Genomic DNA, 42,219 nt, shown 5'->3' with positions numbered 1-42,219 from the left:
CCGATCTGGACCGGCTACATGCAGGCGGCGCTGCGGGGCGTGCCGGTGGCGCCCGTGCCGGTGCCGGCGGGCGTGGTGCAGGTGGATGGCGAGTGGTACTACGACGATTACGCGCCGGGCCGCGGCATCGCGAGCCTGGGCGTGGATGCAACGGGTGCGGGCATGGTGGCACCAGCCGAGACGCTGGCCGGCGTGCCCGTCAGCGACGTGCCCACGCCGCAAGAGCGCAGCAGCATCCTCGATCTGTTCCGCTGAGGCGCGGCCTTCTCACCCGGGCGAAGCCAGCGGCAGCGTGAGCGTGGCCAGCGCGCCGCCGCGCGGCGCGTTCGCGAGCTCGATGCGCCCGCGGTGCAGTGCCGCGATCTCCTTCACGAAGGCGAGCCCGAGGCCGGTGCTCTTCTTCTGGCTGTGCGGGCGCGCCAGCGAGTAGAACTTCTCGAAGACCTTGTCCTTGGCGTAATCGGGAATGCCGCGGCCATGGTCGCGCACGGTGATGCGGGCCTCGCGCGCGCCGGCATGCAGCGCCAGCGCGACCTCGGCGCCTGCGGGCGAGAAGTCGATCGCGTTGTCGAGCAGGTTGCTGATCGCGCGCCGCAGCAGGAAGGGGTCGCCCTCGACATGGGCCTCTGTGTCGATGGCCACGTGCAGGCGGATCGCGCGCGCCGCCGCGGCGCCCTGCGCGCTGGCCGCCACCTCCTGCAGCAGCGGCGCGAGTGCAAGGGTCTCGCTGCGGTCCAGCGCGCGCTGGGTCTCCAGCGCGGTCAGCTCCATCATGCGGTCCACGATCTCCTGGATGCGCTGGGTCTCGCGCGTGATGTTGGCGAGGAAGCGCTCGCGCTCGGCCTGCGGCATCGAGGGCTCCTGCACCAGCTCTGCGGCGCCGCGGATCGCCGACAGCGGGCTCTTGATCTCGTGCGTGAAGGTCTGCACGTAGTCGGCGACGTAGCTGCGGCCGGTGAACGCATCGCGCATTTCGCCGAAGCCGCTGCGCAGCGTGTCCACCGCGCGGCGCAGCATGCGCGAGAGGCTCCAGCTGCGCTGGTTGCGCAGCCAGCGCCAGTAGTCCGAGATCAGGCCGAAGGGCCGCACCAGCCAGACCGAGACGATCAGCGCGCCCACCAGCAGCGCGAAGGCCGAGCCCACGCCCACCCACAGCGTGCGGGCGCGCGCGTCCTGCACGAACTGGCCGAAGCTCTGCACCGGCTTGCCCACGCTGACCACGCCGACGATTTCGTTGTTCCAGCGCACCGGGGCGGCGGCGTACATCACCGAGGTCAGCGGGTCGCTCTCGATGTCGCGCGAGGTGCGAGCGCCGTACAGGCCGGCCAGGGTGCGGCTGACGTCGCTCCATCGGGAGAAGTCGGCGCCGGTGCTGCGGCCCAGAGAATCGAAGAGCACGCGGCCGCTGCGATCGGTGACGTAGACGCGCAGCTCCACGCGGCTCTTGTGCAGGTTGTAGATCTGGGCCGAGAACTGGCGCGCGTAGACGGAGCGGAACAGCGGCTCGAGCCGCGCGGTGTTGATCGCGCCGGCGATCACATCCTGTTCGACCAGGCTGGCCATGAGCTGCGAGGCCTCCACCAGCGACTCCTCGGCCGACTCGCGGTAGCGCGGGTCGATGTCCGCGACGACGCGGTAGAGCAGGAAGGCGATGCCCGCCGCATAGATCAGCAGGATGCCGAGAAAGATGCGGGTTCGTCTACTCACACGCTGGATGGAAGCTCTTCATTGAGCGCGTAGCCCGTGCCGCGCAGCGTGCGGATCGCCTCGACCTCGGGCGCGACGGCGCGCAGCTTGGCGCGCAGGGTCTTGACGTGGGCATCGACCGTGCGGTCGAAGCTCTCGCTGGCGTCGTCCCACACGAGCTCGAGCAGCTCGTCGCGCGTGAACACGCGGCCCGGGCGCTGCACCAGCAGCCTGAGCAGCCCGTACTCGTAGCGCGAGAGCTCGAGCAGGCGGCCGTAGTAGCGGATCTGCATGCGCTCGGCATCGAGGGCGAAGGGCGAGGCCGATGCACCGCTCGCGGGTGCCGCGGGTGCCGCATGTCCCGCGGACGCAGCTGGCCCAGGGCTGGCCATCGGATGCCCGTTGCCGCGCCCGCTGCGGCGCAGGATGGTGCGCACGCGCGCCACCAGCTCGCGCGGCGAGAAGGGCTTGGCCACGTAGTCGTCGGCGCCCAGCTCGAGGCCCACGACGCGGTCGATCTCGTCGCTGCGCGCGGTGAGGAAGAGCATCGGCACCTCGGCGCCTCCCTGCTCGCGATTGAGCGCCTGCAGCCGCTTGAAGAGCTCGAAGCCGTTCATGTCGGGCAGGCCCACGTCCAGGATGGCGAGCGCGGGCGGGTCGGCCGCGAACTGGGCGATGGCTTCCTCGGCCGTGGCGCACCAGATGGGCACGAAGCCGTCGGTCCGGAGCACGTACTGCAGGGTATCGGCGATGCCGGACTCGTCTTCGGCGATCAGGATCCGTGGGTGCGAGAGCATGGGGCGGATGGTAGCGGTCCGGAACCTTTGCGCGCCGAGGCGAACGAACAGGGCCTTTTCCATTCCGAAAGACCCAGACCGTGACCCCTTCCGAAACCCGGGCCATCGTGAGCCTGAGCCTGCTGGCGGCCTTCGTCGACGGCGAGAAGCACGAGCGCGAGCGCGCCGAGATCAAGCGGATTGCCGAGGGCCTGTCGCAGGCCGATGGCGTGCAGCTGCCCACGCTCTACCAGGACGTGCTGATGAAGCGCGTGTCGCTGGCCTCGGTGGCAGGCGAGCTGAAAAGCGCCGACGCGCGGCAGCTGGCCTACGAGATGGCCGTGTGCGTGTGCGACGCCGACGGCACGCAGTCGCAGGCCGAGCGCCTGTTCCTTGCCGATGCCCGCACGGCGCTCGGGCTGGATACGCCAGCCGCGACACAGTTTGCGCAGCAGGCCGAGGAGATCGCATCCGTGCCGCTTGCGCCCTCCGCGGCGGCGGCTCCAGCCGTCGACGGTGCCGCGCTGGACCAGGCCATCCTCAACGCCGCGATCCTGAACGGCGCGCTGGAGCTGTTGCCCGAGACCCTCTCGACCATGGCCATCATCCCGCTGCAGATGAAGCTGGTGTATCGCATCGGCAAGGCCCACGGCTTCGAGCTCGACAGCGGCCATGTGAAGGACTTCCTCGCCACCGTCGGCGTCGGCCTGACCTCGCAGTACCTCGAGCAGGCCGGCCGCAAGCTTCTGGGCGGATTGCTCGGCAGGGTGGGCGGCGGGCTGCTGGGCGGCCTGGGCAAGCAGGCCGTCAGCTCGGGCATGAGCTTCGCGAGCACCTACGCGCTGGGCCACGTGGCGAAGCGCTATTACGCGGGCGGACGCACGCTGTCGACGCAGATGCTGAAGGAGGCGTTCGCGAGCGTGACGCAGGAGGCGCAGGGCCTGCAGACGCGCTACCTGCCGCAGATCCAGGAAAAGGCCCGCACACTCGACGCCGGCAAGGTGCTGGCGATGGTGCGCGGCGCCTGACGTCCAGGGCGGGCGCCGCGCCGGGCCGCCGCTTCAGGCCGGGTGCAGGTCGAAGCAGCAGCCCGCGTAGAAAGGCTTGTCGCCGCCTTCGACGAAGGGCACCTCGATCGCCTTGCCCTCGTTGCGCCACGCATCGCGCCGCTTGTAGCCGGAAGCTGCCAGCTCGGCCAGCAACTGGTCATGGTGCTGGATGCGGTAGGGGCAGACCGCGAAGCCGATGCTGTTGAGCGTGTAGAGCGTGCGCTCCGGATGCACGGCGGTGGTGTTCAGCACGATGCGCCTCGGCTTCGCCGGCAGCGCGGCGATGATCTCGGAGATGCGCTGCGGCAGGTACTGCAGGCTGCCGGAGGCGTAGAGCACGTCATAGCCGCTCGCATCGCGGAAGTCGGTGCTGAAGCTCAGCTGCGCGGTGGCTTCGCGCTTCACCGCAAGCTCCCGCCCGGTCTGGACCACGGTGGGCACGTCGCAGACCGTCCAGCGCAGGCCGGCCGGGTAATTCAGCATGCGGCGAAAAGCGTAGTACTTGATGCCGACATGGCCGCCGAGGTCGAAGATGCTGCGCATACCGTCGTCCAGCGCGCGGCCGATCCAGAACAGGCCGGGATAGTCGTAGTGGGCGACCTGATGGCTGTAGAAGGCATCGGCGGGGGCGTTGTCGTAGCCGACGGCCTTGGTGGCCGGCGCACCGGCCTCGGCGGCGGCGAAGCTCTCGAAGGAACCCATGAAGAGGTTCTCCTCGCGGTTCTCCAGGAACTTGCGGCGATAGGCAGCTTCACGGACCGAGGGGGGGAGAAGACTCGTAAGCATGGGGGCCCTTTGCCTTTGTGTTGAATGCAATTGCATCGCGCATTTTGCACTTTGAAACAAAAGTATTCAACCTCAAAACCGGACGAGGCGCGGCACGCGGCCGTCGGGCGGCGGCTACTCGACCCGGTAGCCCGCATTCTCGATCGCCAGGACGATGTCCTGGCGCGGCTGCGTGCTCAGCACGTCGACATGGCCGGTTTCAAGGTCCACCGTGACCTGCGCCTTCGGATCCACAGCCTGCACCGCATTCTGGACCGCGCTGACGCAGTGGTTGCAGCTCATGCCCGACACCTGGAATTTCTGACTCATCGTTGCTCCTTCATGGGGGTTGAAGGGAGAGTGTCAACTTTGCCACGATGTCAATGTCAAGTGAACCACCCTGTTGGCGGGAGCAGCACCATCGATGCCGTGCTGCTCGACGCGGGCCGAGGGCCAGGGTGGCATTCGGCGCGCCATCCGCGACCCACGCTCAGGCCAGCGCCGGATAGTCGATGTAGCCCTTCTCGCCTCCGCCGTAGAAGGTGCTTTTGTCCCAGGGATTGAGCGGCGCGTCGTCGCGCAGCCGGCGCACCAGGTCGGGGTTGGAGATGAAGGGCTTGCCGAAGGCCACGAGGTCGTCGCCCTCCCTCAGGGCGGCTTCGGCCAGCGGCTTGTCGTAGCCGTTGTTCACCATCCAGGCGGCCCGTCCGCCCGCGGCCCGATAGGCGGCCTTGAGGGCCCCGTAGTCGAAGGGGCGGTCCTCCAGTTCGCGGGGCCCGCCGGTGGCGCCTTCGATGACGTGGACGTAGGCAAGGCCCAGCGGCGCGAGCTGTTTCACGACATATTCGAAGAGCGGCTGCGGGTCCGCGTCGTGCACGTCGTTGGCGGGAGTGACCGGCGACAGCCGGATGCCGGCGATGCCGCCGCCGACCGCGCCGACCACCGCCCGTGCCACCTCGAGCAGCAGGCGGGCGCGGTTCTCGATGCTGCCGCCGTAGTCGTCGCTGCGATGGTTGCTGCTGGTCTTGAGGAACTGGTCGAGCAGGTAGCCGTTCGCGGCATGGATCTCGACGCCGTCGAAGCCGGCGGTTTCCACCGCATTGCGGGCGGCTGCCGCATAGGCGTGGACGATGCCGGGCAGTTCGCCCGCATCGAGGGCGCGCGGCTCGGAAGTCTCTACGAAGGTGGGTACGCCGTTCTTGATCAGCACCGTCTTGGTCTTGGCCGCGATGGCCGACGGAGCGACCGGCTTGCCGCCGCCGGGCTGCAGCTCGTTGTGCGAGACCCGGCCGACGTGCCACAGCTGCACGACGATCTTGCCGCCCTCGGCATGGACGGCATCGGTGACGCGCTTCCAGGCCTGGAGCTGCTGCGTGCTGTAGAGGCCCGGCACGTCCGCGTAGCCCTGCCCCTGGTGGCTGATGGCGGTGGCTTCGGTGATCAGCAGGCCGGCGGCGGCGCGCTGCGCATAGTAGGTGGCGGCGATGGAGGGCGGCACCGCGTTGGGCGAACGGTTGCGCGTGAGCGGCGCCATGACGACGCGGTTGGCGAGCTTCAGATCGCCGGCCTGGATCGGATCGAAAAGGGAGGGCATCCTTTTTCCTTTTGTTGTGACGGAACGCACCCGACGGTAATCCGATGCGCACGGCCATGCTGTCGCGGGGTTGTCGTTTTGCTGGTAGTGCATGCCGCAAAATGGCCGTGCCCGATGACGACCCTCGCCGCCACGCTCACGCCCGCCCGAGCCCTGCGCCTTGCGCTCGCGCTGTCCCTGGGAGCTGCGGTGTCGCTGGGCATCACGCGCTTTTCCTACGGGCTGCTCTTGCCGCCGATGCGCGCCGACCTGGGCTGGAGCTACGCACTGGCCGGCGGCATGAACACCGCCAACGCCGCCGGCTACCTGCTGGGTGCGCTGATGACGCCGGCGTTGATCAGGCGCTACGGGCCGCTGCGGCTGCTGGTCGGCGGCGCGGTGCTGGCCAGCATCTTCATGGGAGCCAGCGGCTTCTTCACCTCCGCGCCGGCGCTGCTGGCGCAACGGCTGCTGGCCGGCGTCGCGAGCGCCTGGGTCTTCGTCGCCGGCGGATTGCTTGCCGCGCGCCTTGGTGCGCTGCAGCCGGAACGCGCCGGGCTGCTGCTGGGGTTTTACTACGGAGGTACGGGCTTCGGCATCACCCTGTCGGCGCTGCTCGTGCCGCCGGTGCTGCGGGCCGCGGCCGGGCAGGCGCATGGCTGGGCCTGGGCCTGGTGGGCGCTGGCGCTGGCGTGCATGGCGGCAACGGCGATGCTCGGTGTTGCGGCACGCGCCATGCCTGCCGATGCGGCCCCAGGCGCTGCGGCGTCGCCGTCGGCCGCGGTGCGGCGCGGCGGCGTGCATCGTCTCGGCTGGGCGCTGGCAGGCTACGCCATGTTCGGGATGGGCTACATCGGCTACATGACCTTCGTGATCGCGCTGCTGCGCGAGCAGGGCTCGAGCCCAGGGTACATCACGGCCTTTTACGCACTGCTCGGCATCGCCTGCGTGGCGTCGGCGCGGCTCTGGGCGGGGCTGCTGGATCGCTCTCGCGGCGGGGCGCCGCAGGCCGTCCTCAACGCGCTGCTGGGGCTGGCGACGGTGCTGCCGGTGCTCAGCGCGGCCTGGCCCGTGACGCTGCTGTCGGGACTGCTGTTCGGCGGGGTCTTCCTGTCGGTGGTGTCCTCCACCACAGCGCTGGTGCGGCACAACCTGCCGGAGGCGCAATGGGTGGCCGGCATCAGCGCCTTCACCATCATCTTCGCGCTGGGACAGATCGTGGGGCCGACGGTGACGGGCTGGATCTCCGACGGCTCGGGCGGCCTGGCGAGCGGCCTCCTGGCCTCGGCCGCGGCGCTGTGGATCGGCGCTGCGCTGGCGTGGCGACAGCGGCCGCTCGGCCGCTGAGGACGCCGCGCGCCTTACTTGGCGAGGCCCTCGGCCTTGAGCGCCTCCTGCACGTTGGGCCGGGCGCCGACGCGCGCATGCCAGGCTTGCACGTTCGGGTAGGGCGACAGGTCCATGCCCACGGGCTTGGCCCAGTTGGTGACGGTGAACAGGTAGCCGTCAGCGACGGTGAAGTGTTCGCCCATCAGGTATTCCTTGCCCTGGAGCTCGCGGTTGAGCCACTCGTAGCGCGATTCCAGCTTGCTCTTGAAGACAGCTTTCGCCTCCTCGGGCATGGCGGGGTTGAAGAAGGGCGAGTAGGTCTTGTGGATCTCGGTGCCGATGAAGGTGAGCCACTCCTGTAGCCGATAGCGCGACAGCGTGCCGGCGGCGGGGGCGAGGTTCTTGGTGGGGGCCAGATCGGCGATGTACTGCACGATGGCCGGGCCTTCTCGCAGGCGCGTGCCGTCGTCGAGCTCGAGCATCGGCACATAGCCGAGCGGGTTGATGCCGTAGTAGTCGGTGCCGTCCTTCAGCTTGTGGCTCTTGGTGCTGGCGAGCACGGGCTCGAAGGCGATGCCGGCTTCGCGCAGCGCGATGTGCGGTGAGAGCGAGCAGGCGCCCGGCGAGTAATACAGCTTCATGCGAAAGACTCCTGTGGAATGTTGAGGAACGCGATCATGAGTGAAGAGCGGATGCTAGCGGTTCCGGTGGTGGCGGCGTTTTTGTCCTACGGGGCCACGGGCGGGCCGACTATCGGTGCGGCGAGCGTGCTTTCTTATCCTGCGATGCGCCGCGGCAGGGGCCGCGATCGAAGGAGCTCCTCCATGTTGAAGTACGCCATCATCTTCGCGATCGTCTCGCTGATAGCGGGTGCACTCGGTTTCGGCGGCATTGCCGCGGGCGCGGCCGGCATCGCCAAGCTGCTGTTCGGCCTGTTCCTGATCCTGGCCGTGCTGTTCCTGGTGCTGGCGGCGCTGGGCATCGGCGCCGCGAAAAAAGCCCTGGACTGACGACGCCACGGCGGGAGGAGGAATATGCATGCATCGAACGTGGAAGCCGTGCTCGACTATGAGGTGGAAGCGCCCTCGCACCTGGTGTTCAACATCGAGGCCGCGCGCAGCGGCGCTCAGGCCGTGGCCAGCGAGGAGCTCGTGATCGAGCCTGCCGTGCAGCGCGAGACGTTCTGCGATGAGATCAGCGGCAACCGCTTCGTCCGCTTCGATGCGCCGGCGGGGCCGCTGAAGATCTCCTACCGGGCGCAGGTCCAGCGGGCCCACGTGCTGGTGCCGGCCGAACTCGCGGAGCTTCCGGTGAACCAGGTGCCGCACGAGTTGCTCCGCTACCTGATGCCCAGCCGCTACTGCGAGTCGGACCTGATGTCGCGATGCGCGCAGCAGCTCTTCGGTGACTTGCCGCCGGGCATTGGACGTGTGCAGGCGATCGCCGATTGGATTCACGACAGCATCACCTACGAGCCGGGCAGCAGCAATTCGACTACCACCGCGCGAGAGGTGTTCGTCGAGCGCGCGGGGGTGTGCCGCGATTTCGCGCACCTGGGCATCACCTTCTGCCGCGCGCTCAACATCCCGGCGCGCTTGGTGGTGGGCTATGTCTGGTTCGACGAGCCGCCGCAGGATTTCCATGCGGTGTTCGAGGCCTGGCTTGGCGGGCAGTGGGTGCTGTTCGACCCGACGCGCATGGCGCCGCCGGACCGGCTGGTGCGGGTGGGCACCGGCGCGGATGCCAAGGATGTGGCCTTCTGTACCTTCTTCGGGCCCGTTCGCATGACCGGCAAAGCGTTGAGCGTGCAAGAGGTGCAGGACGAGCGCCTCGTAGTCCCTGCCGGGCCAGCGCCGAGTGGGCAACTGGTGGGCATCGAGAAGCCCGTGCCGGTGGCGGCGGCGTCCATGTCTCTGCTGCAGGCGCCCGCTGCTGCGCAGGCGCTATAAATTCGATAGCAATCGAGTGCGGTAGCGGGCGCTTTCGCAGCTCGAGCAGCGGCCCGCCGCCTTGTCCCCTGCGGGCCTATGGGCGCGGCCTGGGCGATTAAAATCGATCCCCCTTTCCGCAAGCGCACGCGCAAGTGCGCCCCTCCCCAATGCTGTATCCCGAAGAATTCGATGTCATCGTCGTCGGCGGTGGCCATGCCGGCACCGAGGCTGCGCTGGCTTCAGCGCGCATGGGCGCCCGCACGCTGCTGCTCACCCACAACATCGAGACGCTGGGACAGATGAGCTGCAACCCGTCGATCGGCGGCATCGGCAAGGGCCATCTGGTCAAGGAAGTCGATGCGCTCGGGGGCGCGATGGCGATCGCAACGGACGAGGCGGGCATCCAGTTCCGCATCCTCAACTCGAGCAAGGGGCCGGCAGTGCGGGCGACGCGTGCGCAGGCCGACCGGGTGCTCTACAAGGCGGCGATCCGGCGGCGGCTGGAGAATCAGCCGAATCTTTCGCTCTTCCAGCAGGCGGTCGACGACCTGATGATCGAAGGCGACCGGGTAGTGGGCGCGGTGACGCAGGTGGGCATCGCCTTCAGGTCGCGCACCGTGGTACTGACGGCCGGGACGTTTCTCGATGGCCGGATTCATGTCGGCCTGGACAACTACCAGGCGGGCCGGGCGGGTGACCCGCCGGCGGTCACTCTTTCGGCTCGGCTGAAGGAGCTGAAGCTGCCGCAGGGCCGGCTCAAGACTGGCACGCCGCCGCGGCTCGACGGTCGCAGCATCGATTTCTCCAAATGCGTCGAGCAGCCGGGGGACGGCATGCCGGGCGGGGCAGGGCCGATGCCTGTCTTCAGCTTCATGGGCCGGACGGACATGCATCCGCAGCAGATGCCATGCTGGATCACCAACACGAATGCCAGGACGCACGAAATCATCCGCTCCGGCTTCGACCGCAGCCCGATGTTCACGGGCAAGATCGACGGCGTGGGGCCGCGCTACTGCCCGAGCGTGGAGGACAAGATCAACCGCTTTGCCGACAAGGAAAGCCACCAGATCTTCCTGGAGCCTGAAGGGCTGACAACCAACGAGTACTACCCGAACGGCATCTCGACCAGTCTGCCTTTCGATATCCAGTACCGGCTTGTCCGTTCCATGGCCGGGCTGGAGAACGCGCACATCCTGCGGCCCGGCTATGCGATCGAGTACGACTACTTCGATCCGCGCGGGCTCAAAAGCAGCTTCGAGACGCGCGTCATTCAAGGGCTTTTCTTCGCTGGGCAGATCAACGGGACCACCGGCTATGAAGAGGCCGCGGCCCAGGGGCTCTTCGCGGGAATCAACGCGGCACTGTCTTGCCGAGGCGAGGCGCCTTGGCTGCCGCGCCGCGACGAGGCCTACCTGGGCGTCCTGGTCGACGACCTGATCACCAAGGGTGTGACTGAGCCCTACCGCATGTTCACCAGCCGCGCCGAGTTCCGGCTGCAGCTGAGGGAGGACAACGCCGACATGCGGCTCACGGAGGCGGGCCGCAAGCTGGGCTTGGTGGACGATGCGCGCTGGGATGCTTTCTCCCGCAAGCGCGATCTTGTTTCACGTGAAACAGAGCGGCTGCGTTCGATCTGGGTAAATCCTCGCAACCTGCCGGCGAGCGAGTCGGAGCGCGTTCTCGGCAAAGCGATCGAGCGCGAGTACAACCTCGGCGATCTCCTGCGGCGACCCGATGTGGACTATGCGTCTTTGATGTCACTGGATGGCGGCAAATATGCGTTGACCGAACCGCTGGGCGGACCCGAGATCGAGCAGATCGAGATCGCCGCGAAATATGCGGGGTACATCGATCGGCAACACGATGAAGTTGAGCGGGCTGCGCATTTCGAGAATCTCAGGCTGCCCGCCGATCTGGACTATGGCCAAGTCAAGGCGCTCAGCTTCGAGGTACGCCAGAAGCTCGCCAAGCACCGACCTGAAACCCTCGGGCTCGCTTCTCGAATTTCGGGAGTGACGCCGGCGGCCATCTCGCTGCTGATGATCCATTTACGCAAGGGCGGACACCGCGCCTTCGCACCGAATGCGGCGGCCGAGTCGCAGCAAGTCAGCGAATGAGTTCCGATCGGGAGTTGCGCGAGGGCGCCGCAACGCTCGGCGTGAGCCTGAATCACCGCCAATGCGAACAGCTCCTGGCCTACGCCGCGCTCATCCTGAAGTGGAACAAGGTCTACAACCTGACCGCGCTGCGCGACCCGAAGAGCGTCCTGACCCATCACCTGCTCGATAGCCTGTCGGTCATTCGGCCATTGGCTCGTGAGTGGCCGGAAAGGGCAGGGCTGCTCGACGTGGGTGCCGGTGCGGGGTTGCCTGGCGTGGTGATCGCGATCTTGCGCGAGGACATCACAGTCACATGCCTGGACGCGGTGGCCAAGAAGGCGGCGTTCGTCCAGCAAGTGGCAGCGGAACTCGGCCTGCCGAACTTGCGCGGCGTACATGGCAGGGTGGAGTCACTGGCTGGTTGCTTCGACTTGATCAGTTCGCGCGCCTTCGCCTCCTTGGCCGACTTCTTTGCAGGATCGAAGCATTTGCTCGCGCCCGGCGGCCTTTGGCTGGCCATGAAAGGCAAGATGCCACGCGAGGAACTTTCTCAAGTGCCGGCCGAGGTCGAGGTGTTTCACGTGGAACAACTGCGCGTTCCCGGCCTGGAAGCCGACCGCTGCATCGTCTGGGCGCGAAAACAGCCGGCTTGAGCGACCTCGGCTCGATCGACCTCGCTTAGACTCGAAGCCTCCCTTTCCGAGGCAAATCCATGTTCGGCATCGCTGACTACGGCGCGTTCGTTGTCGCCATCATCATTTTTCTGGCGATCCCCGGGCCGGGCAATCTGGCCATCATCACTTCCACCGGCAAGGGCGGCATCCGCGGCGGGCTGGCGGCCGCCTTCGGCCTGATCGCCGGCGATCAAATCCTGATGTGGGCTGCCGTGGCCGGGGTCGCTGCGTTGCTGACCGCCTACCCGCCGGCCTTCAAGGCGGTGCAGTGGCTGGGTGCTGCGTACCTTGCCTGGCTGGGATTCCGGATGCTGATCGCCAAGCCGGGCGCCGCGCCAGTTCTCAACATCCGTCCTCGGCAGTATTTTCGGCAGGCGTTGATGATCACACTGCTGAATCCGAAGGCCATCGTCTTCTACATGGCCTTCTTCCCGCTCTTCGTCGACCCGGCCCGCCATCAAGGCCTGCTGACGTTCGGCGTCATGGCCCTGACGATCGCGGCGTTGACCTTCGCCTATTGCCTCGGCGCAACGCTGCTCACGCACTTCCTGGCGGAGCGTTTGCGTGCCAATCCCCGTATCAAGGTCCTCCTGGAAAAGCTGGCCGGCGTCTTCCTGATTGGCTTCGGTGCGAAACTCGCGGCCTCTCAGTAGCATGGCGAAGATCTTCTGCATCGCGAACCAGAAGGGTGGCGTGGGCAAGACCACGACCGCAGTCAATCTCGCTGCCGGCTTGGCCAAGGTGGGGCAGCGGGTCCTGATGATCGACCTGGACCCGCAAGGCAACGCCACCATGGGTTCCGGAATCGACAAGCGCCAGCTGGAAACCACGGTCTATGACGTGCTGCTCGAGTCGGCCTCCGTAGCCGAAGCGCGGGTGAGATCCGAAAAGTGCGGGTACGACGTGCTGGGCGCCAACCGCGAACTGGCGGGCGCCGAGGTCGAGATGGTGACACTCGACCGCCGCGAGAAGCGGCTGCGCACGGCGCTGGCGACCGTCGGCGCCGAGTACGACTTCATCCTGATCGACTGCCCGCCCAGCCTCAGCCTCCTGACGCTCAACGGCCTGTGCTCCGCGCACGGGGTGATCGTGCCCATGCAGTGCGAGTACTTCGCACTCGAAGGGCTGACAGACCTGGTGAACACCATCAAGCAGGTGCACGCCAATCTCAACAAGAACCTGCAGATCATCGGCCTCCTGCGCGTGATGTTCGATCCCCGCATCACTCTGCAGCAGCAGGTCAGCGAGCAGCTCAAGGCGCATTTCGGCGACAAGGTGTTCGATACCGTGATCCCACGCAATGTGCGCCTCGCGGAGGCGCCCAGCTATGGCTTGCCGGGCGTTATCTTCGATCCGGGAGCGCGCGGCAGCCAGGCCTTCATCGCCTTCGCGGAGGAACTGGTGCGGAAGATGCCGCCTGCGAGTGCGCTCGCAGGCGCCGCGCCCGCGCCCGTACCGATGGATGCGCCACCCGTCGCCATGCAGGACCCGAACGCGGCCTGAGCGCAGCTGCCCCTTGTGCTATCAAAATTGCAGCAGATGCCCATGCCAACCATCCTGTTGCTGCCCGGTTGGCAGAACAGCGACCCGCCGCACTGGCAAAGCCGGTGGGAGGCGATCCATGGCGACCGACGCGTCGACCAGCATGAATGGATGCGGCCGCTGCGCGGCGACTGGACCACCCGCCTCGAGGAAGAGGTGCTGGCGGCGCCCGGCCGAGTGGCCCTGGTCGCGCACAGCCTGGGATGCATCCTCGTGGCCGCCTGGGCCGCACATTCGCGCAATATCCACAAGGTGCAGGCCGCGTTCCTGGTTGCCCCGGGCGATCTGGAACGCGACGACCTACGCCAGATGATCCCCGGCTGGGCGCCGATCGTGCGCGAGCGCCTGCCTTTCCGCGCGCTGATGATCGCAGCTGATGACGATCCCTACTGCAGCGCCGAACGCTCCCGCGAAATGGCGCGCGATTGGGGCGCCCGCTACCACGAGGCCGGTCCGCGCGGCCACCTCAACGGCGAATCCGGCTTGGGCGACTGGCCCGAAGGCCGGCAATTGCTGAACGAACTCCTGAAAGAAGAATGACCTCGATGGCCACCAAGAAACCCAAGGGCCTCGGCCGCGGACTCGAAGCCCTGCTCGGGCCCACCTTCACCGGCCCCGACAGCTCGGCCAACGACGATGCCGCGCCGCCCAACCCGACCACCCTGAACCTGGACCAGATGGTCCCCGGCGTCTACCAGCCGCGAACGCGGATGGACGAGGGCGCGCTCTACGAGTTGGCCGAGAGCATCAAGGCGCAAGGCATCATGCAGCCCATCCTGGTGCGGCGCCTCGATGGCGACGCCTCGCGCGCCAAGAACGCCGAGTTCGAGATCATCGCCGGCGAGCGGCGCTTCCGTGCTGCCAAGCTGGCAGGCCTCGACAGCGTGCCCGTGCTCGTGCGCGATGTGCCGAACGAAGCCGCTGCCGCCATGTCGCTGATCGAAAACATCCAGCGCGAAGACCTCAACCCTTTGGAAGAAGCCCAAGGCCTGCAACGCCTCGTCGCCGAGTTTGGGCTCACTCACGAGTCTGCGGCGCAGGCTGTCGGCCGTTCGCGCAGCGCCGCCAGCAACCTGCTGCGCCTGCTGAACCTGGCCGAACCTGCCCAGGCCATGCTCATGGCGGGCGATCTCGACATGGGTCATGCGCGCGCCCTCCTGTCGCTCGATAAGGGCACCCAGATCACCGCGGCCAACCAGATCGCTGCCAAGAAGCTCTCAGTGCGCGAGACCGAGGCGCTGGTCAAGAAGCTGAGCGCCGAGTTCAGCCTGCGGCCGCCCGTGCGGCGCGGCGGAGCGGACAAGTCGCGCGATCTGCAGCGCGTCGAGGAGGAACTCGCGGACCTGCTTGCGGCCGAGGTCGAAGTGCGCATCAAGAAGCGCAGCAAGCGCGGCGGCCGGGTCGAGCAGAGCGGCGAACTCGCCATCCACTTCGGATCACTCGAGGCCCTCAATGGCCTGATCGACCGCATCCGCCAAACGGCCTAGTTGCGAAGTTGGGAAGTCCTAGCTTCCGGACGGTTGTCCGGGGCTTGCTTTACGCCTATGCTCTGCCGGTTACTTTTTCTAACCTATAACCTGAAAGTACTCTGAGGGGAATCCGACCATGAATACCGCCCGTCTTTCGCTCGTTACCGTCGCCGTGGGCGCGCTTTTCCTGACCGGTTGCCAGACCACCGACATGCAGATGGGCAGCCAGAGCGCAAAGACGGTGGCCACCGGCAGCGCTGCCGGCAGCGCCTCGGCCAACACCAGCAGCGCGCTCGAGCGCTGCGCCTCCCCGCTGGGCACTGTCTCGCTGATCGAGAACCAGTCGGCCGGCTGGTACACCATCCTGCGCAACGAATACCGCCTGCCGCCCACCGCGAACCTGCTGCGCCTGCTGGTGCAGCAGTCCAACTGCTTCGTGGTGGTGGAGCGCGGCGCGGCCGGCATGAATGCCATGTCGCGCGAGCGCGACCTGATGGCCTCGGGCGAGATGCGCCAGGGCAGCAACTTCGGCCGCGGGCAGATGGTGGCCTCGGACTATGGCCTGTCGCCCGAGATCGTCTTCAGCAACAACAATGCCGGCGGCCTGGGCGGATCGCTCGGCGGCCTGGTGGGCGGGCGCTACAGCGGCGTGCTGGCCGCAGTGGGTGGCAATCTCCAGACCAAGGAAGCCAGCGCGCTGCTGACCTTGATCGACAACCGCTCGGGCGTGCAGGTCGCCGCCTCCGAGGGCAGCGCCTCCAAGACCGACTTCGGTGCCTTCGGCTCGGTCTTCGGCAGCGGCGGCGCAGGTGGCCTGGGCGGCTACACCAATACGGCGCAGGGCAAGGTGATCAGCGCCGCCTTCATGGACGCTTTCAACCAGATGGTCGTCTCGCTGCGCAACTACAAGGCGCAGACGGTGCAGGGCCAGGGCCTGGGTGGCGGCGGACGGCTGGGTGTCGACGGCGGCGCGGCCCCGTCGCAGACCTCGGCACCGGCGGAGCGGGCCCCGGCGCGTCGCAGAAAGTAGGTCAGGGGGCGCGGGAGCCGGATGTCCGATCCCGGTACCCCGCCTCAGAGGCTGAAGATCTTCCCCGGGTTCATGATGTTCCTGGGGTCGAGCGCGCGCTTGATGGTCCGCATCATGTCGATGGCCCCGACGCCGGCCTCGTTCACCAGGAACTCCATCTTGTGCAGCCCTACGCCGTGCTCGCCGGTGCAGGTGCCTTCGAGCGCCAGCGCGCGCGAGACCAGCGCGTGGTTGAGCTTCTCGGCGGTCACGCGCTCCTCGGGCGCATTCGGGTCGAGCAGATAGCCGAAGTGGAAATTGCCGTCGCCCACGTGGCCGACGAGGAAGTAGGGGATGCCGCTCGCATCGGCCTCGGCCACGGATTCGAGCAGGCAGTCCGCCAGCCGCGAGATCGGCACGCAGGTGTCGGTCGAGATCACGCGGCAACCGGGGCGCGACTGGACCGCCGCGAAGTAGCTGTTGTGCCGCGCGGTCCATAGCCGCGTGCGTTCCTCCGGCGTGCTGGCCCACTCGAAGGCCTTGCCGCCGTGGCCGCTGGCCAGCTCCTGCACCGTCTCGGCCTGCTCCTTGACGCCGGCCGGTGAACCGTGGAACTCCATCAGCAGCATCGGCTCCTCGCGCAGCGCCAGTTTGGAGTACGCATTCACCATGCGCACCGTGTTCACGTCGATCAGTTCCACGCGTGCGATCGGCACGCCCAGCTGGATGATCTCGATGGTGGTGCGCACCGCGGCCTCGATGCTCGGGAAGGAGCAGATCGCGGCCGACACCGCCTCGGGCAGGGGGTACAGCCGCAAGGTGACTTCCGTCACCACGCCCAGCGTGCCCTCGCTGCCGACGAAGAGCCGCGTGAGGTCATAGCCGGCCGATGACTTCTTCGCGCGGGTGCCGGTGCGGATCACCTCGCCGCTGGCGGTGACGACCTCGAGCGCGAGCACGTTCTCGCGCATGGTGCCGTAGCGCACCGCGTTCGTTCCGCTGGCGCGCGTGGCGGTCATGCCGCCGATCGAGGCATCGGCGCCGGGGTCGATGGGGAAGAACAGGCCCGTGCTCTTGATCTCCTCGTTGAGCTGCTTGCGCGTGACGCCGGGCTCCACCGTGACCGTGAGATCCTCGGCGTTGACAGAGAGCACGCGGTTCATGCGGCTCACGTCGATGCTGATGCCGCCCTGCACCGCGAGCAGGTGGCCTTCGAGCGAGGAGCCGACGCCGAAGGGGATCACCGGCACGCTGTACCCGCTTGCGAGCTTCACCGCGTCTGCCACGTCCTGCGTGGTCTCGGCGAAGACCACGGCCGCGGGCGGCGGCGCATCGAAGGAGGACTCGTCACGGCCGTGCTGAGTGCGCACCGCCAGTGCGGTCGAGCACTGCTCGCCGAAGCGCGCCTTCAGCGCCTGGAGCAATGCGTCCGGCACGTCGCGCAGCGCAATGGCGGGGGTGAGATGGGCGAGGGCGGTGGGCGCGTTCATCGGCGGGTCTCCAGAGGGGGCTACCATTCTACGAACCACCTTCCACGAAGACAGCGACATGGGCAACCGACTCACGCAGATCGCCACGCGCACCGGCGACGACGGCACCACCGGCCTCGGCGACAACACGCGCGTCCCCAAGGACCATCGGCGCGTGCAAGCGATGGGCGATGTGGACGAGCTCAACTCGCACATCGGCCTGCTGTTGTGCGAGCCGATGCCGGCGGGGCTGCGCGAGCTGCTGGTCGACGTGCAGCACCAGCTCTTCAACCTGGGCGGCGAGCTGTCGATGCCCGGTTTCACGCTGCTGAAGGCCGATGCGCTGCTGCAACTCGACAGCGCTCTGGCCGAACACAATGCGGCGCTGCCGCGGCTGGCCGAGTTCATCCTGCCTGCGGGCACGCGCGCGGCGGCGCAGGCGCATGTGTGCCGTACCGTCGCACGGCGTGCGGAGCGCGCGGTGGTCGCCCTCGGTGCCGAGGCGGAGCTCAACGAGGCGCCGCGCCAATACCTCAACCGCCTGAGCGACCTGCTGTTCGTGCTCGCACGCGTGCTCAATCGCGTGGACGGTGGCGACGACGTGTATTGGAAGAGCGAGCGGCTGGCGCGCGCCGCCGACGCCGACGAATGAAAGACCCCGATCCAGGAGACCGACACATGCCCATCCAGCCTCTCTCGTGCGGCCACGCCGCGGCGCTCGCGGCCTGGCTCGCGCTGCCGATGGCCGCATCCGCGCAGAACGCCAACGATCCACCCACGGCGCAGCGCGCCCATACGCTCAAGGCGCCGCCGCAGAACGGGAAGGTCCTGGGCGGTATCCAGCGCGGCTCCGATGCAACGGGCCGCGGCATCGACCATGCCGACTCGGCCGCGCGCCGCGGCATCGGTAACGCCTCCGAACGCGCCAGCCGGCCCATTCGCAACTTCGGCGAATCGCTGGCCCGCAAGCTCCCCGGCGGGCAGGGTCGCGGCGCGCAACCGGCGGTCGGGCCGCAGGGCAACGCGCCCTGAATATGGCTCGGGGGTCTTTACCCGCGCTTACACCCTTCATGCCTGCCACACCGCGGGCGCGTTGCGGCGATACATGGGCGTTCCACACTGCACCCATGTTCCAACGCACTGAAGGAGTTGCAATGAACAACAAGCGCATCAAGACCCGTACAAGCATCGTCGCAGCCGTGCTGGCGCTCGGCATGGCCGGCAGCGCGCTGGCTCGGGACGACGGCTACGGTCATCGCGGCCGTCACGACGACGACGGCCGGCGCCATTCGCAACGGCTCGATCGGGATCACGACCGCCGCGGGCATTGGCAAGCACGGGACAACGACCATCGCCGCTGGGACGACCGTCGCGCCTGGCGTCGCGGCGGCTACCTGCCGCCGACCTACCGCGGCCACTACCACGAGGTCAGCGACTGGCGCGCCCATCGGGTGCAGGCGCCGCCCAGCGGCTATCACTGGGTGAGCGCGGACGGCAACCTGGTGCTGGCGGCGATCGCGACCGGGCTGATCGCCCAGATCATAGCCTCGAACTGAGCCCGGTCAGGCGGTGGTGGCGGCGGTCTGGGCGCACACGTTGCGCCCGGTGATGGTGAGCCGCAACCCGCCGCCGTGCCACTCGAGCCAATTGAGCGCCACGTAGGCCTCGATGTCCGCAGGGGCGATCTGATCGGCCTGGCGCTGCTTCAAGAGATTGACCGTGGCGGGCAGGGCCTGCCGCAGTCTTTCCCTCGCGGTGGCCCGATCGGCTGCCGCGGGGGAAAGATTGCGCGTGGGAAGAGAAGTCGATGCCTTGGCCAAAATCGCTCCGATCGCAGACGAAAGAGACCAATGTACGCTTCCTGCGAACGCCGTCACGGACCTTTTTCGCAGAAACCGCAGGCTGGCGCGCGCTGCCCGGCAGCGGCGGACCCTACTTCCGGGGCGCCTTCAGCAGTTTGCTGACCTCGTCCACGTTGTCACGGATGCGCTGGCTCACGATGTCGAAGGCCTCGGCCTGCGACTTGGCTGCCAGCTCCGACAACTCCCGGATGTCGTCGAGCGCCTGCTTGAAGGCCGCCTTGCCCAGGGCGTCCAGCTTGGCGAGGTTCTCGCGCGGCTCGGCGGGCGACATGCCCTTCACCGCCCCCTGCCATTCGACGATCGACGCCTTCAGCATCTCGGTTTGACGCGCCACCACGTCCTGCAGCCCTTGATAGGACTTCTGGTTCGCCTCCATCAGCGCCTGCAGGTCCTTGCGCCCGCTTTCGACAATGGTGCCGGCAGCGCCGGCCAGCGGAAGGTTCTGCAAGCGCTCGGCCATGCCCTTGAGCGGCTTGATGAAGGCCTCCTGGACATCGTCCGCGGCCGTCGGTCCCGCCTTTCTGGCGCCGGCCGTACTGCTCGTCTTGCTGCTGGTTGCCATGCGTGTCTCCGGGTTGTGTTGGAGCCGCCACGATACGCCCACACCCCTGCCGGATGGAAGCCGCAAACGCCCCAATTCTTTCCGTCTTGCATTTTCGCACGTGTGTGCTAAATTGGATGGATGGATGCCAAGACCCAGAAGAGCGAGCTGACCCGCACCGCCATCGTCGGCGCGGCGATGGATCTCGCCTCGGCCGAGGGTCTCGAGGCCATCACCCTGCAGGCCGTGGCTACGCGGCTGGGCCTGTCCAAGAGCGGGGTGTTCTCACGGGTGGGTTCGCGCGAGGCGCTGCAGAAGGCCGTGATCGAGGAATACGGTCGCCGCTTCCTGGCCGACGTGTTCGTGCCTGCAATGCAGAAGCCCAAGGGACTCGCGCGGCTGGACGAGATCGTCTGCCGCTGGATCGTGCGCACCCGTGACGTCGAAACCGAGACCGGCTGCATCTACACCGCCGGCGCCTTCGAGTTCGACGACCGCGAGGGGGAGCTGCGCAACGTGCTGGTCGAGGAGGTCACGCGCTGGCGCGCCGCCCTGCGCCGCACCGTGCAGCAGGCCATCGAGACCGGGGAGCTGCGAGCCGATACCGATCCCGCGCAACTCGTCAGCGAGATCAATGGCCTGATCATGTCCCTGCTGCACGACGCACGCTTCCTGCGCGACACGCGCGCTGCAGACCGCGCCCAGCTCACCTGGCAGCGCTTGCTTGCCAGTTACCGGGCGTGAGTTCCATGCCTGCAATCGCCCTTCAACTTCGTTCGTTCATATTTCGCACAACCGTGCGATAAGGAGAAAGCCATGCTCATCGCTCTGTTGTTCCTGGGGGCCTGCCTGCTGGGGCTGGGCGCGCGTACGGTGCTCGACACCGTTCGCAGCCTGCCGCAAAGCAACGACGACTGGGTCTGGTATTGAAGACCGCGGAATCCACGATGCCGACCTCCACGTCCACCACCTCAACCGCTGCCGCTCCCTCGGCCGCGGCCTCCAACTACTACGGCGCCAGCCCGTGGATGCGCGCCCTGCGGCTGGGCCTGGCCGCATCGCAGCGCGCCTGGCCCTCGCTCGGCGTGCGCGCCGCCTATCGCCTCTTCGGCACCCCGCTGCCGCTCAAGTGGCTCAACCGCCGCCACGGCCCCGACGCCGGATGGCAACGCCAGGCCTGGGCTTTCGAGAAGACGAGCCTCGGTCTCTACACGCCCGATGTCGCGCCGCCCGAGGCACCGCGCGTGCTGCTCGTCCATGGCTGGGGCGGCCACGCAGGCCAGATGCTCCCACTGGCGCAGACCCTGATCGCCGCCGGCTTCGCCCCGTTGCTGCTGGAAATGCCGGCCCACGGACGCAGCGCCGGCACGGTCAGCAACCTGCCGCAGTTCGCGCGAGCCATCGACTACGTGGCGGCACGGCTGGCGCTGGAGGGGTCCGCGCTCAAGGCCATCGCGGCCCACTCGCTGGGCGCGAACGCGTTGGCCTATGCGGCCAGTCGCGGCCTGCGCGCTGAGCGGCTGGTCCTCCTGGCGCCGCCCGCGTCACCGCATGCCTTCACCCGCTACTTCGCGCATGTCTTCGGCCTCAGCGAGCGCACGCGCGCCGCCATGCAGCACCGGATCGAGGCGCGCGAGGCCATCCTCATGCCGCTGCTGGAGCCTGCCGCCGTCGGCCCGCGCATCGCCCAGCCGACGCTGGTGGTGCACGACCGCGACGACCGCGTCAACCGCTTCGCAGACGGCGTGGCCTACCGCGATGCCATCGCCGGCGCGCAGCTCATCGCGACACAGGCGCTGGGCCACCGCCGCATCCTGCGGGAGCCCGCGGTGCTGCAGCAGGTGGCCGACTTCGTTTCGACGGGCGTGATCGGCGGCGCGCTCAGCGCGCCGCCAGCGCAGCCCCGTCCGGCAGCTCGATCTTGACTTCGAGCACCTCGAGGTCGTCCTGCTTCTCCAGGTGGACCTTGATGTCCTCGGCCTTGATCGACACGTACTTGGAGATCACCGCGATCAGCTCGCGCTGCAGCTCCGGCAGGTAGTCGGGCCGGCGCTTGCCGCTCAGGCTGCTGCGCTCGTGCGCGAGGATGATCTGCAGGCGCTCCTTCGCGACGCTCGCCGTCTTCTTCTTTTCGCCCAGCAGGAACGAGAAAAAGGACATGCTTACCTCCCCCCGAAGAAGCGCTTGAAGAAGCTGGGCTTCTCGGCCTCGACGAAGCGCATGGGCCTGTCTTCGCCGAGGAAGCGTGCCACCACGTCGCTGTAGGCCTGGGCCACTTCGGTCTCCTTGTCGTGGATCGCGGGGATGCCCTGGTTGGAAGCCTGCAGCACGCTCTCGGACTCCGGGATCACCCCGATCAGCTTGATGCGCAGGATGTCCTGGATGTCCTCCAGCGACAGCATCTGCCCGCCGGCCACCCGGTTGGGGTTGTAGCGCGTGATCAGCAGATGCTCCTTGACGGGTTCGCCGCCTTCCTTGGCCCGCTTGGTCTTGGAGCCGAGCATGCCGAGGATGCGGTCGGAATCGCGAACCGAGGAAACCTCGGGGTTGGTCACGATCAGCGCCTCGTCGGCGAAGTGCATCGCCATCAGGGCGCCGGTCTCGATGCCCGCGGGCGAGTCGCACACGATGTAGTCGAAGCCCTGCTCGCTGAGCTCGTTGAGGATCTTCTCGACGCCCTCCTGCTTGAGCGCATCCTTGTCGCGCGTCTGCGAGGCGGCCAGCACGAACAGGTTGTCGCACTGCTTGTCCTTGATCAGCGCCTGGCTCAGGTTGGCCTCGCCCTGGATCACGTTGATCAGGTCGTAGACCACCCGTCGCTCGCAGCCCATGATCAGGTCCAGGTTGCGCAGGCCGACGTCGAAGTCGATCACGGCCGTCTTCTTGCCCGCGAGTGCGAGCCCCGATGCAAAGCTCGCGCTCGTGGTCGTCTTGCCGACACCACCCTTGCCCGAGGTCACCACCACAATCTTGGCCATTCGAATCCTTCTCTTCTGTTTCGTTTGTTCAGGTGTGCGCATGCGCGCGGATGGGCGCTTCATTCGATGGCGCTCATCACGATCTTCTTTCCGTCCAGCGAGATCTGCGCCGCCTTGCCCGCGACCTCCGCCGGCAGCGCGACTTCCGCGGTGCGGTAGATGCCCGCGATCGCGACCAGTTGCGCCTCCATGCAGGTGGTGAAGATGCGTGCCTCGGTGTTGCCGCGCGCACCCGCGATCGCCTTGCCGCGCAGCGGCGCGTAGACGTGCACGTTGCCGTCCGCGATCACCTCGGCGCCGAAGCTGACCACCGCGGTCACCACCACGTCGCCGCCGCGCGCGTACACCTGCTGGCCCGAACGCAGCGGCTTGTCGATCACCAGCGTGCCATTCGCCGGCACCGGCACCTCGCGCACGATCTGGGGCTGGGGTGCCTCGGCCGGCGGCGGGGCCGGCCGCGGGCTCGGGGAAGGCGGCACGGGCATCGCGGTTACCGACAGGCCGGCGGCGCGCGCCGCGGCGTTCTGCCCATCGCTGCCGCCGCGTACCGCGACCGGCTGCGTCTGGTGGCGCGCCAGCAGCGCGCGCAGCGCTGCGAAATCGAGGCCCGCCGCCGCATCGCTCTGCTCCAGCTGCGAGAGGTCGATGACGACCGGCTCCTGGTCGAAGAAATCGGGGGAATCGGCGAGTTGAGCGTCCAGCGCCTCGGCCAGCACGCCCAGGTCCGCGGTCTTGAGGATCACGGCGATCAGCGGAAGCGTCGCGCTCTTGAATTCGAAAACCGCTCGGGTGCGCGCGGCGGATGCATCTGCCATGGAAAACGTGGGTGCGAAAAGCGTTGGAGTCTAACGGGGAGTGGCGGGCAACCTGTCGATGCTTCCCGGAAAGATGACCGGGCACAACACTTCTTGCACGGGGTTTCATATTGACCCGTGCATGCAACACCGGCGTCAATGTGCGCTTGACTCCTACACGCACGCAAGCGTTCTTTTCAGAGACTCGCTCGCTTCGGCCCTCAGCCGGGCTGCTCGTTTCCTCCTTTTATGCAACCTATCCTCGACATTCGCTCGGTGCGTCCGGACCTCTACACCTACAGCCTCGGCGCGGCACCGGCGGCCGAGCTCCAGTGCGGCGATTTCTTCGACACGGCGGAACGCTGCCTGCTCGACGCGGGGCAAGGGCTGTACAGCTACTTCGATAGCGTCCAGATCCGCTTCGCAGGGCTCGCGCTCGGCAGCTACCCGGTCGCGCGCATGGTGGAAGACCCGCTGGGCCTGTTCCAGGAGCTCATGGTGCGCGTGCTGCGCATCTGCCGGACGCACGCGCTGCCGAGCTGGTGGAGCCCGCCTCAGGCTGCGCGCGAGCGGTTGAGCATGGCGTAGAGCAGGATCGCGCCGAAGGTGGCGGTGCCGATGCCGCCCAGTGCGAACTGCCCGAACTTGAGCGTGAAGTCGCCTGTGCCCAGGATCAGCGTGATGGCCGCGACGATCAGGTTCCGGTTCTGCGAGAAGTCCACCCGGTTGTCGACCCAGATCTTGGCCCCCGCGACCGCGATCAGGCCGAAGACCACGATACTCACCCCGCCCATCACCGGCAGCGGAATGGCCTGGATCAGCGCGCCGAACTTGGGGCTGAAGCCCAGCAGCAGCGCGATCAGCGCCGCCACGACGAAGATCGCCGTGGAATAGATCTTGGTGGCCGCCATTACGCCGATGTTCTCTGCATAGGTGGTGACCCCGGTGCCGCCGGCCGCGCCGCTCACCATGGTTGCGATGCCGTCGCCGACGAAGGCGCGCCCCAGGTACGGATTGAGGTCGCGCCCGGTCATCGCGCTCACCGCCTTGATGTGGCCCAGGTTCTCGGCGACCAGGATTACCGCCACCGGCGCGATCAGCAGCATGGCGTTGACTTCGAACACCGGCGCCGTGAAGCTCGGCAGGCCGAACCAGGGCGCCGCTGCCAGCGGGCCCAGGTCGATCGGCTTGCCCAGGCCCAGGCCGTTGGTCAGCATGGCGTAGATCAGGCTGGCCGCGATCAGGCCCATGAGGATCAGCAGCCGCTGCACCATGCCGCGCGCGTAGACCGCGATCAGGCCCACGCACAGGAAAGTCAGCGCCTGCATCCAGGTGTCGAAGCCGGTCGGCGCCATGTTCTTGATCGGCACGCTCGCGAGATTGAGCCCGATCACCGCCACCACCGCGCCCGTCACCACCGGCGGCATCAGCCGCTCGATCCAGTGCACCGCGACATCCTGCTCGATCTCCTCCACCTCGACGCCGCGGATCGGCGTTGATTTGTGGTGCCGCTCGTTGGTGAGCGCGACCAGCACGCCGATCAGCACGTAGACGGCGCCGCAGGCGATGATCCCGCCGAGCGCCACGCCGAGGTTGGCGTTCGGCCCCTGGCCGGCATAGCCGGTGGCCGCGATCACCACCCCGATGAAGGCGAAGCTGGAGCCCAGGTAGCTCGGCACCCGGCCGCCGGTGACCAGGAAGAAGATCAGCGTGCCGACACCGCTCATCAGGATCGCGATGTTGGGGTTGAAGCCCATGAGGATCGGCGCCAGCACGGTCGCGCCGAACATCGCGATCACATGCTGCACGCCCATTGCAATGGTCTGCGGCCAGGGCAGGCGTTCGTCGGGTGCCACCACGGCGGCGTGGCCGGTGGCCACCGTGCGCCAGCGGGGAAGGTAGGAATCGCTCATGTCTTTTCTCCTCGGTTGTTGTTCTTTGGCCGCCCGCTGGGCGCGCTCGCCTTCTCAGCCTTGCGGGATCAGCACCGCCATCGTCAGCCGCGAGACGCAGGTCAGCTCGCCCGCGTCGTTCGTGAGGTCGATCTGCCAGACCTGCGTGCTGCGGCCGCGGTGTACCGGGCGCGCGACGCCCGTGACCCAGCCCGAAGTCGTGGCCCTGATGTGGTTGGCATTGATGTCCAGCCCCACCGCGCGGTGGCCTTCGGGCGCCGAGTAGTGCGCGCCGCAGGAGCCCAGCGTCTCCGCCAGCACCACCGACACGCCGCCGTGCAGGATGCCGTAGGGCTGGCGCGTGCGCTCGTCCACCGGCACGCGGCCGCGGATGAAATCGGGGCCGATCTCGAGGAACTCCACGCCCAGCGTCGCGACCGCCGTATTCACGTGGCTGCGGGTCAGCTCCTCGATCGAGATCTCTTTCTTCCAGATGGACATTCGCTTTCTCCGGTTCGGTTGGGTTCGGCCAAAACTATAGCGACTGGCCCTGACACGGCCACGAGCCCGCCGCCGATGCGCACGCCGGGCCATGGATCTAAGCTCGTGCCATGAAGCTGACGCGTGCCCGGCGATGGGTCATCGGCTCGGTGATCGTGCTGCTCCTGCTGCTGGGCGGCGGGGCATGGTTCGCCTTGCGGCTGCTGCCGAGCGACGAGGAACTCGCGGCCCACATCAGCGACAGTTTCGAGCGCGCGAGCGGCATCGGCCTGCGCGTTGGCGGCGCGAGCTGGTCGCTGCGCCCGGAGCCGGTGGTGGTGCTGCGCGACCTCGCGACCGAGCAGCCGCGGCCGATCACCGTGCGCCATGTCGTCCTTCGGCCGCGGCTCGATGCGCTGTGGCGCCGCACCATCGCCATCGAGGCCGTCGAAGTCGAAGGCGCCGTGCTCCCGCGGGCCTCGGTGCGCGCCTTCCGCGGGCGCTGGAAAAAGGACGAGGTCTCCGGCGTGCTGGCCGGCGCCTGGACGCCGGCCGAGATCCCGATCGAGCGGCTGCAGCTGCGCGACATCACATGGATCAACCGCCGCGACATCGCCCTCGCATATGACGCCGAGCTGCGCTTCGACCCCGGCTGGCGCCCGCGCGAGGCGGAAGTGCTGCGCCCCGGCGTTTCGCCCACCACCCGGCTGCGTCTCGCGCGCGAGGGCGGGGAAGACCGCTGGCGCGTCGAGATCGATGCCGGCGGCGGCACCTGGAACGGCCAGGCCGAGCTGCAGGCGCCGGACAAGGGCCCCCTGCGCCTCAGCGCCCAGCTGGAGCCCCGGGGCGTGGACGTGGGCGAGCTGGTGAGCGCCTTCCGGCGCAACCAGGCGGTCGAGGGCCGCTTCGATGGCCGCACCGAAGTGCGCAGCGAGGGCGATGACGTCGGCGAACTGATCCGCCACCTGAATACCCGCACCCGCTTCGCCATGCGGCCCGCGACTGTCAAGGGCTTCGACCTGTCGAAGGTGGTCGGCGCGCCCGGCGCCGCGCGCGGCGGCCAGACGGTGCTCGACGAGCTCACCGGGACCGTCGAGACGCAGAACACCGAGGACGGCGTCCTGCTGCGCTACACCGGCCTGCAGGCGCGCTCCGGCGTGCTCAACGCCAGCGGCAGCGCAAGCGTGCTCAATCGCCGTCTGAATGGCGAAATGGCGATCGACCTGGTCGATGGGGTGGTCGGCGTCCCGCTCAAGCTGGACGGCACGCTCGACGACCCTCAGCTCTCGATGACCGGCGGCGCGCTGGCCGGGGCCGCGGTGGGCACGGCCGTGCTGCCGGGCGTGGGTACCGCCATTGGCGCTCGCATCGGGCAGCAGGTGGAAAAGCTGTTCGGCGGCGAGGACGAGAAGAAGAAGCCGCAGCCGCCCGCGCCGTCCAGGGCACGTTGAGCGGGCGCTCCTTCGTCATCACGCGGGCCTGAATCCCGGCAGTGCATGCATGCGCTGCTTCAATGCCTCGATGAAGGCCGTCACCCGCGCTGGCCGGTACAGCCCCGGCGGCAGCGCTACGTGGATGCCGATCGGCTCCAGCCACCAGCGCGGCAGCACCCGCTTGAGCCGGCCGGCCTGGATGTCCGCATGGCACATCCACGGCGCAGCGGCGCCGATGCCGGCGCCGTTGAGGATGGCGCGGTAGCTCGACAGCAGGCTGTCGGTCTTGATCGGCGTGTCCAGCCGCACCATGCGCGAGCGGCCCGACCGGTCGAGCAGCCGCACGCTGCCCTCCACGTAAGGCACCAGGCCCACGCAGGGCAGCGAGGGCAGCCGCGCCAGCGTGACCGGGCCGGTGCGCTTGAGCAGGGCCGGCGTGGCGATCAGCACGCGCTCCATGGCGCCCAGGTGCCGGCTGACCAGGCCTGGGTCGCGCACCTCGCCCACACAGACCCAGCACTCCGCGCCCGAGGCCGCGAGGTCGACCACGCGATCGGTCAGCGTCAGCTCGATGCGCAGGCCCGGATGCGCGGCGCGCAGGTCCGTCACCGCGTCCGTCAGGAAGCCGGTGCCGTAGCCCGAGGGACCGATCACGCGCAAGGTGCCCTCGGGCCGGCTCTGGCCGCCCGACAGCCGGTGCGACAGGCCCGACCATCGATCGGTCAGGTCATGCGCCTCTGCCAGCAGCGAGCGGCCTTCGTCGGTCAGCGAGAAGCTTGCGGTCGTGCGCAGCGCCAGCTTGCAGCCCAGCAGCCGCTCCAGCTCCAGCAGGCGCCGGCTCACCGTCGGCTGCGTGGTGTCCAGCAGCCGCGCTGCCTTGCTGAGCGATCCGCTCTCGCCGATGCGGATGAAGGTCGCAAGCAGATCCAGGCGGTCGTGGGTGTACTTCATGCGCATGACGTATAGCACTTCATCGCTCGATACGTCTACCCACCGGGGCGCTCTGTTCGTATCGTCCGCGGCATGAACAACCCGGCCTCCATCGCCCGCACCGTCGGCGACACGCCCCAGGGCGGCACCGTCCTCGGCTTCTACGCACCCAAGGGCGCGCCGCGCCCGCCGCGCATCGCGCGCGGCGAGGGCGTCTTCCTGTGGGACGCGGACGGCCGGCGCTACCTCGACGCCACCGCTGGCGCGGTCGTGGCCAACATCGGCCACGGCAACCCGCGCGTGCTCGCCGCGATGACCGAGCAGGCCTCCAAGGTCAGCTTCGCCTATCCGCGCTTCTTCGAGAGCGAGCACAACATCGCGCTGGCCGATCGCGTCTGCGCGCTGGCGGGCGAGGGCTTCGACCGCGCCTTCTTCGTCTCTGGCGGCTCGGAGGCCAACGAATCGGCCATCAAGCTGGCGCGGCAGTACGCGGTGGTCACGGGGCAGGGCAGCCGCAGCAAGGTGATCTCGCGCGACCCCAGCTACCACGGCTCCACGCTCGGTGCGCTCGCGGTCACCGGCGATGCCAACACGCTGAAGCTGTACGGGCCGATGATCCGGTCGATGCCCAAGGTGCCGGCGCCGCTGTCCTACCGCGTGCCGGAGGGGTACACGGCGGCCTCCCACGAGATGGCCTGCGCCGACGCGCTCGAGCAGGCCATCCTGCGCGAAGGCCCCGAGACCGTGCTCGCTTTCATCCTCGAACCCATCGGCGGCCTCTCGACCGGCGCCGTGGTGTCCTCGGCTGCGTACTTCGAGCGCGTGCGGCAGATCTGCGACCGCCATGGCGTGCTCGTCATCTACGACGAGATCATGAGCGGCGCCGGCCGCACAGGCGCCTTCCTCGCCGCCCACCACTGGCCCGCCGCCCGGCCCGACCTGGTCACCCTCGCCAAGGGCCTGGCCGCGGGCTACACCCCACTGGGCTGCCTGCTGGCGCCCGACCGCATCGTCGACGCGGTGGCCGGCAGCGGCGGCTTCGTGCATGGCCACACCTACTTCACCAATCCACTCTCATGCGCGGTCGCGCATGCGGTGGTCGACGAGGTGATCCGCCAGGACCTCGTCACGCGGGCGCACGAGCGGGGCGAGCTGCTGATGGCGCGGCTGCGCGAGATCGCGGCACGGTCCCCCATCGTCGGCGACGTGCGCGGCAAGGGCCTGCTGACGGCGATCGAGATCGTGGCCGACAAGTCCACGCGGCGCCAGCTGCCCACGGCCTTCAACGCGCCGGCGCGGCTGACCGAACATGGGCTGAAGCACGGCATCGCGCTCTACAACCGGCGCGCCAACCTCGGCGCCTTCGGCGACTTCCAGATGATCACGCCGCCACTCACCATCAGCGAGGCCGAGATCGACATCCTGGCCGATCTGCTCGAGACATCGCTCGCGGACCTCGCCGACGAGATCGCGCGCAAGGGCCTCGCGGCCTGACCTTTTCTCATCCTTTCAAAGGCTCACCATGATCCATCGTCTCCTGCAGACCGCGCTGGCCTGCGCCAGCCTCGCCTTCGCCGCTGCCGCGCCCGCGCAGATTGCCGCCAACAAGGGTCCCGTCAAGCTGATCGTCGGCTACCCGGCCGGCGGCTCGGCCGATGTGCAGGCGCGCACCCTGTCCGACAAGCTCGCGGCCGAGCTCGGCACCACCGTGGTGGTCGACAACCGCACCGGCGCCGGCGGCCAGATCGCAGCCGACTACGTGCGCAACGCCGCACCCGACGGCCTCACCGTGCTGCTGGCCAACATGCACATGATGGTGATGCTGCCCCTGACCTCGAAGTCGGTGCGCTACGACCCGGTGAAGGACTTCAAGGCCGTCGGCCGCGTCGCCAGCTTCTACGAAGGCATTGCCGTGCCCGCCGCGCTGCCGGCCAAGGACGTGAAGCAGTGGCTCGACATCGCGCGCGCCGACCCGCAAAAGGCCAGCTACGGTGTTCCCGCGCCCGGCAGCGTCGCGCAGTTCATGGGCTATCGGCTCGGCACCGAAGCCAAGGTCAGCCTGGTCGCAGCGCCGTACCGCGGCGCGGCACCGCTGGTGCAGGACCTGCTGGGCGACCAGATCGCTGCCGGCATCACACCCATCGCCGACCTGGTGGCCCATCAGCAGAGCGGCAAGCTGAAGGTGCTGGCGGTCAACGGCGCGAAGCGCGCCGCGCTGCTGCCCGACGTACCCACGTTGAAGGAGCTCGGCCAGCCGCATTTCGACAACCTCGAATGGACCGGCCTGTTCGTGCCGGCTGGAACGCCCAAGCCCATCGTCGACCAGCTGCACGCGGCGCTGGGCAAGGCGCTGGCCAACAAGGAGGTGCAGGAGCGCCTGCTCAAGCTCAGCAGCGATCCGCACCCGAGCAGCGGGGACGAGCTGAGCCGGCTCATCGAAGACGACCTCAAGCGCTGGGGCCCTGTGGTCAAGGCCTCGGGCTTCACCTCCGAATGAGCAGCATCCCCCCGCACAAGCCTCTTCAGCTTCCCGGCGTCCACGGCTATGCCGACCAGAAGAGCGTGGCGGCCGGGGAGCTGCTGCGCTTCCACGTCAGCAGCGACCGGGCCTGCCGGCTCTCGGTCTGCAGGCTGGGCAGCGATGTGGAAGGGCGCAGCGACGACGTGGTGCTGCACCGCTTCGCGCCTTCGGCGGCGCGGGTGCAGCCCATTCATCCGGGTTCCTATGTGCATGTCGACAAGGGCTTGCCCGCCGCACTGCCCTTGCGCAGCCTGACGGTCGAATGCTGGGTCAAGCCGTGGCGCATCGACGTGCGGCAAGGCCTCATCGGCCAGTACGACTTTCCGGCCCATTGCGGCTGGGGCCTCTTCATCGAGGAGGGCGGGGCGCTGGGCTTCCACCTGGGCGATGGCGGCGCCTTCCGCGCCGATGCGCTGCAGGCCCGAGGCCGGCTGGCCGCACGGTGCTGGCAACACGTGGCCGCCACTTGGAACGGCCGGGTCGCCGCGTTGTGGATCGATGGCGTGCAGGCCGGGCAATGGGAGGCCGCGCAGGAGGTGCGGCCCGGCCCCGCGCCGCTGCGCCTCGGCGCCGGCGCCATCGATGGCCTGGCCGACCTTTTCCTCGACGCCGACCTGCTGATGCCGGTGGTCTACGACCGAGCGCTCGAAGCGCAGGAGATCGCGCAGCGCTTCGCGGCACGCGGCCTGGTCGCCCCCACCGGCCGCTCGGTGCTGGCCTGCTGGCCGCTGCGCGAGGAGCGCGGCGCACAGGTAGCCGACGCGAGCGGCCACCAGCGCACCGGCCGCATCGTCAACCACGCCACCTGGATGATCGTCGGCCCGGCCTTCGACCCGGCCAGGGTCGGCACCTGCGAAGACGCCGAATCCGCGTACGACCCTTTCAGCGATCCGACACGCGGCCATGGCCTGCGGCTGGCGAGCGACGACCTCTACGACTGCCGCTGGGAGGCCACGCACGAGTTCCGCATCCCGCAGGACGCACGGCCCGGCCTCTACGTCGCCCGGCTTCGCTTCGAGCTCGATGGCCGCGACGCCGACTACGACATCAGCTTCATCGTCCGCAAGCCCGCCCATGCGGCGCCCGCGCCGGTCCTCGTGCTGTGCGCCGTCAGCAGTTGGCTGGCCTATGCGAGCACGCCTTTCGCAAAGAACGTGGTGGACGATCCCGTGTGGCCGCGCCGCTCGATGGGCCTGGAGAACTGCCACCCGCAGGCCCCCGCCTATTGCAGCTACACCTACCACCGCGCCGGCCAGCCCTGCTACCAGGTCGGCCTGCGCATGCCGTGGCCCAACGCGAGCCCCAATGCGCTGTACGACCCCGAAGGCAGCGGCTTCAGCCAGTGGGCACGCCTCGAGCGCCGCCTCCATGTGTGGCTGGAGCGCGAGGGCTACGACTTCGATGTGCTCGGCGACATCGACCTGCATCGCGACCCATCGCTGCTCTCGCGCTACCGCAGCGTCATCGTCAACGGCCACAGCGAGTACTGGTCGACCCCCGCCGTGGATGGCCTGGACGACTACCTGCGCCGCGGCGGCAGCGCGATCGTGCTCTCGGGCAACACCATGTACCTGCGCGTGAGCTACGACGAGGACATGACGGTCATGGAGCAGCGCAAGGTCAACGGCCCCGGCCATGACGAGACCGTGCCGCCCGTGGGCCCGCCCGCCGGCCCTTTCGGCGAGCAGTACCACAGCCAGGACTGGGCGCGCGGCGGCCGCCTCAAGGCCTCGGGCCGCGCGGCCGCGGACATCATCGGCCTGGAGACCGCGGGCTGGGCCTTTGCGGACGGCGAGGACTTCGGCGTCTACCACGTGACGCAGCCGCGGCATGCCCTGTTCAACGAACCCCACCCGCTGGGACTGGCCGAAGGCCAGACCTTCGGCCATGCGCCGGGCGGGGGTCTGCCGCGCGCGATCGGCCACGAATGGGATCTCACCATCGCCACCCTGGCGCGCATGACGAAGCAGGTGCCGCCGGGCGCAGTGCTGCCCGTGTCTCAGCAGGGCATCGAGGTCATCGCCCACGGCATCCGCCGCGTGCCCGGCCGGCTCGACGCCTACCTCGACTGCTTCTCGAACCTCACCGAGTCCATCGACGGCCTGTCGGCCGAGATGATCTACTGGGAGCGCCCCCAGGGCGGCCGTGTGTTCCACGCGGGCGCGGTGGGCGCGGCCTGGGTGCTGGGCAGCGACCCGGTGTTCGGCCGCCTGCTGCGCAATGTGCTGTACCGCTTCGGCGTGCAGCCCAGGGAGTGAACCTCAGCCCGCGAGCAATGCGCCCAGGCGCTCCACGTCGATGTTGCCGCCGCTGATCAGCACGCCCACGCGCAGGCCGCGCAGCTGCGCCTTCATCTCGCGTGCGGCCGCGAAGCCCAGGCAGCCGGTGGGCTCGACCACCAGCTTCATGCGGGTGGCGAAGAAGCGCATCGCCTCGACCAGTTGTGTGTCGCTCGCCGTCAGCACGTCGTCGACATCGCGCCGGATGACGGCGAAGGTGTACTGCCCCAGGTGCTGCGTCTGCGCGCCGTCGGCAATGGTCCTGGGCGTGTCGATGTGGACGATGCTGCCGCTGCGAAAGGACTGCTGCCCGTCGTTGCCCGCCTCGGGCTCCACGCCGTACAGCTTGCACTGCGGAGCGAGCGCCCGCGTGGCCAGGGCCGAGCCGGAGAGCAGCCCGCCGCCGCCCAGCGGCACGAACAGCGCATCGAGCGGGCCGGTTTCCTCGAACAGCTCCTTCGCCGCCGTGCCCTGGCCGGCCATCACGTCCGGGTGGTCGTAGGGCGGGATCAGCGTCATGCCGTGCTTCTGCGCCAGGTCGCGCCCGATCTGTTCGCGATCGTCCTTGTAGCGGTCGTAGATCACCACCTGCCCGCCATAGCCCTTGGTGGCAGCCACCTTCGCGGCCGGCGCGTCGTGCGGCATCACGATGGTGGCGGGCATGCCGAGGATGCGTGCCGCCAGCGCGATCGCCTGCGCATGGTTGCCCGAGGAGAAGGCCACCACGCCGCCGCGCCGCTGCTGCTCGTCGAACTGCGCGAGCGCGTTGAAGGCGCCGCGGAACTTGAAGGCGCCCATGCGCTGCAGGTTCTCGCACTTGAAGAAGAGCTGCGCGCCCAGTTCCTCGTCGGCCGTGCGCGAGCGCAGCACCGGCGTGCGATGGGCATGGCCTTCGATGCGCCGCGCAGCGGCGGCGACATCGTCATACGTGGGGAGCTTGAAAGTGTCTGGCATGGGATATTTGTTCGCGTATAGGCCAACAAAGTTTACAGGACGTTATCTTATGGGCCAACAAAGCATCCAATCTTGTTCGTTTATGGGCTAACATAAACGTTTCCGAAAGTTGAAAGCCGTGCATGACCATGGATCTCAACCAGCTTCGCCTCGAGCAGGTCGACGCTGCGCTGACGCCCTACCGCGGAGTTCGAGGAGTTCAGGTTCCGAACGGAGGCTGGCTGCGTGCTGTGCGCGAGGCGTTGGGGCGGACAGTTCGACAACAAGCGGGGCGTCTGGGAATTGCTGCGGCTACGCTGCACAAGTCCGAGCAGGCGGAAGCGGACGGACGCATTTCACTGGCACAGCTGCGCAAGCTCGCCGAGGGGCTGGACTGCGAACTCGTCTACGGGCTGGTGCCCCGCAAGTCCCTGGTCGAGGTGGTCGAGGAACAGGCGAGCCGTATGGCCGAGGCCGAGATCCTTGGCGTGGCGCATTCGATGAGCCTTGAAGAGCAACGGCCAAGCGATGCCTATCTGCGTCTGCAGTTGGACCGGCGTCGCGCGGAACTGCTCTCTGGAAAGCGCTCGGACCTGTGGCGGTAGCGCTCCAGTATCAGGCGGGCCAAACGCCCATCGACGCGGACGAGCTCGCGCAGCTCATCCCGAAGCACATCGCCACCCAGGAGCAGCTCAACGAGTGGGAGCAGACCAACATCGTCGAAGCGCTCAAGTGGCTCAAGCGCGGCCGGCACACCGAAGTGTTGACCGAGGAGTTCTGCCGTACGCTGCACAAGCGCATGTTTGGCAAGACCTGGAAGTGGGCCGGAACCTTCAGGAAATCCGACAAGGACATTGGCGGCGATTGGCGCCAGGTCCCGATGCGGCTGCGTCAGCTGCTCGACAACACCCGCTTCTGGGTCGATGAAGAAGTCTTTCCATTGGATGAGATCGCAGTTCGGTTTCATCACCAGCTCGTGCTTGTCCATGCCTTCCCGAACGGCAACGGCCGGCACGCGCGGCTGATGACGGACAGCTTGTTGAGACGAGCAGGAGCGCCTGCCTTTTCCTGGGGCCAGCAAGCCGATCTCGCAACCGCCGGTGATGTCCGCAACATCTACCTGGATGCCCTGCGAGCGGCGGACGCCGGCGACATCGCCAAGTTGAGCGCCTTCCTGGTTCGCTGACCGCGCCGCTAGCTCTTTTCGACCCGCCTCCCTGTTCGGCAGCCCCCCGCCTGCCGATAGACAGGCATGAGCACGTGGAAGCCAGCGTCCGAGGGCGCGCCGAACTACCGGATCCTGCAGCGCGAAGGCTGCACGATCGTGTACGGCCACATGCCGCTCGGTGCCTGGCTGCGCCTGCTGCGGCAGGCCAGCGATCTGCATGTGCTGCATGCCGATGTGGCGCGCATGCTGGGTGCGACGGCCGTCATCGGCCCCGCCGAGGGCCTCGCTCGTATCCGCGAGCAGGAGGCCGCCGCCGCCACCGGCCGGGTCCGCGCGCAGCTGGGCCGCGCCGCGCGACGGCTGGACGCGCAGGCCGTGCGCTGGCTGGCGGCCGGCGAGCAGGGCCTGTCGAGCCTGGCGCTCTTCACCTTGCTGACCGGCGTGCGCCCGCCCCACTATGGCGGCACCGCGCTCGACCTGCCGGGCGATGCCCAGGACTTCCGGCGCTGCCGCCTGCTGGTGGAGCAGGTGCCTTCGTTGCAGCGCGCACTGCATCGGCTCGCGCGCCGCGTGGCCGACCCCGAACTCGTGTCCTGGGCGGCCCTGGCCGAGACATGGAAGGACCTTTGCGCCCAGATGGACCATGAGTGGCCGTCCTGGCGCACGCAGCCCGGCCGTGCACCGGGCGTGAATGCGATGCTGGCCTGCTTCCACGAGGTCGAGACCGACCGCGCCGTGCTCCAGGCCAGCCGCACGACGGCGTCGCTGCCGTTGCCCTACGGCCTGCCGCGCGCGGGCCCGGGCCGCGGCGATGCGCGTTGGCTGACCTAGGGGTACGCGAGACCTTCGCGTACGGATGTCCTGCTGCCCCTTCGGACTGCCCTACAACTGCACCGACGCCTCTCCAATGCCCGGGAACTCGGCCGAGACGAGGTCGCCCCCGGCGGCGTGAAGAATTCCGACCCAGCTTCCGGTGGTCACCACGGTCCCCGCCGCCAGCGTCGTGCCTTCGCGCGTGGCGTGGCGCAGCCAGCCCGGCAGCAGAAAGGTGGGATCGCCGAGCGTGTGGGTGCCTTGCCGCTCCACCGGCGCCTGCGCGCCGATGTGCACGCGGCAGGTCTGCGTGCGCCAGTCGCGCGCCTCGAATGGAACCCAGTCGCCGAGCACCAGTGCGCCATGCGACTGCAGGTCGGCCAGCTTGCACAGCGCAGGCGCCTCCAGCGCTTCGCGCCAGCGCGAGTCGACGAGCTCGATCGAGACGGCCATCGCATCGACCAGCGCGCTGGCGCTGGCCAAGTCCAGCCTGGCGGCGAGCACGGCATCGACATCGCGCGCCAGCCGCAGGGCCACTTCGGCCTCGATGCCGCGCTGGTGGAAGGGCCAGGCGCCGCTTCGGGCCGGGCTGGTCCAGACGCCTGCCGGCGGCAGCGGCGCATGCGTCAGCACCGCCTCGCGCGACGGGCCGCCCGATTTCCAGTGACGCGGCGCCGCGCCGTCGAACCAGCCGAGTTCGGCGGCCACGCGCTGCTGTACCGCATAGGCATCGGCTGCATCGATGAGCCCGGCGGCCAGTGGAGCCGCGTCGGCCGGCACGTGACCGCGGCGTGCGCGCACAAGCGCATCTGCAACGGCATCGATAGGCGATAGGGTCATTTCCATTCCTCTGTTGCTTCAAAAGGGGCAAAGCCCGGTGGACCGTATCAGCAATTCGGATCGACCATGACGGCCCACTAGAACGACACGCTCAAGGGCGCGAGCCCGCCGATCTCCACCTGCACCTCCGTGCCCCGGGAGGCGAACAGCATTCCTGTGCACGAGCCGCTGGTGATGACCTGCCCTGCCTTGAGCCCCGCACCACGCGCGCAGCAGTGGTTGGCCAGCCATTCGAGCAGCGTCCCCGCATCCGGGCTCGGATGCTCGCCCACGGTGTGGGCCACGATCTGCTCGCCGAAGCGCAGCTCGGCCTCGACGCCCGCCAGGTCGAACCACGACGGCTCGAAGGGCTGGCGCCGGCCCAGCACCAGCGCACCGTGGCTCAGGAGATCGGCCAGCTGCGCCCGGGCGCCGGCGCCGAGCCAGTCGGCCAGGCGGGTCTCCACCACTTCGATCACCGGCAGCACCGCCCGCACCGCGAAGGCCAGGTCGTCCCGCGTGTAGGGCGCGGCGCGGGGCGGCAGGTCGACGCCGAGCTGGAAGCCCACCTCGACCTCGATGCCGCGCAGCCGCCAGGCCGGGCCGGTCAGGAATGCGCCGTCGGGCAGCAGCCCCTCCGCTGGCAGCGGCGCGCAGGTCGGCACCTGGCCGGCGCGGGCGCCGACCTTCCAGCCGCCGACGGTGCCGAGGGCGGCCAGCGTCGCGTCCTGGATGGCGTAGGCCTCGTGCTGATCCGCCGGCTGCACCAGCGCCGAGGGCACGCGCCGGCCATCGCGCCGCGCCACGAACAGCGCGCGTGCGGCGGTTGCCGGCGTGACGGTGGCCGCTGCCTGCGTCACAGCTCGGGAAAGCGCTGCCACGGATGGGCGCGCTCGAAGGCGCGGGCCAGGTCGAGCAGCGCGTCGTCGCCGCCTTCGCGTGCGACCAGCTGCAGCCCGACCGGCAGCCCCTGGGCGAAGCCGCAGGGCAGCGCGATCGCCGGCAGCCCGGCCGCGTTGACGAAGCCGGCGAAGACGGCATGCCCGCGCGGCCCGACCTCGCAGTCGTCGATGCGCGGCGGATGCGTCTCTCCAGCCGGCCACGGCAGCGCCGCCGCCGCCGGCGTCAGCAGGAAGTCGTGGCGCTCGAACAGGCCCGCCAGCTCCGTGCGCAGCCGTTCGGCCTCGAACAGCAGGTCGAACAGCGCGAGGGCGGATGCGTCGCGGCCGGTCTGCGCATTGGCTTGCATCACGGGCCCGAACGAGGCCGGATCCAAAGCACGCGTGGACGACAGCGCCTGCGGATGCGCGACCAGCCACGCCAGCCCGACCTGCGAGAGCAGCGGCCATCGCTCGTTGACGGCCTCCGCCATATCGAAGCGATCGGCCGTCGTGACTTCGTGGCCCAGCGCCGCGAACTGGCGCGCGGCGGCAGCGGTGAGCGCCGCGATCGCCGGGTCGACCGGGTGATCGCCGAAGCGCGGGATGTAGAGGATGCGCGCGGGCGCCGCAGCCACGGGCTGCATGCCGCCGCGCCCGATCACCTGCATCATTGCGGCCACGTCGTCCACGCAGCGCGCCAGCGGCCCGGCGACCTCGAAGTCGAGAAAGATCGGCGGCAGTCCGCCGCCGCGCGGCACGCGCCCGCGCGAGGGCTTGAGCCCGACCAGGTTGGTGTGCGAGGCAGGCCGCCGGATCGAGCCGCCGCCGTCGGTGGCCAGCGCCATCGGGCATCCCCCGGCCGCGACCAGCGCGACCGCGCCGCCCGAGGAGCCTCCGGGCGTCAGCGCCGGGTCCCACGGATTGCCCGTTGCGCCGAACACCGGGTTGCCGGTGTAGCCCTGCATGGTGAACTCGGGCACGTTGGTCTTGCCGAAGATCACCGCGCCGGCCTCGCGCAGCTTCGCCACAGGCAGCTCGTCGCGCTCGGCCACGAGCCCGGCCAGCGCGCGGCTGCCCCAATGCGTGGGCAGGCCGCGCACCTGCAGGTTGTCCTTGATGGTGACGGGCACGCCGTCGAGCGGGCCGAGCGCGTGCCCGGAGCGCCAGCGTGCGCTGCTCTGCTCGGCCGCGTGGGTTGCGCCTTCGGCATCCAGCGCGACCAGCGCGTTGAGCCGCGGGTTGACCTCGGCGCTGCGCGCCAGGCAGGCCTCGAGTGCCTGCGCCGGCGTGAAGGCGCCCTCCCGGAAGCCGGCCGCGAGCTGCGTGGCCGTGAGTTGCCAGAGCGGGGTGATGGACGTCATCGTGCGCTCACATGTGGGCCGGCAGCCACGTCACCAGTTGCGGCACGGCCATCAGCAGCAGGGTGAACAGGATCATGATCAGTGCGAAGGGCAGTGCGCCCCAGATCGCGTCCTGGATGCCGCCCTTGTCCGGCCGGATGCCATGCACCACGAACAGGTTCATGCCCACCGGCGGCGTGATCAGGCCGAGTTCGCACATCAGCACGATGAAGATGCCGAACCAGATCGGGTCTACGCCGAGCGCGACCGCGATCGGGTAGGTGATCGGGATGGTCGCGACCTGCATCGACAGCACGTCCATGAACATCCCCAGCACCAGGTAGAACACGATCAGCGCCAGGATCAGCCCGGTGGCCGACAGGCCGAGGCCCGCGACCCATTTCGTCATCGACTCGGCGACGCCGGTCAGGCTGATCGTCAGGTTGAGGATGAAGGCGGCCGCGATGATCAGCAGGATCATCCCGCTCACCCGCGCCGTCGAGACGAAGCAGTTGCGCATCAGCTCCCGGCTCAGCTTGCCCGAGTGCCAGACGAAGCCGAGCGCCGCGATGACGCCGAGCGCCGCGCTCTCGGCTGCGGTCGCAATGCCGAAGTAGAGGCTCCCCATCACGATGCCGAACACCACCATGGGCGGCACCAGGTGCACCAGGGCGCGCAGGCGCTGGTCCAGCGGCACCTTGGGCTCGCGCATCACCTTGCCGCTGGCGAGGCTGGAGATCGCGATCCACAGCATGAAGAGGCTGGTCAGCAGCAGGCCCGGGATGATGCCGGCGATGAACAGCTTGCCGATCGAGTTGTTGGTGAGCGAGCCATAGACGATCATGTTCACGCTCGGCGGGATCAGGATGCCGAGGGTGCCGCCGGCGGCCAGGGAACCCAGCGAGGCGCGCATCGGATAGCCACGCTTCTGCAGCGAGGGCAGCGCCACGGTGCCGACGGTCGCGGCCGTGGCCACCGAGGAGCCGGAAGTCGCGGCGAACAGGGCGCAGCTGCCGATGTTGGTGTGCAGCAGTCCGCCCGGCAGGCGGCCGAGCCAGGCCGACAGCGCGATGTACATGCGGTCGGCAATGCCCGAGCGCAGGAGCAGCTCGCCCAGCAGCACGAACAGCGGGATCGAGGTGAGCAGGCTTTCGTTCTGCACGCCCCAGACCACCGGCGCGATCGAATCCATGAACGGGGTCCCGTAGGCGGCGATGCCGCCGACGATGCCCACCAGCGCCATCGAGACTGCGATCGGCATCCCCACCAGCATCATGGCGAGCATCGCGAAGAACGCGACCGCGATGACCGACACGTTCATGGCCTGTCCCCTTGGATTTCCTGGCGCACCGCGAGATCGTCGAGCTCTTCCTTCAGCTCCTCCTTGGCGCTCTTCGGATGGAAGTCGCTGTTCAGCCTGGCAATGTCGCCGGCGAGGAGGAGGCGCGTCGCGCGCAGCGCGAAGCCGCAGGCCACCAGCGCGAAGATCACGAGGCCTGCGTACCACACGCTTTGCGGAATGATCAGCGGCGTCGCCCAGGGCGTCTGCGCCGTGCTGCGATAGGCCATGGTGTCGCCGATCACCTTGAATGCGAGCCAGGCGATGAAGAGCGCGAACGCGGCGAGCAGGACGATCGAGATCCAGTTCAGCAGCGCCTGTGCGCGCGCCGGGAAGCGCTCGTGGAAGACGTCAACGCGAATGTGGTTGCGCCCCATCAGCGCGAGGCTGAAGGCGATGGTCGAGCCCACCGCCAGCGCGTAGCCGCCCAGCTCGTCGGCCCCCTGCAGCGAGATGTTGAACAGCTTGCGCGCCAGCGTCTCGATGGTGACGATCGCGGCCAGGCCGAGGAAGATCGTGCCGAACACGGTGGCCAGCACGGTCTCGATGCGTGTCTTGAGGCCGGCGGGCTTCGCGGGCGCCGCCGCCCCCCGGGGCGGGGCCAGGGGCTCCTGCCTCGCGCTCGTCATGACGGCGTCGCTCACTTCAGCCCCAGCACCGGTGCCACGGTAGCCTGCCAGGTCTTCGAACAGCCCGCGTTGGACTTGTCGCAGACCTCGGCCCAGACCGGCAGCGAGACCTTGCTCACCGCGCCGCGCACCAGCTCGAGGTCCGTCGGCGTGACCGGCACGTTCACCAGATTGAACTTCTTGCCCGTGGTGCATGGGTCCTTGCCGGCGTTGCAGTTCAGCGCATCCTGGAACAGCTCCTCCGAGTACTTCCAGACTTCGTCGGTGAGGCCGTCGAAGGCCGACTTCAGCTTGGCCTGCTGCTCGGGCTTCAGCGCGTTCCACGACTTCATCGTCATGCCGTAGCCGTTGAGCGCCATCTGGAAGCCGATCGGCAACTGGTGCGTCGTCACCTCCGGCCAGCCTGCGGAGTTCGCCGAACTCGGTCCGGTGATCGCGCAATCGACGACGCCGAGCGACAACGACTGGTGCGTGTCGGCGAAGGAGATCGGCACCGGCGTGCCGCCCACCATCTCGATGAACTTGGCCAGGTTCTGGTCGTACACGCGCACCTTCATGCCCTTGATGTCGGCCAGCTTGGCGACGGGCTTCTTGCAGAAGAGGATCTGCGGCCCGAACGGCCACACGCCGAGCAGCTTGACGCCGAACTGCTGCTGCAGCCGCGCATCGACCGTGTCGAAATAGGCCTTGGCCACCTTGCGGCCGGTCGCATAGTCGGGCGCCGCACCCACCAGGTCGAGGCCCAGGATGGTCGGCTCGTCGCGCGAGTTCTGCGACACGCGCAGCGAGACGAGGTCGAACAGGCCGGCCTTCATCACGCGCAGCTGCTCGGTGTCCTTGATGCCCAGCGTGTCGATCGGCTTGTAGTCGACATCGATCGGCAGCCCGGTGCGGGCGGCGAAGTTCTCGAAGAAGGGCTGTTCCTTGTTTTTCTGAATCAGTCCGGTGGCCAGTGGCTGGCCGATGGCCTTGAGCTTGATCCGGTCCTGCGCCTGGGCGGCGGGCAGTGCGATGAGGGCGGCCAGCGCGAGTGCGGCGGCGAAGATCTTGGAGGAACGATGGGGCAGCGGCATGAAGGCTCCTGGAGAGGGGAGGGTCGGAATCGGGGCGGCACGATGAAGAAGACTGGTCATTGGAGCGCGTGCCAAGGCTTGCATGCGAACTTTCCCGCGCTGCGGGAAAGCCGGCAGAAGCCTTTTGGAATCAATCACTTGGC

General features: G+C 68.6%; 46 protein-coding genes and 1 pseudogene. 25 read left to right on the top strand and 22 right to left on the bottom strand.

All coding sequences use genetic code 11. The annotated features are described in order from the left end of the window. Positions 1–255, top strand: a pseudogene (locus tag APY03_RS43570) (penicillin-binding protein); the annotation flags it as partial. 12 nt (positions 256–267) lie between these two features. Here APY03_RS43570 and creC read toward each other — a convergent pair. Together creC and creB are read right to left on the bottom strand one after the other, a co-directional pair. Further along, a complete protein-coding gene (creC, locus tag APY03_RS10805) occupies positions 268–1,707 on the bottom strand; it encodes a two-component system sensor histidine kinase CreC (protein ID WP_068676637.1) in 1,440 nt (479 codons plus the stop codon). Beyond that, positions 1,704–2,483, bottom strand: coding sequence for a two-component system response regulator CreB (gene creB, locus APY03_RS10800; protein WP_068676712.1), 780 nt, complete (start codon positions 2,481–2,483; stop codon positions 1,704–1,706). The genes creC and creB overlap by 4 nt, the downstream gene beginning before the upstream one ends. Positions 2,484–2,563: 80 nt before the next feature. On the opposite strand from creB, the gene APY03_RS10795 reads away from it, so the two are divergent. Beyond that, positions 2,564–3,490, top strand: coding sequence for a YcjF family protein (locus APY03_RS10795; RefSeq protein WP_068676635.1), 927 nt, complete (start codon positions 2,564–2,566; stop codon positions 3,488–3,490). A 33-nt stretch (positions 3,491–3,523) separates the two neighbouring features. Here the strand turns inward: APY03_RS10795 and APY03_RS10790 are convergent, their stop codons facing one another. From APY03_RS10790 to APY03_RS10780, 3 genes are all read right to left on the bottom strand, one after another. Further along, complete coding sequence (locus tag APY03_RS10790; protein WP_068676633.1) at positions 3,524–4,297, bottom strand: TIGR04325 family methyltransferase; 774 nt, start codon at positions 4,295–4,297, stop codon at positions 3,524–3,526. 114 nt (positions 4,298–4,411) lie between these two features. Then, on the bottom strand, positions 4,412–4,606 hold the full coding sequence (locus APY03_RS10785) for a heavy-metal-associated domain-containing protein (RefSeq protein WP_068676631.1): 195 nt from the start codon (positions 4,604–4,606) through the stop codon (positions 4,412–4,414). Positions 4,607–4,766: 160 nt separating this feature from the next. Next, the gene (locus APY03_RS10780) at positions 4,767–5,870 is read right to left on the bottom strand and encodes an alkene reductase (protein ID WP_068676629.1); all 1,104 of its coding nucleotides are present in this window, start codon (positions 5,868–5,870) and stop codon (positions 4,767–4,769) included. Between the two features lie 114 nt (positions 5,871–5,984). Between APY03_RS10780 and APY03_RS10775 the strand changes: the two genes are divergently transcribed. Further along, positions 5,985–7,196: a YbfB/YjiJ family MFS transporter gene (locus tag APY03_RS10775; protein ID WP_068676627.1), complete on the top strand. Its 1,212-nt coding sequence runs from the start codon at positions 5,985–5,987 to the stop codon at positions 7,194–7,196. Positions 7,197–7,210: 14 nt separating this feature from the next. Here APY03_RS10775 and gstA read toward each other — a convergent pair whose 3' ends face one another. Further along, positions 7,211–7,819: a glutathione transferase GstA gene (gene gstA, locus APY03_RS10770; RefSeq protein ID WP_068676625.1), complete on the bottom strand. Its 609-nt coding sequence runs from the start codon at positions 7,817–7,819 to the stop codon at positions 7,211–7,213. 183 nt (positions 7,820–8,002) lie between these two features. Between gstA and APY03_RS10765 the strand changes: the two genes are divergently transcribed. The 9 genes from APY03_RS10765 (at position 8,003) to APY03_RS10725 (ending at position 15,923) form a co-directional block, all read left to right on the top strand. Next, a complete protein-coding gene (locus APY03_RS10765) occupies positions 8,003–8,188 on the top strand; it encodes a DUF1328 family protein (protein WP_068676623.1) in 186 nt (61 codons plus the stop codon). A 24-nt stretch (positions 8,189–8,212) separates the two neighbouring features. Beyond that, positions 8,213–9,127, top strand: coding sequence for a transglutaminase-like domain-containing protein (locus APY03_RS10760; protein WP_068676621.1), 915 nt, complete (start codon positions 8,213–8,215; stop codon positions 9,125–9,127). A gap of 149 nt (positions 9,128–9,276) precedes the next feature. After that, a complete protein-coding gene (gene mnmG, locus APY03_RS10755) occupies positions 9,277–11,226 on the top strand; it encodes a tRNA uridine-5-carboxymethylaminomethyl(34) synthesis enzyme MnmG (protein ID WP_068676619.1) in 1,950 nt (649 codons plus the stop codon). Further along, the gene (gene rsmG / locus APY03_RS10750) at positions 11,223–11,861 is read left to right on the top strand and encodes a 16S rRNA (guanine(527)-N(7))-methyltransferase RsmG (RefSeq protein WP_068676617.1); all 639 of its coding nucleotides are present in this window, start codon (positions 11,223–11,225) and stop codon (positions 11,859–11,861) included. The genes mnmG and rsmG overlap by 4 nt, the downstream gene beginning before the upstream one ends. 59 nt (positions 11,862–11,920) lie before the next feature. Continuing rightward, positions 11,921–12,535 (top strand): LysE family transporter, encoded by a 615-nt coding sequence (locus APY03_RS10745; protein WP_068676616.1) that lies wholly within the window; start codon positions 11,921–11,923, stop codon positions 12,533–12,535. 1 nt (position 12,536) lies between these two features. Further along, positions 12,537–13,385 (top strand): ParA family protein, encoded by an 849-nt coding sequence (locus APY03_RS10740; protein WP_068676614.1) that lies wholly within the window; start codon positions 12,537–12,539, stop codon positions 13,383–13,385. 36 nt (positions 13,386–13,421) lie between these two features. Then, on the top strand, positions 13,422–13,964 hold the full coding sequence (locus APY03_RS10735) for an RBBP9/YdeN family alpha/beta hydrolase (RefSeq protein WP_068676612.1): 543 nt from the start codon (positions 13,422–13,424) through the stop codon (positions 13,962–13,964). A gap of 5 nt (positions 13,965–13,969) precedes the next feature. Further along, positions 13,970–14,911, top strand: a complete 942-nt coding sequence (locus tag APY03_RS10730; protein WP_068676711.1) for a ParB/RepB/Spo0J family partition protein — start codon at positions 13,970–13,972, stop codon at positions 14,909–14,911. Positions 14,912–15,029: 118 nt separating this feature from the next. After that, positions 15,030–15,923 carry a CsgG/HfaB family protein gene (locus tag APY03_RS10725; RefSeq protein ID WP_068676609.1) on the top strand — a complete coding sequence of 298 codons (894 nt, stop codon included), beginning with the start codon at positions 15,030–15,032 and terminating at the stop codon, positions 15,921–15,923. Between the two features lie 44 nt (positions 15,924–15,967). Here APY03_RS10725 and APY03_RS10720 read toward each other — a convergent pair whose 3' ends face one another. Continuing rightward, positions 15,968–17,392: an FAD-binding oxidoreductase gene (locus tag APY03_RS10720; protein ID WP_068676607.1), complete on the bottom strand. Its 1,425-nt coding sequence runs from the start codon at positions 17,390–17,392 to the stop codon at positions 15,968–15,970. Between the two features lie 58 nt (positions 17,393–17,450). Between APY03_RS10720 and APY03_RS10715 the strand changes: the two genes are divergently transcribed. The 3 genes from APY03_RS10715 (at position 17,451) to APY03_RS10705 (ending at position 18,927) form a co-directional block, all read left to right on the top strand. After that, positions 17,451–18,023 carry a cob(I)yrinic acid a,c-diamide adenosyltransferase gene (locus APY03_RS10715; RefSeq protein WP_068676605.1) on the top strand — a complete coding sequence of 191 codons (573 nt, stop codon included), beginning with the start codon at positions 17,451–17,453 and terminating at the stop codon, positions 18,021–18,023. 26 nt (positions 18,024–18,049) lie between these two features. After that, positions 18,050–18,403: a hypothetical protein gene (locus tag APY03_RS10710; protein WP_068676603.1), complete on the top strand. Its 354-nt coding sequence runs from the start codon at positions 18,050–18,052 to the stop codon at positions 18,401–18,403. A gap of 122 nt (positions 18,404–18,525) precedes the next feature. After that, positions 18,526–18,927, top strand: a complete 402-nt coding sequence (locus APY03_RS10705; RefSeq protein ID WP_068676601.1) for an RcnB family protein — start codon at positions 18,526–18,528, stop codon at positions 18,925–18,927. Positions 18,928–18,933: 6 nt separating this feature from the next. On the opposite strand, the gene APY03_RS43565 is transcribed toward APY03_RS10705, so the two are convergent. Next, entirely contained in the window at positions 18,934–19,080 is a 147-nt protein-coding gene (locus APY03_RS43565) for a hypothetical protein (RefSeq protein ID WP_232324224.1), read from the bottom strand. Between the two features lie 223 nt (positions 19,081–19,303). Continuing rightward, positions 19,304–19,795, bottom strand: a complete 492-nt coding sequence (gene phaP, locus APY03_RS10695; RefSeq protein ID WP_068676598.1) for a TIGR01841 family phasin — start codon at positions 19,793–19,795, stop codon at positions 19,304–19,306. A gap of 120 nt (positions 19,796–19,915) precedes the next feature. On the opposite strand from phaP, the gene APY03_RS10690 reads away from it, so the two are divergent. Both APY03_RS10690 and APY03_RS10685 read left to right on the top strand, forming a co-directional pair. Then, a complete protein-coding gene (locus APY03_RS10690) occupies positions 19,916–20,518 on the top strand; it encodes a TetR/AcrR family transcriptional regulator (RefSeq protein ID WP_068676596.1) in 603 nt (200 codons plus the stop codon). A 203-nt stretch (positions 20,519–20,721) separates the two neighbouring features. Beyond that, a complete protein-coding gene (locus APY03_RS10685) occupies positions 20,722–21,699 on the top strand; it encodes an alpha/beta hydrolase (protein ID WP_068676708.1) in 978 nt (325 codons plus the stop codon). Here APY03_RS10685 and minE read toward each other — a convergent pair. From minE to minC, 3 genes are read right to left on the bottom strand one after another with little or no spacing between them, the layout of a single operon-like run. Then, complete coding sequence (minE, locus tag APY03_RS10680; protein WP_068676594.1) at positions 21,656–21,934, bottom strand: cell division topological specificity factor MinE; 279 nt, start codon at positions 21,932–21,934, stop codon at positions 21,656–21,658. The genes APY03_RS10685 and minE overlap by 44 nt on opposite strands. 2 nt (positions 21,935–21,936) lie before the next feature. Then, on the bottom strand, positions 21,937–22,752 hold the full coding sequence (minD, locus tag APY03_RS10675; protein ID WP_068676592.1) for a septum site-determining protein MinD: 816 nt from the start codon (positions 22,750–22,752) through the stop codon (positions 21,937–21,939). 59 nt (positions 22,753–22,811) lie between these two features. After that, complete coding sequence (gene minC, locus APY03_RS10670; RefSeq protein WP_068676590.1) at positions 22,812–23,567, bottom strand: septum site-determining protein MinC; 756 nt, start codon at positions 23,565–23,567, stop codon at positions 22,812–22,814. A gap of 228 nt (positions 23,568–23,795) precedes the next feature. Here minC and APY03_RS10665 point away from each other — a divergent pair, with 228 nt between their 5' ends. Then, positions 23,796–24,134 (top strand): hypothetical protein, encoded by a 339-nt coding sequence (locus tag APY03_RS10665; protein ID WP_068676588.1) that lies wholly within the window; start codon positions 23,796–23,798, stop codon positions 24,132–24,134. On the opposite strand, the gene APY03_RS10660 is transcribed toward APY03_RS10665, so the two are convergent. Then, complete coding sequence (locus APY03_RS10660; RefSeq protein ID WP_068676586.1) at positions 24,101–25,459, bottom strand: solute carrier family 23 protein; 1,359 nt, start codon at positions 25,457–25,459, stop codon at positions 24,101–24,103. The genes APY03_RS10665 and APY03_RS10660 overlap by 34 nt on opposite strands. 54 nt (positions 25,460–25,513) lie before the next feature. Beyond that, entirely contained in the window at positions 25,514–25,939 is a 426-nt protein-coding gene (locus APY03_RS10655) for a hotdog fold thioesterase (protein ID WP_068676584.1), read from the bottom strand. Between the two features lie 110 nt (positions 25,940–26,049). Between APY03_RS10655 and APY03_RS10650 the strand changes: the two genes are divergently transcribed. After that, on the top strand, positions 26,050–27,369 hold the full coding sequence (locus APY03_RS10650; RefSeq protein WP_068676582.1) for an AsmA family protein: 1,320 nt from the start codon (positions 26,050–26,052) through the stop codon (positions 27,367–27,369). Between the two features lie 18 nt (positions 27,370–27,387). Here the strand turns inward: APY03_RS10650 and APY03_RS10645 are convergent, their stop codons facing one another. Then, positions 27,388–28,302: a LysR family transcriptional regulator gene (locus APY03_RS10645; protein ID WP_068676706.1), complete on the bottom strand. Its 915-nt coding sequence runs from the start codon at positions 28,300–28,302 to the stop codon at positions 27,388–27,390. A gap of 72 nt (positions 28,303–28,374) precedes the next feature. On the opposite strand from APY03_RS10645, the gene APY03_RS10640 reads away from it, so the two are divergent. From APY03_RS10640 to APY03_RS10630, 3 genes are read left to right on the top strand one after another with little or no spacing between them, the layout of a single operon-like run. Then, positions 28,375–29,775: an aminotransferase family protein gene (locus tag APY03_RS10640; RefSeq protein ID WP_083944274.1), complete on the top strand. Its 1,401-nt coding sequence runs from the start codon at positions 28,375–28,377 to the stop codon at positions 29,773–29,775. Positions 29,776–29,803: 28 nt separating this feature from the next. Next, on the top strand, positions 29,804–30,778 hold the full coding sequence (locus tag APY03_RS10635) for a Bug family tripartite tricarboxylate transporter substrate binding protein (RefSeq protein ID WP_068676580.1): 975 nt from the start codon (positions 29,804–29,806) through the stop codon (positions 30,776–30,778). After that, positions 30,775–33,060 (top strand): LamG domain-containing protein, encoded by a 2,286-nt coding sequence (locus APY03_RS10630; RefSeq protein WP_068676578.1) that lies wholly within the window; start codon positions 30,775–30,777, stop codon positions 33,058–33,060. Before APY03_RS10635 ends, APY03_RS10630 begins: the two co-directional genes overlap by 4 nt. A 3-nt stretch (positions 33,061–33,063) precedes the next feature. Here the strand turns inward: APY03_RS10630 and APY03_RS10625 are convergent, their stop codons facing one another. Beyond that, positions 33,064–34,035: a threo-3-hydroxy-L-aspartate ammonia-lyase gene (locus APY03_RS10625; RefSeq protein ID WP_068676576.1), complete on the bottom strand. Its 972-nt coding sequence runs from the start codon at positions 34,033–34,035 to the stop codon at positions 33,064–33,066. A 122-nt stretch (positions 34,036–34,157) separates the two neighbouring features. Here APY03_RS10625 and APY03_RS10620 point away from each other — a divergent pair, with 122 nt between their 5' ends. From APY03_RS10620 to APY03_RS10610, 3 genes are all read left to right on the top strand, one after another. Continuing rightward, a complete protein-coding gene (locus APY03_RS10620; protein ID WP_068676574.1) occupies positions 34,158–34,619 on the top strand; it encodes a mobile mystery protein A in 462 nt (153 codons plus the stop codon). Further along, a complete protein-coding gene (locus APY03_RS10615; protein ID WP_068676572.1) occupies positions 34,610–35,200 on the top strand; it encodes a mobile mystery protein B in 591 nt (196 codons plus the stop codon). Before APY03_RS10620 ends, APY03_RS10615 begins: the two co-directional genes overlap by 10 nt. Before the next feature lie 66 nt (positions 35,201–35,266). Next, positions 35,267–36,013 (top strand): hypothetical protein, encoded by a 747-nt coding sequence (locus APY03_RS10610; protein WP_068676570.1) that lies wholly within the window; start codon positions 35,267–35,269, stop codon positions 36,011–36,013. A 51-nt stretch (positions 36,014–36,064) separates the two neighbouring features. Here APY03_RS10610 and APY03_RS10605 read toward each other — a convergent pair whose 3' ends face one another. The 6 genes from APY03_RS10605 to APY03_RS10580 all read right to left on the bottom strand — a co-directional run bounded on the left by APY03_RS10605 (position 36,065) and on the right by APY03_RS10580 (position 42,076). Beyond that, positions 36,065–36,835 (bottom strand): fumarylacetoacetate hydrolase family protein, encoded by a 771-nt coding sequence (locus tag APY03_RS10605; RefSeq protein WP_068676701.1) that lies wholly within the window; start codon positions 36,833–36,835, stop codon positions 36,065–36,067. A gap of 77 nt (positions 36,836–36,912) precedes the next feature. Further along, positions 36,913–37,695: a 2-keto-4-pentenoate hydratase gene (locus APY03_RS10600; RefSeq protein ID WP_232081194.1), complete on the bottom strand. Its 783-nt coding sequence runs from the start codon at positions 37,693–37,695 to the stop codon at positions 36,913–36,915. Further along, entirely contained in the window at positions 37,671–39,056 is a 1,386-nt protein-coding gene (locus tag APY03_RS10595) for an amidase (RefSeq protein WP_068676566.1), read from the bottom strand. Before APY03_RS10595 ends, APY03_RS10600 begins: the two co-directional genes overlap by 25 nt. Before the next feature lie 7 nt (positions 39,057–39,063). Beyond that, a complete protein-coding gene (locus APY03_RS10590; protein WP_068676564.1) occupies positions 39,064–40,356 on the bottom strand; it encodes a TRAP transporter large permease in 1,293 nt (430 codons plus the stop codon). Then, entirely contained in the window at positions 40,353–41,003 is a 651-nt protein-coding gene (locus APY03_RS10585) for a TRAP transporter small permease subunit (protein ID WP_068676699.1), read from the bottom strand. Before APY03_RS10585 ends, APY03_RS10590 begins: the two co-directional genes overlap by 4 nt. A gap of 11 nt (positions 41,004–41,014) precedes the next feature. Further along, positions 41,015–42,076 carry a TRAP transporter substrate-binding protein gene (locus tag APY03_RS10580; protein WP_068676562.1) on the bottom strand — a complete coding sequence of 354 codons (1,062 nt, stop codon included), beginning with the start codon at positions 42,074–42,076 and terminating at the stop codon, positions 41,015–41,017. Positions 42,077–42,219: the final 143 nt, after the last annotated feature.

It is taken from the genome of Variovorax sp. WDL1, from assembly GCF_001541225.1.
Lineage (GTDB): Bacteria > Pseudomonadota > Gammaproteobacteria > Burkholderiales > Burkholderiaceae_C > Variovorax.
This window is presented reverse-complemented; position numbering and strand designations above follow the sequence as displayed.

Bases quoted from the DNA above. Each gene is read 5' to 3' on its own strand.
- creB (WP_068676712.1), bottom strand. From the start codon at position 2,483: ATGCTCTCGCACCCACGGATCCTGATCGCCGAAGACGAGTCCGGCATC.
- APY03_RS10790 (WP_068676633.1), bottom strand. From the start codon at position 4,297: ATGCTTACGAGTCTTCTCCCCCCCTCGGTCCGTGAAGCTGCCTATCGC.
- APY03_RS10785 (WP_068676631.1), bottom strand. From the start codon at position 4,606: ATGAGTCAGAAATTCCAGGTGTCGGGCATGAGCTGCAACCACTGCGTC.
- APY03_RS10780 (WP_068676629.1), bottom strand. From the start codon at position 5,870: ATGCCCTCCCTTTTCGATCCGATCCAGGCCGGCGATCTGAAGCTCGCC.
- APY03_RS10775 (WP_068676627.1), top strand. From the start codon at position 5,985: ATGACGACCCTCGCCGCCACGCTCACGCCCGCCCGAGCCCTGCGCCTT.
- gstA (WP_068676625.1), bottom strand. From the start codon at position 7,819: ATGAAGCTGTATTACTCGCCGGGCGCCTGCTCGCTCTCACCGCACATC.
- APY03_RS10765 (WP_068676623.1), top strand. From the start codon at position 8,003: ATGTTGAAGTACGCCATCATCTTCGCGATCGTCTCGCTGATAGCGGGT.
- APY03_RS10760 (WP_068676621.1), top strand. From the start codon at position 8,213: ATGCATGCATCGAACGTGGAAGCCGTGCTCGACTATGAGGTGGAAGCG.
- mnmG (WP_068676619.1), top strand. From the start codon at position 9,277: ATGCTGTATCCCGAAGAATTCGATGTCATCGTCGTCGGCGGTGGCCAT.
- rsmG (WP_068676617.1), top strand. From the start codon at position 11,223: ATGAGTTCCGATCGGGAGTTGCGCGAGGGCGCCGCAACGCTCGGCGTG.
- APY03_RS10745 (WP_068676616.1), top strand. From the start codon at position 11,921: ATGTTCGGCATCGCTGACTACGGCGCGTTCGTTGTCGCCATCATCATT.
- APY03_RS10740 (WP_068676614.1), top strand. From the start codon at position 12,537: ATGGCGAAGATCTTCTGCATCGCGAACCAGAAGGGTGGCGTGGGCAAG.
- APY03_RS10735 (WP_068676612.1), top strand. From the start codon at position 13,422: ATGCCCATGCCAACCATCCTGTTGCTGCCCGGTTGGCAGAACAGCGAC.
- APY03_RS10730 (WP_068676711.1), top strand. From the start codon at position 13,970: ATGGCCACCAAGAAACCCAAGGGCCTCGGCCGCGGACTCGAAGCCCTG.
- APY03_RS10725 (WP_068676609.1), top strand. From the start codon at position 15,030: ATGAATACCGCCCGTCTTTCGCTCGTTACCGTCGCCGTGGGCGCGCTT.
- APY03_RS10720 (WP_068676607.1), bottom strand. From the start codon at position 17,392: ATGAACGCGCCCACCGCCCTCGCCCATCTCACCCCCGCCATTGCGCTG.
- APY03_RS10715 (WP_068676605.1), top strand. From the start codon at position 17,451: ATGGGCAACCGACTCACGCAGATCGCCACGCGCACCGGCGACGACGGC.
- APY03_RS10710 (WP_068676603.1), top strand. From the start codon at position 18,050: ATGCCCATCCAGCCTCTCTCGTGCGGCCACGCCGCGGCGCTCGCGGCC.
- APY03_RS10705 (WP_068676601.1), top strand. From the start codon at position 18,526: ATGAACAACAAGCGCATCAAGACCCGTACAAGCATCGTCGCAGCCGTG.
- phaP (WP_068676598.1), bottom strand. From the start codon at position 19,795: ATGGCAACCAGCAGCAAGACGAGCAGTACGGCCGGCGCCAGAAAGGCG.
- APY03_RS10690 (WP_068676596.1), top strand. From the start codon at position 19,916: ATGGATGCCAAGACCCAGAAGAGCGAGCTGACCCGCACCGCCATCGTC.
- APY03_RS10685 (WP_068676708.1), top strand. From the start codon at position 20,722: ATGCCGACCTCCACGTCCACCACCTCAACCGCTGCCGCTCCCTCGGCC.
- minE (WP_068676594.1), bottom strand. From the start codon at position 21,934: ATGTCCTTTTTCTCGTTCCTGCTGGGCGAAAAGAAGAAGACGGCGAGC.
- minD (WP_068676592.1), bottom strand. From the start codon at position 22,752: ATGGCCAAGATTGTGGTGGTGACCTCGGGCAAGGGTGGTGTCGGCAAG.
- minC (WP_068676590.1), bottom strand. From the start codon at position 23,567: ATGGCAGATGCATCCGCCGCGCGCACCCGAGCGGTTTTCGAATTCAAG.
- APY03_RS10665 (WP_068676588.1), top strand. From the start codon at position 23,796: ATGCAACCTATCCTCGACATTCGCTCGGTGCGTCCGGACCTCTACACC.
- APY03_RS10660 (WP_068676586.1), bottom strand. From the start codon at position 25,459: ATGAGCGATTCCTACCTTCCCCGCTGGCGCACGGTGGCCACCGGCCAC.
- APY03_RS10655 (WP_068676584.1), bottom strand. From the start codon at position 25,939: ATGTCCATCTGGAAGAAAGAGATCTCGATCGAGGAGCTGACCCGCAGC.
- APY03_RS10650 (WP_068676582.1), top strand. From the start codon at position 26,050: ATGAAGCTGACGCGTGCCCGGCGATGGGTCATCGGCTCGGTGATCGTG.
- APY03_RS10645 (WP_068676706.1), bottom strand. From the start codon at position 28,302: ATGAAGTACACCCACGACCGCCTGGATCTGCTTGCGACCTTCATCCGC.
- APY03_RS10640 (WP_083944274.1), top strand. From the start codon at position 28,375: ATGAACAACCCGGCCTCCATCGCCCGCACCGTCGGCGACACGCCCCAG.
- APY03_RS10635 (WP_068676580.1), top strand. From the start codon at position 29,804: ATGATCCATCGTCTCCTGCAGACCGCGCTGGCCTGCGCCAGCCTCGCC.
- APY03_RS10630 (WP_068676578.1), top strand. From the start codon at position 30,775: ATGAGCAGCATCCCCCCGCACAAGCCTCTTCAGCTTCCCGGCGTCCAC.
- APY03_RS10625 (WP_068676576.1), bottom strand. From the start codon at position 34,035: ATGCCAGACACTTTCAAGCTCCCCACGTATGACGATGTCGCCGCCGCT.
- APY03_RS10620 (WP_068676574.1), top strand. From the start codon at position 34,158: ATGACCATGGATCTCAACCAGCTTCGCCTCGAGCAGGTCGACGCTGCG.
- APY03_RS10610 (WP_068676570.1), top strand. From the start codon at position 35,267: ATGAGCACGTGGAAGCCAGCGTCCGAGGGCGCGCCGAACTACCGGATC.
- APY03_RS10605 (WP_068676701.1), bottom strand. From the start codon at position 36,835: ATGACCCTATCGCCTATCGATGCCGTTGCAGATGCGCTTGTGCGCGCA.
- APY03_RS10595 (WP_068676566.1), bottom strand. From the start codon at position 39,056: ATGACGTCCATCACCCCGCTCTGGCAACTCACGGCCACGCAGCTCGCG.
- APY03_RS10590 (WP_068676564.1), bottom strand. From the start codon at position 40,356: ATGAACGTGTCGGTCATCGCGGTCGCGTTCTTCGCGATGCTCGCCATG.
- APY03_RS10585 (WP_068676699.1), bottom strand. From the start codon at position 41,003: ATGACGAGCGCGAGGCAGGAGCCCCTGGCCCCGCCCCGGGGGGCGGCG.
- APY03_RS10580 (WP_068676562.1), bottom strand. From the start codon at position 42,076: ATGCCGCTGCCCCATCGTTCCTCCAAGATCTTCGCCGCCGCACTCGCG.